Raw genomic sequence first — 56496 nt, 5'->3', positions numbered from 1 at the left:
GATTGAACAGCAGATCCAGGAATCACGGCGCCACGGAGCGATGCAAAGCGAACTGTTTCTGGTCATCAACCGGCTCGAGGAATTTGCAGCCGCTGTCACTGAAAAGCTTGATGCGATTGATCTTGAAACGAAACGCAAGATCGTTCTGGGCCTGGTCAAGCGCGTCGAAATCCACAAGGACGAAATCGTCGTTGTGTTCCGTGTCGATCCGCAGCCCCCGGTTCGCGGCAGCGAAAATTCGAACGACTCAGACGAAGGAGCGAAAAGTATGCAACATTGTAGGCGGCGTAATCAGCCCGATCTTGATGAATCTGTTTATGCACTATGCGTTCGATACGCGGAAGCAACTCTGGTATGGAGTGGTAGGTTTGCTCGCGTTTCTCGCGATTTTAAAGATATTCTTCTGACTGCCTGCCCAAGGCCAGCGCAATTCGCATCTTCATCCATCCCGCCAAGGGTTCACGTCGTCGGGCCGTGGTGGCCGCGTGGTCACTACCCGATTCGGACCTCGGATCGCACATGCTCGGCTCGACCTTCAGCATCCTATGCGCGTCGCCGGACTACGTGAAGCGACACAGCGTGCCTGTCTATCCACGTGATCTCGGTGCGCATGCGTGCCTGTCGTTACAGACGCCCGCATTCCCGACGCACGAATGAGTGCTTGAAGGGCCCGGTGGTATCGATCGGATGCACGTATCGGGACCAGTACAGACCAATACGGCCGAATCGCTTGCGCTCGCGATTCGAGACGGTATCGGGGTCGGCATACTACCGGTGTACTCGGCGCTCGATGCGCTGCGCGACGGTACGCTCGTGCGAGTATTGCCCGACCACGTCCTGCAGAAGATGAACGTGTATGCGTTGCATCCATCGCGCAAATTCACCGATGCGAAGGTGCGGACTTGGGTGGAGTTGCTTCGCGCACAGGTGCCGGAGATGATCGCGCGCGACGTCGAGGCTTTGAACGCGATTGCCCGCGAACCGAACGCGGCCTGACCGTGAATACGTCGAACGCCGGTTACAGCAATCCGATTTGCCTTGCGACGATTTTTCGTCATGGGTGGTGGCAACTCGGTCATTTTTCGACGGTTACACGAGAGTGCTGGACGTCGCGCGAAGGCCTCGCTGCCGCCGCCGCGCGATGGAAGGCGTTAAGCACTCTTCTGAGCATGACTTTCCTCAATTCGGGCGTGGGCTGGATGTCGGTGTAGGTCCCGATGGGGTGTGCGCAAGCGTTCTCCACTCATGGAAGGGATTAAGGGAGAGCACGACCCCAGGAGTGCCAACGAGGTAGTCCACGACCCACCTTGGTCGGGCCACCGCGAGCGCGCAGCGCGGAGCGGCCTTTGATAGACTCCTTCGTAATTGACTAAAATTTTGAAAGGAGCTTTCATCGTGGACCCTCTTGACAGAGTTGACGCTGAGATTGTTCAAAGATTGCAGATGGACGGGCGTCTGTCGAATACAAAATTAGCGGAGGAATTGCATCTAAGCGACGCTTCATGTTGGCGGCGTCTGAGACGGTTAGAAGAGCAGGGGGTAATTCAAGGGTATGAAGCGATCGTCAACCGTCGGAAGGTCGGATGTGGGGTCGTAGCATTCGTGCAGATTGTATGCACGCAACATGGCGATGAGGTAACTGCGGCCTTTGAAAGAGCAATTCTTGCCTGCCCACAGGTGCTTGCCTGCCACAACACGACTGGCGAGGCTGATTTCCTTCTACAGGTTGTTGCTAGGGACCTTGATGATTACAGCCGCTTCGTTGAGCGAGTGTTGCGAAAGTTGCCGGGCGTTTCAAGCATCCGGTCGAATTTGTCTTTGCGGGAATTGAAGGAAACGCACCAGCTGCCTATCGCGAATCTGATCGGATTGTGAGTAGGCCGGCGACGCGGCTGCGCGGCGGCCTCGACGTTGAGCTGAACCGTCACAATTCCAGGCTGGCGCCCAACGAGGCTGCAAGAAACTTTCAGCCGACGGGATGCCGTGAATGATTCTTTCATAATCTGACCCGCCTCCGACAAAATCTGAAAAGCTTTTTCCACGGAAGTCTTCAAAATATCTGCAGCATTCCTTTGGAGACAGCGAGTATGAAAGCGGTAGTTTACGAGTCCTTTTCCACTGCCCCCCGGCTGCAAAACGTCCCCGATCCTGTTCCGGAAGACCACGGTGTCGTGGTGAAAATCATGGCGACCGGCGTTTGCCGGAGTGACTGGCACGCTTGGGTTGGGCACGATCCTGATATTGTGCTGCCCCACGTTCCGGGACACGAACTGGCCGGCGTCGTCGCGGCCGTCGGCAAAAACGTGAAGCGCTGGAAAGCAGGTGACCGCGTGACCGTTCCGTTCGTGGCAGGGTGTGGGCACTGTCCAGAGTGCCACTCCGGCAATCAGCAGGTCTGCGACCACCAGTTTCAGCCGGGCTTTACGCACTGGGGATCGTTTGCCGAATACGTTTCTATCCACCGTGCAGACCTCAACCTGGTGGCACTGCCGGACTCCCTTGGCTTTGACACAGCGGCCAGCCTAGGATGCCGCTTTGTTACGTCCTTCCGTGCCGTCGTCGATCAAGGAAAAACGTCCGCCGGGCAATGGGTGGCAGTTCATGGCTGCGGGGGCGTCGGTCTCTCGGCAATCATGATCGCGAACGCTATTGGTGCCAATGTAATCGCAGTAGACATCGCAGAGGACAAGCTGAAACTCGCTCGCGAGCTGGGGGCCGTGGCCACGGTCAACGCTGCAAATGGCGGGAATGTTGTTGAGCAGGTTCGGGAACTGACGCGCGGTGGGGCCCACGTATCACTTGACGCACTCGGCCATTCTGCGACCTGCGCAAACTCGATCAACAGCCTGAGGAAGCGCGGAAAACACGTTCAGGTGGGTTTGATGCTTGCCGAGCACAGCACGCCAGCAGTCCCGATGGGCAAGGTGCTGGCCAACGAGCTCGAGATCATCGGAAGCCACGGCATGCAGGCGTACCGCTACGACGTGATGCTCGACATGATTCACTCGGGCAAGCTTGCACCCGAGAAGTTGATTGGAAAGCGGATCAGTCTCAAGGAGTCCATCGAAGCTTTGATGCGTATGGATGAATTCCAAGCCGCTGGCGTGACAGTCATTACAGAGTTCCAGTAGGCTGGCCGATTGAACCGCCTTCGGGCGGCGTTAGTTCACTGAAGGTAGCGTCCACGACCACTCGTTCAGGAAAGCCGGCTGCATGGCTTAGCGCAAAACGCGAGCCCGCGTTCGCGGCGTGCTGCGGCGGCTGTCTCGACTACGCGCTCGCGGACGCCCCGGCCGTCCTGCCGGGGCTGACGGGCGAACGCAACACCTACGCGCTCTCGGTGCGCGGAACGGTGCCGTGCGTGCCACCGACGGCGCACGCTCACCAACGGCGACGAGGACTGCACGCTTGAGCGCCTGCTCAGAGAGCGTTCGGTGACCACGGCAGCAGGAGGCTATGAGGCCTTGATGACACTCGCATAGGCGCCAAAAACCAATCGTGTCGGAGCGGTCAGGGGTTTGTGCTCCTGTAAGTTGGAGAAGCTATTTGGACGGGTCCCTCGCGGACGAGGGAGGCATCAGTCAAACTATGGGAGAGAGAGCTGTATGGCAAGAAGCATTGCGTTTGTCGGTGGCGGAAATATGGCCCGCGCGCTCATTGCGGGTCTCGCATCGAGTGACCAGTGGCAAATTCACGTGGTTGACCAGGAAGAGCCATTGCTTGAATCCTTGCGCGCGGAATTCAAGTGCTCAGTATGCAACGTCATCGACGAGCAGATCGGCGAGAACGACATCATCGTTTTGGCTGTGAAGCCGAATGTGGTGCCGGATGTTTGCCTCAAGCTTGAACCGCTGCTCAAAAATCAATTGATAGTGAGCGTTGCGGCTGGTGTCAGCACGAGCAGTACCTCCGGTTGGTTGGGGGGCTACTCCAGAATCGTCCGGGCAATGCCCAATACCCCCGCTCTTGCGAGGGCTGGCATGACTGGACTGTTCGCGACGCCACAGGTTGAGATCGCATGGCGAGCTGTCATGGACGAATTGTTCTGCTCCGTTGGGGAGATACTCTGGTGCACAGCCGAATCCGATATCGACGCCGTGACAGCGATCTCGGGCAGCGGCCCCGCGTACGTTTTCTATTTCGTAGAGGCTATGATTGAAGCCGCTAGGCAGTTTGGTTTCTCCCAATCTGACGCTATGAGCCTTGCGACCCAGACCTTTTGTGGCGCCATGAAGTTGCTCGCGGTCTCGGAAGAGTCGCCCGAAATCCTGCGTCAGCGTGTAACTTCGAAGGGAGGCACTACAGCCGCGGCGATTAGCGCGCTGGAATCGCACGGAGTGAAAGATGCGATCGTCAAGGCCGCACAAGCGGCGCGCCATCGAGCAATTGAATTGAGCGAGGGAAAGTAAATCTTGGCACGTCGCGGCGAGACCATCCTGAATGGAGCCGCGAGTTGCGGCGATCCGGATTGCAGAGCAACGACTGCATGTGGAATAAGCGTTGAAATGCAAACAAGGAGCGTGCGGACAACTGCGTTGAATCTTGACAACTGCCGAACTTCTCCAAATTGAACAATAACACCGACTCCTCACCGTCAGAATGATGACCGGATATGGACCGGTCGATGTAGCGCTCTTGATACGCGGGTGATCCTTAATGCGCCAGACCCGCCCAATCTCATCTCATCACCAATGCTCACAGGAAGGTCGTCATGACACTCGACACTCAATTCAATCAGGTTTCCGTTATCAAACGCGCCAACGTTTACTTTGACGGCAAGTGTGTTTCGCATACTGTGCTGTTTGCCGACGGGACTCGGAAGACGCTCGGCGTCATCTTTCCCGGAACGCTAAATTTCGGCACCGAGGCACCCGAAGTTATGGACGTGCAGGCCGGCAAATGTCGCATCCGCATAGAAGGCGACGGCGAATGGCACACCTACAGCGCCGGTCAGTCGTTCGCAGTGCCCGGTAACAGTCGCTTCGACATCCACGTGATCGAAACGCTTGACTACGTCTGCAACTACTTGTGACGTCGAATGCTCGTGCGGAGCGCGTCGGTAGTTTGGGACTTTACATCACGGATGCTGGCCGTCGTAGTGCGTCACCTAGGTTCACTGCCAAGCCAGACGTCCCACTCACATCGCTGGAACGGTATTCGCGTATCGTCGACGACAGGTTGCCCGCAGTAGCGCGGTATGCGGCCCGTCGCGCGCCGGTTCGGCTTTTTCACAACCTATGCAGCGCGCGCTAACCGTACAATCCCTCGACAAAACGGACGCGAACCAGGAACGCGACGCACGCGTCGGAGAGTGAAGGAAATGACACCGGTATTGTTTCACGTGGTAAGGCATGCGTGCACTTTGCGACGTATCTCGACGCGGGCGGCACTCACAAGTAGGCGGAAGCAATCAGGTCGGAGTTGATAGACAACGCTTTGTTCGGTCGGCAGGCGCGCAGGTCGTGGTCGACAGCCAACCTGATCGAGCAACTGAAGGCATTTTTGGAGAATCGAAAACGGTGGAAGCGGTTGCAACCGTCGCCGTATTCAACATGGTGTCGCGATTCATCGTCGCGCTCGCCGTCTGAAACCCTTCTCACACAAGGCCGACCGGCATTCATGAGCTATGCTCACTGCTCCATGAGAACATACCATTGTTGCCCAGAATTTCGCGCTGCTACTCTAGCCGCAATTCGAGGTCACGCCGCCGGCGTGCCGTCTATTGCGGATGGAAGTCATCGTGAAGCTTCATTGTGAAATGCCCGTAAGCGGCGCCGCAGGTGCCGGAAAAGTCGGTTCGATTTTCGACGAAGTTATCGACCGCAAAAGCTCCAATTCGCTGAAGTGGGCGTTTAGCGAAAGCTTGCTCACAGCAGAGGAGTTCGCGGCCGACCCGTTGCCGATGTGGGTCGCGGATATGGACTTCCGGGCGCCGCGAGTCGTCATCGATGCACTGCATGAGGCCGTCGAGTTCGGTGTATTCGGGTATTCGCGCGGAGCGACCGAAAGCTACGTCGCCGCGGTAACGGGCTGGCAGGCAAAGCGCTTTGGCTGGGAGGTCCCGAGCGAATGGGTGCTTCAATCCAGCGGCATCATCACCGCGTTGAAAACGGCCATTCAGGCATTTTCTTCACCGGGCAACTCGGTCCTGATTCAACCGCCCGTGTATGCGCATTTTCACGACGATGTCCTGCTGAACGGGCGCCAGCTGACCTATGCGCCGCTCGAGCGCACGGGAACCGTATATCGCTTCGACGAAAAGGCGTTCGAGGCAGCGATCAGGCACAACACGAAACTCTTCATTCTGAGCAATCCGCACAATCCGACGGGCAACGTCTGGTCAGAAGGCGAACTGCGTACGATGGGGGAAATTTGCCTGCGGCATGGCGTGCTCGTGGTCTCGGACGAGATTCACCAGGATCTCATTGTGAATCCATTCAAGAAACACATCCCATTTGCGTCGCTCGGGAAAGCGTTTGCGGAGAACAGCATCACCTGCACGGCGCCGAGCAAGACCTTCAACCTGCCGGGACTTCAGAGCGCCAATCTCTTCGTACCCAACCGCTGCGTTCGCGAGGAATTGCGTCGGCAGTTTGACAGGAACATGTACTCATCCGTCAACACGCTGGGGATGGTCGCGGCCGAAGCTGCTTATTCTCGCGGTGAGCCGTGGCTCGAAGAATTGCTGCGGTATCTGCGTGAAAATCACGCGTACTTCCGAAATGCGGTCCACGGCCTCACGTCGAAGATCGAGGTTCTACCTGCCGATTCGCTCTACCTCGCCTGGATGGACTGCCGGGGACTCGCGATGGACCCTGATGTCCTCAAACATTTCATGTTGATCGACGCGCGGCTCTGGCTGGATAACGGGCCGAAGTTCGGCATCGAGGGGCATGGGTATATGCGTGCAAACCTTGGCTGTCCGCGTTCCACGCTGGACGAAGCAATCCGCCGCCTGACGACCGCGCTCGCTGAACTCTGAACTGCTGGAGCGCGCCAGATCTCGTCCCATGAAGGCGCGCGACCAAAACACAGTGCTGAAAGTAGCCCGTGGCACACGACCATCGTGCACGGTGCGCTCCTTTAGACGACCTGACTCGAACAGCCGCGATTGACCCTGACCATCGGGGCTAGAGAACCGATGTATGCCATGACCTGAGAGAACACGGCATGCAGTCGGGACATCGGCTTCACAAATCACGAGGTCGATGCAACGGGAGATGAGGTTTGAGGTTTGAGGTTTGAAAAAAATAGTAGTGCGTAGCGGTATTCGCACGGACAAACACCACATCTGAGATCAGCGTTTCAACGATCTTTAAACCTAAAAAAACTACAAACGATTAATTTCTTTGGAGGTGACATGAGCAAGAGCATCGAGGTACAGACATACGAGCGGGAAGATCTGAAAAGAGATCTTAAGAACCGCCATATCCAGATGATTGCCATTGGCGGCGCAATCGGCACAGGACTGTTCTACGGATCTTCCTGGGCAATCAGAACAGCTGGCCCGGCCATTCTGCTGGTCTTTCTGCTTGCCGCTATCGCCATCTACTTCGTCATGCGCGCACTCGGTGAAATGGCCGTGGAAGAGCCGGTGTCCGGTTCGTACGTGTCGTATTCGAACCGCTACATTCACCGCTTCGCAGGCTTTCTGAACGGTTGGAACGCATTCATCTTTCTGCTGGCCACCAGTGCGGCCGACCTGAATGCTTTGGGCAATTACGTTCATTTCTGGTTCCCGCACATTCCGATCTGGGTGACGGCCGGCACCGCGGTATCGCTGATGTTTGTCGTCAATATCATCGGCGTCAAGATATACGGCGAGGCGGAGTTCTGGTTCTCGCTCGTCAAGGTGATCGCGATCGTCGCGATGATTATCTTTGGCGTCGGCATGATCGTGTTTGGCATCGGCAACAACGGTGTGCCCATCGGTTATCACAACCTCGTCGGCCACGGCGGATTCTTTGCCAAGGGGGCGAGCGGCACATTCCTCGCGGTGGTGATGGTCGCGTTCTCGTTCGGCGGCGTCGAAAATCTCGGTCTTGCGGCCGGCGAAGCGAAGGACGTCAAAACGACGATGCCGAAGGCCGTCAATGCGACGTTCTGGCGACTGCTGATTTTCTACGTCGGTGCGATCGCAGTTCTGCTGATGGTTTTCCCGTGGACGTCGTTGACGACGAAGGGTAGCCCGTTCGTCGAGGTCTTCACGAAGATCGGCATTCCGGCCGCAGCGAGCATCATGAATCTGGTCGTGATCATGGCGGTGCTGTCGGCAGTCAACGCGAGCGTGTTCACCAACAGCCGCACGTTCTACAACCTGTCGCTGCAGAAGAACGCGCCGGCCTTTCTCGGCGTCACCAATTCACGCAAGGTGCCGCACCGTGCAATCCTTATGGTGTTTGCCGCGATGTTCGCGGGCGTGCTGCTGAACTACATCATGCCTGAGCAGGCGTTCGAACTCTTTTCTTCGGTGACAGTGTTCGCGCTGGTCTGTGCATGGGGTTCCATCGTCATCAGCCATCTCAGGTTCCGGAAGCTGAAGATCCAGAACGGCGAAGAAGACCAGATCGCGTACCGGATGCCGTTCTACCCATACAGCAACTACATCGCGCTCGCGTTCGTGGTGGCGGTGCTGGTCGGTATCGCGATCCTGCCGGATATGCGCATGTCGCTGGTTGTTTCGGCCGTCTGGGTGCTGGTCGTGTATGCGGCCTACCGGTTCTACGTCCGCAAAGACACGTCTCAGGCGCGTGACGAAGTCGATGCCGTCAAGCCCGAGGATCAGCTGGCCTGACGGCCACCCGACCCCCGCGCGGAGCGTCGAATCGATTTCGCGACTTCATTAAGCCTATGAGGGCGGACTGCCACGGACCACCGTGGCAGCCGCCCTCAATGCATTGGCGCATGCCGTGCACTTGTTTGCCATCATTCGCTGCCGACCCGGGCGGTCGGCGACGCGGACCGGTTTCCCACTTCCTCGCCACGACCGCGCATATACGCCTGCGGGCTACTGCCCATCTCGAGACGAAACGCATATACGAACGCCGATGTCGAGCCGTAGCCAAGCTCCATCGCTGTGCGGGTGACGCCCATGCCGCCGCCAAGCAGTTCGATCGCCCTGAACAGCCTCATTCGGCGGCGCCATGACCGCAAGCTCATGCCCGTCTCGCTGACGAAACGTCGCGCCAGCGTACGGGCCGACATTCCCAGGACGCACCCCCAGTCTTCCGGTCCACGCGGGTCTGCCGGATCTGAATAAAGCGCTTCGCAAAGCGTCGCGAGCGCGCCGTCTCTCGGCCACGGCAACGCCGTCGGCAGAGGCCGCGTTCGCCGGAGCTGGTCGAGAATGAGATGGGTGATTCGACCGGCGTAGCCGTCATCGTCTTGCCGTCCCTCGATGGCCGCCGCTTCGATGATGAGTGCCTTCAGCAGCGGCGAAACAGCGAACACCATCGGAGCCGTGCCTGAGAGCGCGCGACCGGTCTCTTCGGCTATCCACAGACTGCGAAACTCAGCGCCGAGAAGTGAGCCCACTTTGTGACGGAGCCCGGTCGGCAGCCACACGGCCTGCTCCGGGGAGATCACGAGCGACCCGCCTTCCGATATCACCGTCAACGCTCCGGAAATCGCGTAGACCATCTGATGCCAGCGATGCGAGTGCTCCGGAAAGAAGTGACGCGCCGGGATGAACTGCGCGCGGACTGTCAGCGGTGCAGGGGATATGGCGTCCGCCGGGGCTTCGATTGTTTCCCAGTTCATGTCGTTCGTCCGATTGGCAGATGTTCTATACATTTTGACTACCAGTCGAAATACTGTCACGGGAAAACCTGGTTTAATGACAGTCCCGCGTATTGATGCGCGACAGGGCCGACCGCAGCCGACAGCCGCGCCCGATTGCTAACAAATTTCCGGAGTAACCGATTTATGGGCCGCCTCGACCGCTACGATCTGCCGCTTTCGACAACATCCGACCTCGCCGCAGAGCGATACCGTACGGGTGTCGACCTGCTGCTGTCGCTGTGGCCGGGCGCCGGCGAAGCACTGGAAGAGGCGATCGCGGCCGACCCCGATTTCGCGCTGGCGTACGCCGCCCGCGCGCGCCTGCATGCGATCAGCGTGCAGCCGGCTCAGGCTCGCGCAAAGATCGCGAAGGCGCTCGATCTCGTCGCCCGTAACGGGACGGAACGTGAGCGCAGCCACGTCGACGTGCTGTCGCTGGCCATCAACGGACAGGCGGCCAAGGCACTCACTGCCGCGCTCGCGCACACCGACCGCTGGCCGCGGGACATCGTCATCCTGTCGATGCCGCTTGGGGCGTTCGGCCTCTTCGCGTTTTCCGGCATGGCCGACCACGACCAGGCACGCGTCGACCTGTGCGAACGCCACGCGAAACACTTCGATGCCGACGACTGGTGGTTTCTGACCTATCGAGGATGGGCGCACGGCGAAAACGGCGACCTCCAGCTCGGACGCGCGCTCACGCAACGCGCGCTGCAATTGCGGCGACACAACGTGAACGCGGCGCACGCCGTCGCCCACGTGCTGTACGAGTCCGGTGCGAACGACGAGGCGCAAGACATGATCACCGGCTGGCTGCCGGAGTACGACAAGACAGGCGTGCTTCACGGCCACATTGCATGGCATAGCGCGCTCATCGCACTTGAGCGGGCAGACACCGGGCGGGCGCTCGCCATCTACAACGAGCATGTCGCGCCGGCTGCGTCGCTCGGCACGCCGATCAACATCGTCAGCGACACGTCGTCGTTTCTCTGGCGCATGCAGGCCTACGGCCACGCTGTTCCGGCGGGCATGTGGGACGCCGCCGCAAAGTACGCGTCAGATTACTTCAAGGAAGCGGGGTTTCCATTCGCTGACTTCCACATGGCGCTGGTAGCCGCGGCGACGGGCGACAGCAAAGCCGTCGAACAACGCGTTGCCGTGCTCAACAGGCTCATCGACGGAGGCAAGCTTCCGGCCGGCCCCGTCGTCCCGGCGATCTGCCGCGCGTCGTTGGCCTTCGCCGAAGAAAAGTACGCACTCGCCGCGGAGATCCTCGAGCCGGTCGCGCGAGACGTCGTGCGAATCGGCGGAAGCGGCGCGCAGCGCGAGGTCGTCGAGGACACGCTTCTGGTTGCGCTCATGCGAAGCGGCGAGGCCGGGAAAGCGCATGCGATCCTCAACGAGCGGCTGCATCGTCGTCCGTCCCCTCGCGACGAGCGGTGGCTCGACCAGTTGCGCAGCGCTCAGGCGCCCCTCGCGAATCGATGATCGGGGCGACTTGCGTGCGGAAACTGCTCGTTCAAGGGATAGGCCCGGTCGCCGCAATCTCGATCGCGCAACTCTTCGGTACTGCACTGTGGTTCAGTGCAAACAGTACTGCCGGCGACCTGGTGAAAATCTGGCACATCAGCGCGGCTGACATCGGCTGGCTGACGAGCGCAGTGCAGCTCGGTTTCATCCTCGGCACACTCGTCGTCTCGCTGAGCGGCGCCGCCGATCGTTTTCGCGCGAGCAGGATCTTCGTCTGCAGCGCCGTCGTCGGTGCGCTGTTCAACCTTGGCTTTGCATGGCTGTCGACCGGTCTCGTGAGTGGCGCGCTGTTCCGGTTCGGCGTCGGTATCTGCCTCGCCGGTATCTATCCGATGGGAATGAAGCTGATCATCGGCTGGGCACCCAATCGCACGGGTCAGGCGCTCGCGCAGCTTGTCGGGATGCTCATACTCGGCACCGCACTACCCCACGCGATGCGCGTACTGGGAGCGGGTCTCTCATGGCAGCTGGTCATTTCCGCGTCGTCGTTGCTTGCTGTCGGTGGGGCCGGCATTATCGGCGCGCTCGGCGATGGGCCGCACTCTGTCGTGTCGCCCCGTTCCGCGCGCAACAAGGAGACACCAGCGACGTCGCCGCCATCCCTACTCAGCGCGTTTCGCGTTCGCCGGTTCCGGGCCGCGACGCTCGGATATTTCGGCCACATGTGGGAGCTTTACGCGTTTTGGACCGCTGTGCCGCTGCTGATTTCCCATACGTCTCTGACGAGTGCATTTGCGGGTCTCAGTGTGTCGGCGATGTCATTCATTGTGATCGGGATTGGCGCATTGGGCTCCGTGCTCGGCGGCGTTCTGTCGCGATACCTCGGCAGTGCGAAGGTGGCGACAGGCGCACTCGCGATATCCGGTCTATGTGGGCTCGTCTTCGCTTTGGGCTGGCGTCACCTGGCTCCCGAAACGATGGCAGTGCTTCTGCTGATCTGGGGCGCGTCGGCCCCCGCTGACTCGCCGCAGTTTTCCGCGCTCGCTGCCGACGCATGTCCGCGCGCGCTCGTGGGAAGCGCGCTCGCGATCCAGAACTCGATTGGCTTTGCGATCACGGTGTTATCGATTGGAGCGAGCACCTCGCTTTTCGAACATGTCGGACTCGATGCGATGTGGCTGCTGGTGCCGGGACCGGTGCTGGGTCTGGCCGGGTTTGCGCTCACTTTGCGAAAAGCGAGATCGTCGCGGGAGCCGATGCAGTGCACCGATAGCGTCGATCGCCCGCGAAGCACCGAAGCGTTGCGCTGATGGAGAACAGGGATGCTAGACCTCCAGTACCTCTCGATCGTGATGGAAGTGGATCGCCTCGGCAGCGTGACCGCGGCGGCCGACCGGTTGAATGTGACGCAGTCGGCGCTCTCTCACATGGTTCGAAAATTCGAAGAGCGGCATGGCGTCAAGCTCTGGACCAAGAACGGCCGCGGACTGCGGTTCACACACGCCGGCGAATATCTGCTTGGCCTCGCCGGGCGCGTGATACCGCAGATGGAGCACGCGGAACGGACGCTGACGAATTTCGCGGAGGGTCGCCGTGGAGCGCTGCGCGTGGGCATGGAATGTCATCCGTGCCAGAAATGGCTTACCCGGCTCACGCCGCACTATCTCGCGGCCTGGCCCGATGTCGATTTCGATGTGCGCACCGCATTCCGTTTTGACGGCGTTGCCGCGCTGCTTGGGTACGAAATCGATCTGCTCATCACGCCCGACCCGATCGACGTGCCGGACATCACGTTCGCTCCCGTCATCGACTATGAGTTGATGCTGGTGGTGCCGGAGCGCCATCCGCTCGCCACACGGGAGTTCGCTGTGCCTCAGGACCTGATGAGCGAGGAACTGATCACGGTTCCCGTGAGCAAGGAGCGCCTCGACATCTTCACGCGCTTTCTGGTGCCCGCGCACTGCAAGCCGAAATTTCATCGGACGGCCGAGCAGACTGAACTGATGCTGCAACTGGTTGCAGCCGGTCGCGGCATCGCCGTCTTACCGAACTGGCTCGTGGCGGAGGAGGGGAGCGGGTTGCCTGTGCGGACCATCCGGCTCGGCGAGCATGGCTTGAGCAAGAGCATCAATGTCGGGGTCCGCAAGGGCGAAGAAGATGTCGCCTATATCGCCGGGTTCCTGAAGATGGCGCACGATCTCTGGGCGCCAGCGCAACGGATGGTGGCCGACCAAACGGACCGGGAGTGACCCAATGAATACAGAAGCCTCGCAACGGGGTGACTCGCCTCACGAGATAGCCGATGCCGGTAGCAACATCGCGGGACTGACGCGATCGCGCTAGCGCTGGCTGGCGCCCATTCGATAATCGTATATCGACAAAGCGGTCACTCGAAATGAGCGGATGACCAACCTAGTTCGTATGCCAGTCGACGCAAGCCTCGCTAAGGAGCCAATCACGAAACGCGAAAAGTCTCGGCAACGCAGCACATTCCTTCCGGTAGACGACGTAAGACGCGAGCCCTGCGCACGCTGACGATTGTCGACAACTACAGACGTGAGTGTCTGGATATCGGTGTCGGGGCGTCGCTAAAAGGCGAAGACGTAGTTGTCGCTTTCTATCGCATCACATCAGATCGGCCAATACCGCGCCTGATCAAGGCAGATAGCGGGTCCGAATTCATCTCGAAGGCGCTGGGATCGATGGGCATACGAGAACGTCGTAGAGATCGACTTCTCACGTCCCGGCAACGCTGCACACATCAATCGACTTCCATGCCGCCTGTCGACTGGGATGCGGCGGGTCGAGCGTTATGCGCCTGCGGGACGAACCCACCGCCCGGGCGGATGCGGGGAAAGACGCTCGGCTTGGGGGCGCCCCGAGGGAGTTGAGACAGTAGCGGGCGCTGTCGGTGAGCCGGCAGTAGCTGAGCAATGCCGCCGGTTGTCGGAAGGACAACCGGGAAACGAGCGTCTTGTCTCGGTGGATATCAGTTACGGCCAGCCATCACACCGCCGTCGACGTCCCAGATGGCGCCGGTTACCCAGCTTGCCTTGTCCGAGAGCAGGAAGGTGACCGCTTCGGCGACATCCTGCGGCGTGCCCACGCGGCCGATGGGATGAAAGCTATTGAAACCCTGCAGCGCGCTGTGCACTTCTGCCTTCGGAATGAAGCCTTCGTAGATTGGCGTCTGGACTACTGCTGGCGACACTGCATTGACCCGGATGTGCTTGGGTGCCAGTTCCATTGCGAGGTGCTGAGTCAGCGAATGCAGACCAGCCTTGGCCATGGAGTATGCGGACGACGGGGTTGCTGCGATGGCTTGCTTTGCCCACATTGAGCCGATATTTACAATCGCGCCGGGGCGAGCCCTGGCGACCAGGTTGGCGGCGACTTTCTGCGTGATGAAGAAAAACGCCTTGTTCAGCTTCATGTACTGATCATAGTCTGCGTCCTGATGCTCCAGGAACGGCTTGGGAAAGAAGATTCCGGCCGCATTGACGAGCAGATCGATATCCGGGTACTGCTCGTCGATCGCCTTGAGCAGAGCGGCCAGCCCGTCGTTGCTCGATAGGTCGGCCATCAATAGCGTTACCTGGCCCAATGTGGCCAATTCCTTGCGCGCCTCTTCGGCCTTGTCCGCGCGGTGGCCCACAATTACCGCGCTGCCGCCTTCGGCGAGAACCATACGGGCCGTCTCCAGCCCCATTCCGCTGGTGCCGCCGACGACCAGCAGTTTCTTGCCCTTGAATTGATTGCTCATTTGAAATGCCTCCGCCCGCTACTTGGCAGGCTTAAGTTTGAATGAATTGGACTCGCGCTCACGGCCGGGAAGAAACGGATCTCAGTTGCGCCGATGCGACGGAGCCGCAACGTTCGAACGACCGCTACCTCTTTTCTCACTTGGCAAGGACACTATCAAAGCCAACAACAACTAGAAGCAAAACTAGTCGCAGTCGTGCATCGGACGTCGGTCCAGGAACAGGCCTCACCATCGTCGACCCAGTGCGGATTCTTCGCTGAATTGTTCTTGTGGGCAAATGAGATAAAGTGTGTCGAATTGACAGAAAAACTTTCTATTGCGGGCGCCACAGAAAGCGATATCCTGTGCTCAAACTGCAACGTCGGATCTGAAGTGCCTCCATAGGGCGAATACTATGACGCACTGGTCCCGCACGGAAACGTCAGTAGAGACGTGCCCTGGGATAGTCCTCGGGCCCTTTTTACCCTTGAACTCCCAATGAAGTTTATCTTTGCATGAAGGGTCCCGTACATCTCAATGCGCTTCGAGCGTTTGAAGCGAGCGCTCGGCACCAAAGCTTCTCGTCTGCGGCAGCGGAACTGAACGTGACGCCTGCGGCAGTGGGTCAATTGGTTCGCTCGCTCGAAGAGTGGCTCGGTACACCATTATTTCATAGAGGAACAAGCGGCCGTTCCCGCCTCATTCCGACCGAGACGGCGGAGCGTGCGTTGCCTGATATTCGCGCAGGGTTTGATCGGCTTTCACTCGGATTGGATCGCTTGCGCGAAGGCTCCAGGAACGGTGTGTTGACGGTCGCGGTTAGTCCATCGTTTGCGGGGAAGTGGCTGATGCCGCGGATAGAGCGGTTTCACGAAATGTGGCCGGAGACCGACGTTCGGCTCGACACGAACCTCAAGCTGGTCGACTTCACCGCTCAGGGCATCGATATCGGTGTGCGGTATGGGCGCGGCTCCTGGCCAGGCCTCGTGGCGGAAAAGCTGATGGACGAGCAAGTCTACGTCGTTTGCTCTCCCGCATGGCTCGCCAAAAACGGCAAGCTCAGGACACCCACTGACCTCGCCGGCAAAGCACTGATACACGATCTGTCGGTCGATACCCACCTCGGATTCGCATCGTGGAGCGATTGGCTTAAGCGGGCGGGAGTAGAGAACGTCGATGCGAGGCGGGGGATGCGGATCAATAACTCGGCCGCAGTGTTGCAAGCAGTGGTGGACGGTCATGGCGTAGCGCTGGCGCGGAGCGTCTTGGCCCGCGACGATCTGGCCGCCGGCCGGCTGGTCCAATTGTTCCCAAAGGTAAAGTGGACCTCCGAACTGGCTTACTACATCGTTTACCGCGGAGAGTGCTCGTCTCTGCCCAAGCTTGTGGCATTCCGCGAATGGTTAATCCAGGAGGCGGCATCGGCACAGTAATCGGTCATTGCCTCGCGTCGTAGAGCCGATCAACTGACGACGCTGCGCCGGTATGCTGTCGCCGAGACGATCAGAGCAAACATCGCCAACGCAAGAGGAATGAATGACAACGAGAGCACCATGTTCCAGCCATATGAGGTCAGGAGACCGCCCGACAGCAAGGAGCCGAAGGTCATCGTCCCGAAGACAATGAAGTCGTTGAGCGACTGCACGCGGGCCTTTTCTTCCGGTCTATGGCATTCGAGTACGAGAGCCGACGCCCCCACGAAGCCGAAGTTCCACCCTACGCCGAGCAGAATTAACGTGAGCCAGAAATGCGCGACATCGACGCCCGCCAACCCGACGACGGCGGAAAGAGCGATGAGTATCAGGCCCGTCATAACAACCTTTTGTGCCCCGAAGCGCGTGATCAAACGCCCGGTAAAGAAGCTGGGACCATACATCGCGATGATGTGCCATTGAATCCCAAGGTTGGACGACGTCTGCGGCAGGCCACACATTTGCATCGCAAGTGGTGCCGCCGTCATGAGGAAGTTCATCAGCAGGTATGAGACGGTTGCGCAGACAACTGCGGTCACAAACCTGGACTGGCGAGCGATGATGCTGATTGGACGGCCACCGGGCGCCGCCGTCGTCGAAGTCTTTGGAAGACGCACACCAAAAAGGATAAGTGCCGATATTGCGGCGACGGCTGCTTGCGCCAAGAATGTCGCAGCGAACGCATGAGGCGCCCACAAGTTCACGGTGTAGGTGACGAGTTGCGGGCCAATCACGCCCGCGAAGACACCGCCGGCCATGACGAACGATAGTGCACGCGGACGCCGCTCTGACTGGACGCAATCCGCGGCCGCGAAGCGGAAGGACAAGACCACCGCGGCGTAGGCCCCGCCGAAGAAGGTTGCTGCGCAAAAGAGCCAGAAAGCGCTCACTACTACCGCCAAAGCTGCAAGCAAGCCGGCAAGCATGCCGCATCCTGTGCCGGTCAGAAAGGCTGTCCGGCGGCCATAGCGCTGCGCGATGGCGCCGCTGGGTAGCGAGCAAGCCGCCATCCCCACTACGAAGATGGAGATAGGGAGTGTCGCCAGCGCGTGACTCGGGGCAAGCGCATTCCCGACGATTGCGCCCGTCGAGTAGATAATCGCCGAGTTCGCGCCGGCAAATGCCTGCGCGACGGTGAGCCTTGTGATATTGCCTTTCGCGTGAACGTAAGAGGACGACAATGGCGACGTGGTCGGGGGGGAGGATTGGCCGTGTGGCATAGGTTCGGTCTAGATTGCCCGGACTGGCGAGCGTTGCGAAGCGAAGAAGCATCGGCTATGTTCGGCGACCGCTGGGCTAGAACCCCGGCTCAGCGGTCGGCATCGCGATTATGGGTGGTGCCCACTAACATGCGTTTTTCTATCGCATGACTAAGACCATCCTGAACTTGACATCGCCGCTCTTCACTTTCTCATAGGCGGCAAGCGCGTTTTCCAGTGGCATGGTTTCGATCATTGGCCGAACGTCGGTCAGCGCGCTGAAATTCAGCGCTTTTTCGTTCTCGTAGGGAGTGCCTGTCATTGACCCGATGACACTCTTTTCTCCGGAGACCAGTTGGCCGCTTGCGACAGGTAACGGATCTTTGCCCACGCCCAGCACGATCAATCTGCCCTGTGGGGCGAGGCCCGCAATGCACGCGGATACAGTGGCGGCGTGGCCTATCGTCGTGACGATAGCTTGCGCGCCTCCCATCTCCTGGAGTTTGGCAGCGGCGTCGTCTTCATTCGTGTCGATATAGACATGCGCGCCCAGTGCCAATGCATCGTCGACAATCTCCCTCCCGCGGCCGATGGCTACGACCTTGAAGCCCATTTTTCGCGCGTATTGCAACGCCATGTGCCCAAGCCCACCGATGCCCAGCACGGCCACGAGATCACCCGCTTCGGCCCCTGACTTCTTGAGTGCATTGAAGGTGGCAAGGCCCGCACACAAGATGGGCGCCGCCTCTTCGGAGTCGAGTTCGTCGGGAATCGAAACCAAGCCAGTGCTGCGAGCGATCATCACTTCGGCGTAGCCGCCATCGGTCGTTACGCCAACGACCGGCTGATTCCGACAAAGTTGGAATTCCCCGCGTCGACACTGGTCGCATTCGTTGCAATGGCCGCCGAGGCGGCCGACGCCTACGCGCTGCCCCATCTTCCATATCGTTGGTACTGCCGCCCCGATGGCAGCAATTCGTCCGATCACTTCATGTCCTGGCACGCGCGGCTTCGATTTGGGATCGGCTCGGTCGATCTGGCCGATGTCGGCGCCGCAAATTCCGCATACCTCCACCTCGATCAAAACTTCGCCCGCTCCTGGAGTGGGTCTCGGTCGTTCGACCAGTTCAAGAAATCCAGGCCGGCTCAACTGCATTGCTCGATATGTGCTGTTCATGCTCGTGTCTCAAAGAGTAGGGGGATTAGACGATTCCTGGTTGCGACGCCCGGCTATTACACTCCGACGCCCCAACCGTTTACTGCCGCGGTACGGATTGCCTCGCGTACGCCGATGGTTGCGGCATCGATGGCGCCTGCCACATAACCAGGAAACCGAACTGACCATTCGCTGGCTATTCCCACCAGACGTCCATGCCACGGTGACGACGTGACGGTCGCCTGCGGCGCCGCGCCATGTCCTGCTGCGCCTTCGAGGTCGACCGCCGTCGCGGTCAGAGGATCGGCGGCCCAGTCTTTGATCAGCTCCGCTTTAGGCTGCTCAGCCTCTGCGCCAAACATGCGCTTGAACTGCGCTCGACAGTGGAGCAGTAATTCTTGCTCCGGCACACGCTTGCGCGTGTGGGCGGGAACGCCGAAGAAGCCGAACAGTGCGGCGCTGCCGCCCGGCATCGAGGCATCGTGGACTTCTGCGAGCGGTCCCACAGCGCTACGGGCTTCGCCGGAAAGTCCTCGATCGCGCCAGAATGGCCTGTCGTAGACAGCGACATATTTGGCGTGCGATGCCATCCAGGTAGCCGTATTGCTCCAGGCGCGCGAGATCGAATCCGGCAATGGCGGCGTGAAGTCGATCGCGGATGTCGCCAAGCGTGGGGGGACGGCAAGCAACACGAATTGCACGCGGTAAGTGATAAGCCGTTCGCGCGAATCCTCAGCATCGACTTCGATTTGTTGACCGCTATGGCGGACGCGCTTGACGCTGTGACCGACAGAGAGGCGGTCCTGCGGGAGCTTTTTGCACAGGGCCGCTACCAGTGCGTTCATCCCACCCACCAGACGCATCGACCGGGGCGATGCAGCGTGGCCGGAGTGGACCCGCAAAGGCCCCTCGTTTGACGATCGCTCGATAATCATGCTGCCGACGTCATGCTGTTCGAACCGTTCAAGTTCTAGACTGCTGACGAGACGATCGAACTGAGGCTGAAACTCGGGCCAGAACCACGTTGGCCCTAAGTCAAAGCGGTCGAAGGTATCGGATGTATCTTGGCCTGATTCATCCATTCCGGCGGGCGACACGGAAAGAATGCGACCGCCAAACGTGGAGCGTGCTTCCAGCAACACGTAGTCTTCGATGCCCTGTTGCTCGAGAAGAAGAGCCGCATACAGACCGCTTAGTCCACCCCCGATAATGGCGATGCGCGCTGCTCTCATGCCTATGCCTCCGCGGCCCGATTAGCCAGGTGACCGGTCTTGAGGTAGCAGGTCGCTCCTTGTGGGCCGGCGACGATCTCGGGATACTTACCCACGGGTAATCGTACCCAACTGCCCCGATCACAGGGCCGTTTCCCAACTACTAGATTTCCGGCCAATACCAGCAATTCGGCGCCGTCTATCTGGCCGTCGAATAATGCTTCGCCTGCCGATAGGCGTTGCAGACAAACTTGCTCGGTATCCGATGAGAACAGAGGACATACCTCGCGCCGACCTTGGCGCTGCCAGAATCCGGGATCGCGTGTGTCGATGCGAACTCGGTGGTGTTCTCCCGGGTGCATTTGCCGAAGCTTGACGAAAATGATCGCGCCCTCGGCGCTGGACGGCTGATGGATGGATCCTGGCGGGTTGCGCAGATACCAGCCGGCCGGATAGTGGTCGTCGCGCTCGGAGAACGTGCCGGACAGGACGAAGATCTCCTCTCCTCGCGGGTGCGCATGGCCGGGGAAGTGTGAACCGGCCGCATACCGCACGATGCTGGTTGCCCGGGCTTGTTCCTCGCCAATTCTGTCGAGTATCACGCGCTCGACGCCGCTCTGAGGGGAGGCGACCCAGTCGTAACGGTCTGGTGTGACGACGACTGGGCGCGAAAAATCTGCATTTACAAGCATGGATGTCTTACCGCAAACGCCGAAAATGAACGGCCGGCTTACCCACTATCGGCGGCCGACCGCGTACAGAGGTGATTCAGGTATTCGTATTGACCAGTTGCGCGTGGGCTTCGAACACGTGCGCCGTGTAGACCAGGGCGGGTCCTGCGTTCATTGCGATGGCCACGCTCAGCGCTTCAGCAATTTCCTCGCGTGTCGCGCCCAGTTCGACGGCTTTCTTCGTATGCACCGAGATGCAACCGTCGCAGCGTGTGGTGACGGCCACGGCCAGCGAGATCAGTTCGTGAATCTTTGGGCCGAGCGTGCCGTTTTTTTCGGGCGAACTTTCGATCATGTGGAGGCCCTTCATCACTTCCGGGCTAAGCTCCGCGTAGTCTGCGACGCGCGCGAGCAAAGAAGCACGGTAGTCGTTCCAGTCATTCATCATTTTGGTATCTTCCCAGAAGGTAATAAGAGGTTAGGTGCCAGCGCAGCACATTGCTGTATGGGGATCAGGCGACTTGATAGATACGCACGTCCGGCGCTGCATCCAGCAGGGGTTTGAGCCCGCCGACGACGTCCGCGGTGAACAACTCGCTCTGCAAGTAGGCATTCGCGTTCGCTTCGCTATCGAAACCGTGCATCACCTGCACGTCCTCATCGCGCACCAGCAGTTGCTTCGACTTCGCGCCGGCGATGGTGTTGAGGAAGGGGGCCTTGTATTTCTCGTAGACCCCCGCGGCAGCTGCCCGATTTGCATTTGCGACCTTGAGAATAATCTGCAGATAGACCATTTCGTTGCTCCTGTCCTGTTTATGCAATGGGTGACCTTCGTGTTCTGCGATTGCAGTGCAATGAATCGGCAGCACGACGCCGATAAAGTCTGCCTACGGAAAACGATACATACCGATTCATATCGCGCCGAAGCGATGCTGGCTGCGTGTCCCTTCCGTAACGCTGCGTTTCGCTGAGGTGAATTCTTCGCTGATTTATGGGGCGCCGCAAACGAGATTTAGTGTCGCTGATGGAAAGAAAAAATTTGCGGTGGTAGATTCGCCACCTCTCAGATCGCTCTCAGTTCCTGCCTGACAAAGTGTTTGTTGTAGTGGCGAATAGAAATGGTGCCGTGTGCGGCGATGGTTCGATGGCGACGCATGCGGCTATTGAGGGCGATCGAGTTGCTTGGCAGGAGGAGTGACCCAGTCCACAATGGAACTTAGATATGGCTCAACGTCAGCTTTTGTGTGCGGTTTTTCGGGCACCGATCCGCAAGCACATATGCGGCGGCGCGAAGAGCACGCGAGTGTTCGGTTGCCACCGAAGGCTCGCGCAAAACCTTCGGGGCCAGCGAGCGAGGATGAACCCAGCCGGCGCCGAATCAGTCCTCAGAGGAGGGTACCCCGCTAATGGGATGACCACGTTTTGATGAGCAGGCGGACCGTCCGTATCGCAAGGTAGCCAATGAACAGGTTGGCGCCGACGAATACGGGTATAGCCAGCAATTGCGCCGATCGCACGCCCGACTGCGCTAGCTTGAGGCTGCAGACCGTTGCGGCGGCGATACCGAACGTATAGGCCCAGTAGGCGGGGATAAAGGACTGCACGCCGAGCCACAATCCGAGGCGTAGGCCAAGCAGCAGTTGGAAAAGTCCGTAACCCCAGAGCATGAGAAGCCAGTGGTCCGTGCTACCAGGGGACAATGCCAGCCAAGCCATGGCGCAAACGACCGGCGGGGCGAACTGAATGCCAATGAGAGGGCGCTGACACGCGGGTATCGCTGTTGAATGCCATAGCCGATGGATTACCAGGGATTCGAGGGCCAACCATGAGAACAGTCCGGCACCTAAAAATAGCCAACCCCAGTCCGGGGACCCTAACGAACCAAGCGCCGCTGCGCTAGTGAAGTTGCCGGCAACGGTCGGCAGATACAGGGTCGGCACCATGTCCTCCGAGTTCCTGCCGCCCTGCCATAGCGTGCCTGTGTGCCAGAGGGAGAAGCCCAGGTGCCATGCGATGCCGCTTATGGCTAGAAACCACGCCACGGTAATCGAGTATGGAAGGACTGCCATGGCAACGAGCAAAGTGGATACCGCCAACAACGCAGGCGTGCCTCCCTGCACAGGATGCAGGAACTCGGCTTTGACGGCTTCGAAGTTCCGGATGGCTTGCCACAAGTAGCCGATGGCGAGTATGGTCCAGACCAATCCCGCAATGGCCAGAAGCGCTTCGGCAACGGCGGGCGGGAGGTCCCATAGGCGTGCCGCCATGCGCCACGCCTGCCCGAGACCGGAGACACCCAGGACTGTGCCGAAGTGGGACGCCGGAATGTGAGTCCGGCATATCTGCATAAGGCGTGTCGTCGTCGGCGTCGCCGTATCGCAATGATGGTGTTCATCGCGAGAGGGCGACGCTGTGAGCGAGCAAACCTTATTGCTGTTGTCCACAGCAGCTCTTCGCCTGAGTGCAGGCGTTGGCGTTCGCATCATCGATCCGCACGGGCGTGTAACCGGCATCCGCAATGGCATCCTGCAGCTCGTTTGGATCGGCGTCGGTCGATTCGATCGTCACCAGGTGCTTGGCCGGGTCGACGGTGAACTTGGCATCGTTGTCCACGGCCTTCAGCGCTTTCGTGATCAAGCTGACGCAGTGACCGCAAGTCATGTCATTTACTTCAAAGGCAATCATGAGATTTCTCCTACAGGGGTTTGTCGATGAGACGTTGGAACTATCCGGCTTCCAATCATCGGAATGTCAAGGGGCTTTGTTGCAGCTAATACCAAATGCGAATGCCGGCGACCCAGTGTTGATCGAAGACGGCTTGATGATCTTCACGGGCGAAATCGGCTGTGCCGCCGAAGCGGCGCTTCCACTCGACCCCGATGTAGGGCGCGACGCGCCGATTAATCTCATAACGCAAACGCAACCCGAGCTGGGCGTCGGAGATTCCAGCGCCGATGCGCCTGGCAGGATCCGACCGCCCATACGCGTTGATCTCGAGGTCCGGTTGCAGGATCAGTCGCTGAGTGAAGCGCATGTCGTACTCCGCGCGCACGCGGGCAGCGGTTCGGCCTGTTGGATCCACGTAGCCGGTGGCTTCGATATCGAAGTTGTAAGGCACTATGCCCTGTACACCGAATGCGGCCCAATGGCGAGACGGTCCATCACCGAAGTCCTGGCGTATGCCGAGTTCCGTGTCCCAATATGCCGCGACTGCATGACTCCAGAGCGCCTCGACATCAGCATCTTCGAAGCGGCCGCCACTACGTTCTCCTTCGCTGCGGACCCACAGCTTATTGCTGTCGCTGCCGTACCATCCGTGCATTTCCCAAGCCAGTCCATTAGTGTCCTTGTCGTGGAATGCTTCCAACTGGTCGAATTGCAGCATGCCCAGTGGCGCGGCGTCGTCCATGTCCATGCCCGGCTCGGAACTGGCGCTGGCACCTTCGGAGTAGTCGGGGCTGCGCGCGTTGGGCGGTGCGCTGCCGCCCTGCATGGACCCCATTCGCATGGGCATCGGATTCTTGCCGTTGCCATGCGGCTCAGCGTTGCTGTTTTGCATGGAGCCCATCATGGGCTGCATCTGCATGCCGGGCATCGAATGCTCGTCGCGCGTCGCCGCGTCGCCGTTTTGCATCGAGTTCATCTTGGGAGGTATCTGCGTGCCGGGCATCGAATGCTCGTCGTGCGTCGCCGCGTCGCCGTTTTGCACGGAATTCATCTTGGGAGGCATCTGCATGCCGGGCATCAAATGCTCGTCGTGCGGCGCTGCGTCGCCGTTTTGCATGGAGTTCATCTTGGGAGGCATCTGCATGCCGCCCATCGAATTTTCATCATGCGACGAAGCGTTCGTCGAGGGCATCGAACTGCCGGCGGGGGGCTGAGCCACCTGGGCGATGGATAGGGCCGGCGCGGCCAGCAGTCCCGCCGCGAGCCACAGAAAGCGCCGCGGGACCATGGCGGTAGTTTGTCGGGTTTTAATCATGACACGACCACCTCGCGGAACATGCCCGCAAACATGTGATAGAGCATATGGCAGTGGTAGGCCCAGTGTCCCGGCGTATCGGCCGTCACACCATAGGCGATACGTTGCGCAGGCTGCACGTTGATAGTGTGCTTGCGCACCTGGAAACCACCGGACGGATTTTCCAGCTCGCTCCACATGCCATGCAGGTGGATCGGATGATTCATCATGGTGTCGTTGACGAGCACGACGCGCACGCGCTCCCCAGTTCTTAAGTGAACCGGCTTTGCATCGGAGTACTTCACTCCGTCAAACGACCACATGAACCGCTCCATGTTGCCGGTAAGGTGCAGTTCGATTTCGCGGTTCGGCTCGCGCGGGTCCAGCGACCCGCCGATCGTATGCAGATCGGCATAGGTGAGGACGCGGCGACCGTTGCCGCGCAGACCTGCGCCCGGGTCGTCGAGATTGGTGCGTGGCATATCGACACGCATGTCGACACCGGGGCCATATTCGGTACGAGCGTGATGCGCGGGCGGCGTCGCGGCCATCATGCCCATCATCCCCATCCCGGGTTTCCCCGACATTCCCCCTTGCCCATGCATCCCGCCCATCATCATTGCGCCCATCATGTCTGCCTTGTCCAACCAGCCGACCGGATCCATTTTCGGAATGTCCGCCTGCATGCCTGGGCGCGGAGCGAGCGTGCCTCGCGCGTAGCCGCTGCGGTCGATCGATTGGGCGAACACGGTGTACGCGCGGTCGTCTTCGGGCTGGACGATCACGTCGTAGGTTTCAGCAATGGAAATGCGGAACTCATCCACGCTCACCGGCTCCACGTCCTGTCCGTCGGCGCTGACCACGGTCATCTTCAGGCCAGGAATGCGCACGTCGAAGACCGACATCGAAGAGCCGTTGATAAAGCGCAGTCGCACCTTTTCGCCGGGCTTGAAAAGTCCCGTCCAATTGTCGGCCGGCGAGTGTCCGTTCGTCAGATAGGTATAGATCTGTCCCGACACGTCGCTGTAGTCGGTCGGATTCATACGCATCTGCTCCCACATCTTGCGCCTCGCTAGAGCATTACTCAGCCCATGCTCTCCCACGTCGCGGAAGAAATCCGGGGCTGTGGGCATGGCGTAGTTGTAGTAATCGCCCGACTTCTTCAGCGTTGCGTAAATGTGCTCGGGGTCATCGTCGGACCAGTCGTTGAGCATGACGACATAGTCGCGGTCGACCGCAATGCGATCGGGTCCAGCGGGTTCGATAACCAGCGGGCCGAACACCCCCGTTTGTTCCTGAAAGCGTGAATGCGAGTGGTACCAATAGGTGCCGGCCTGCCGCACGGGGAAGCGATAGACGAAGCTCTCGCCCGGTGCGATGCCAGGAAAGCTGAGGCCAGGCACCCCATCCATTTCAGTTGGAACAAGAATGCCGTGCCAATGAATGGAAGTTGGCACCCGTAGCCGATTGGTCACGCGCAGCGTCACTGTGGTCCCCTCCTTCCAGCGGAGCGTGGGCCCGGGAAGGCTGCCGTTGATGGTCGTGGCCGGACGTGAATGGCCAGTGTAGTTGACGGGGGTCTCGGCGATATCCAGTGCGAAATCGGTACCGCTCAACACGGTCGGCTGGTCGGGGCTGTTCAGCGCCCAGGTGCGCGAGGACTGGAGTAGGCCAAGTGTAGCAGCGGCACCGCCCAAGGCCACGCCTTGAACGAAGCGCCGCCGCGACGTACTGGTTGGTGGATTACGACTTTGCATTTAATTCTCCGTGATCTACGGCAGTCGGTAAGCCATGAGATTTCTCGACTGGTTTTTTCGATGAGACGGCGGGACTGTAGGGCTTCCTATCGTTGGAATGTCAATAGAGCTGTTGCAAACGCTGTCACGTGGTCGATTTTTTTTCATGCACCGCTTGACCTTCCGATGATGGGAACGATGAAGCTGCTCTCCATCGAAACACCAACGAAACGGAGATCACCCTCATGAGTACGACCGCTTCAACACCCAAATTCCAGGAATTCAAGCTGCCCATCGAAGGTATGACGTGCGCGAGCTGCGTCTCGCGCATTGAGAAGGCGCTGGAGGCGCTGCCGGGCGTCGAAAGCACGGCGGTCAACCTCGCGACCGAGGAAGCCACGGTTCGGGCGTCTGCCGATGTGAACGTCGGGGCGCTGGCCGACGCCGTCCGCAAGGCCGGATACGATGTCCGCTCCACCGCGATCGAGCTCGGGATCGAAGGCATGACCTGCGCATCGTGCGTGGGCCGGGTGGAAAAGGCGTTGCTGAAGGTCCCCGGCGTCTCGGCCGCATCGGTAAACCTGGCGACCGAAAAGGCGACTATTACCGCGAATGGCGGCGTGTCGTTCGCGACGTTGGCCGCGGCTGTCGAAAAAGCCGGTTACGCCGCTAAACCGGTCGAGGCCACATCAGCGGCATCGGCTGCACCGGCTGCGGCAAGTCTTCTGCAATGGTGGCCGGTGCTCGCCGGTACGTTGCTGACGCTTCCGCTGCTGCTGCCGATGCTGCTGCAGTTGGTCGGCATCGAGTGGGAACTGGGGGGCTGGGTGCAATTGGCGCTGGCGACCCCCGTGCAGTTCTGGCTCGGCGCTCGTTTCTACCGCGCCGGCTGGAAAGCTGTGAAGGCGGGCAGCGGCAACATGGACCTGCTGGTCGCGCTGGGCACAAGTGCGGCGTACGGGCTTTCGGTTTTCCTGTTGTGGCAGCACCGCAACGGCGATACACCGGATCTTTATTTCGAGGCATCGGCCGCGGTCATTACTCTGGTGTTACTCGGTAAATGGCTCGAATCGCGTGCCAAGCGGCAGACGGCCGATGCAATCCGCTCACTGAATGCGCTGCGGCCGACTGTTGCTCGCGTCCTGGTGGATGGCGTCGAAGTCACGACGCCGGTTGAGCAGGTTGCCGTAGGTGACGTCGTGGTTATCCGTCCCGGCGAACGCGTACCGGTGGATGGTGAAGTCATCGACGGCCGCAGCCACATCAATGAGTCGCTCATCACCGGCGAGAGCCTGCCGGTCGCGAAGGCTGTCGGCGACAAGGTGACCGGCGGTTCCGTCAACGAGGAAGGTGTATTGCAGGTCCGCACGCTGGCCATTGGCGCCGAGACGACGCTTGCCAGAATCATCCGCATGGTGGAGTCGGCGCAGGCGGCAAAAGCTCCGATTCAGCGCATCGTCGACCGCGTGAGTGCGGTCTTCGTCCCCGTCGTCCTCGGGCTGGCGCTGTTGACCTTCGTCGGCTGGTTTATTTACAACGGCGATGTGCAGCATGCGGTGATCAGTGCGGTCGCCGTGCTCGTGATCGCTTGCCCCTGTGCTCTCGGCCTCGCCACGCCGACGGCCATCATGGCCGGCACCGGCGTTGCCGCCCGTCAGGGAATTCTGATTAAGGATGCGGAAGCACTCGAAGTGGCCCACTCGGTGACGGTCGTAGCGTTCGACAAGACGGGCACGCTGACCGAAGGCAAGCCGTCGTTGGTCGCGATCGAGGCAGCCGACGCCGGTGATTCGAAAGAGGTGCTGCAGCTTGCGGCCGCACTGCAGAAGACCAGTGACCATCCGCTCGCACATGCGGTGATGGAGAAGGTCCGCGATGAGCGTATCGCGGTGCCGGTGGCACAGGACGCTCAGGCTCTGCCCGGTCGCGGTGTGCAGGCCGTCGTGCGCGGGCGGCAGCTCCTGTTGGGCAGCACGCGGTTGATGAAGGAGTCTGACGCGGCTCCGGGAGCGCTGCTGTCTGAGGCCGAGCGCCTCGAGGGGGAGGGGCGGACTATCTCATGGTTGCTGGCGCAAGAGGAAAGTCGGACTCGCATGTTGGGACTGCTGGCGTTTGGCGACACCGTCAAGCCCGCGTCGTATGCGGCCGTCAAGCGGCTGCGCGAGCTGGGCATCAAGACGGTGATGCTGACCGGTGATAACCAGGGCAGTGCCAATGCCGTGGCGCGGGACCTGGGCATCGATGAAGTCCATGCCGAATTGTTGCCTGGTGACAAGGCGTCGATTGTTGAGGGCCTGCGCAAGCAAGGCCACGTCGTGGCGATGGTCGGAGACGGATTGAACGATGCGCCGTCGTTGGTGGCAGCGGACGTTGGCTTGTCGATGTCGACAGGCGCCGACGTGGCGATGGAAGCGGCAGGGATCACCTTGATGCGCGGCGATCCCCGCTTGGTGGCGGATTCGTTTGATGTGTCGCGTCGTACTTACTCGAAAATCAAACAAGGCTTGTTCTGGGCGTTTGCGTATAACGTGCTGGGTATCCCGCTGGCGGCTTTGGGCTTGCTGAACCCGGTCATTGCCGGGGCAGCCATGGCCTTCAGCAGCGTCAGCGTCGTCAGTAATGCACTGATGCTGCGTCGCTGGCGGGGCGCGGCAGCCGCCGCCGGCGCGCTTGGCCCGACGCAAGGAGCTTGACCATGAACATCGGCGAAGTATCGTCCGCGACCGGCATATCGACGAAGATGATTCGGCATTACGAAGGCCTCGGGCTTTTACCGCGGGCGATCCGCACGAGCAGTGGTTACCGGCAGTACAGCGACAAGGACGTGAGCAGGCTGCGGTTCATCCGCCGCAGCCGGGACCTCGGCTTTTCGTTGGAACGAGTCGGAGAGTTGCTTGAGCTATGGCAGAACCGCGAGCGTTCAAGCCGGCAGGTTAAGACACTGGCGCAGACACACATGGCCGAACTCGATGGAAAATTGAAAGAGCTCCAAGAGATGAAGGCTGCGGTCGATCACCTGATACAGAGCTGCAATGGAGACGACAGGCCCGATTGTCCAATCATCGATTCGCTAGCGTCCGAAGCGGCGGTGCGAGACGGGCGCTGACAACCCCCTTCCTGAAAGACGCTACCCAACAAGCGGCGGCGGGAATTTCGGCGTGGATTTTGGCATCTGATTTCTCGTGAGGAGTGTTGCCCCGCTGTTGTGAAACCGGCAGTGCGCATGTTCGATCAATCATCGCTTTCGATCAGCGGTCCTCACGTGATGAGCGCATCGTTGAGAAAAATCATTCTCCAGCGTCAACTGGCCGATCTTCCCGCGCATCCCGGCGGGTTGCTCGCCGGCGTGCTGAAAATGCATGGCCACCTTGGTCGGGATGTCGTGCCTTACGACGACATGGCTTGGACGCGCCGCTTTGACGGCACTGCTGCTCATGCCCGCGACGATCATCAAGCGGCCCCTCCTCAATCAGCAGTGGGTTGCCGGCAACCGCATTTGGTATTAGCTGCAACAAGCCCCTTGACATTCCGATGATTGGAAGCCGGATAGTTTCGACGTCTCATCGACAAAACCCATTAGGAGAAGTCTCATGCTTGCCTTCGAAGTACACGACATGACCTGCGACCACTGCGCCGGCGCGATTACCGCAGCGCTGAAGGCCGTGGACGACGATGCCAAGTTCACCGTAGACCCGGCCGGGCATCTGGTGACGATCGAATCGACCAATGTCGATCCGAACAAGTTGCGCGATGCCATTGCGGATGCCGGTTATACGCCCGTGCGAATCGATGATGCGAACGCCAACGCCCGCACTCAGGCGAAGAGCTGCTGTGGGCAACGGCAATAGGGTTTTTGCGCGCCCGACGTCGCCCGCTCGCGATGAACATGTTGATGACGCGCAGTTCATCCGTTGATTCACTCATTTTTTCAGACTTGAAGCGTTCTTTCCAACCTAAAATTAAAGGATCAGATCATGAAACTTCGGCAACTCGTTTGGAGCAGCGGTCTTGCTTTCGCTGTTGCGGCCATGGCGTACACCCCGGCGTTCGCCGCGGACGCGGCGGCGGCTGCGTCGGGCACAACCATCACGTAAGCAGGCCATCACGACCAAGAAGTCGATTCGCGCAGCTAACCGCGCGTTCTCCAGGACCGTTCAGAAAGCAATTTTCAGAACCAAAGGCCTCGAGGCAGCGTCGATCGCCGTATTCGGCGACGCAAAAACGGGGCATGTGACGCTGGCTGGCCAGATTGACAGTGAGGAGCAGGATGGTCTGGCCGTGGATGCGGCGCAGAAAGTGCAAGGCGTCACTTCAGTTAGCAGCAAGCTGACGGTGCGCGAGCAAGGCGGAGGCTAAAGCGGTCGGCGCGGTGGCCGGATCTGGCCGCCGCGCACATGAACGTGCTTATCCCAGTTATCGCACTATGGTCACACAAGCTACCGGAGATGGATCGATGACCGCGCTATCCAAAGACAATATCGTGATTCTCACATTGTTGAACGTCCTTGATCCATCTGCCGATCAGCTCAATGCGTGTGCGAAGAAGCAATGGGTAGCGCTCAAGAAGCGCCGCACCGGTCCATGTCAAGCTGTGACTGGAGATCATCGGCGCCTGTCGAAGCGGCCTTCCAATATTGTGGTCGTGGACCGATTGTCAACATGCACGATCAGCGTTTCGTGGAGCGATCCGTGTGTCGGTCGATACACAGAGCAGATCTGGCGCAGCGGCCGTGCTAACGTCGCCGCGATCTGCGTACTGACGGGGCGCGCCATCAATCGCGGCGACCGGGTGTTTCGCCCCCGCTCACACGAATGGCGCGTGCCGACGAATTGCCATCAGATGATTCTGGCGGCAACGATCGGAGATTGCAGCGACCTGACGACCGCTGGCGCATGACATGCTGTTTCATTACAACTCGGGCGGCCGCTCGCATTTGATTCTTCGCGCCCAAGCCAAACCTCCCTTGTGAGGACTGTTAGCTTTCCCGGTGAGCTCAATCTTGGATACCGGATCAACGTTTGCCCAAGGATGGAAGCCCTGAATAGCCGGCTGACGATGTCCGAGACATGCCCGGCATGACCCGTCATTTGCGCTATCTCACGAATAAAAACGGTTTGCATATTCCGTCTTATGTCAGGGGCGTCACTTTTGCTGCCGATAAAGTATCTATTCTTGTCACGGCACGAACTGGCTGAGGGCGAGATGGAAAGTCATTGGGTCAGATCTCCTGCTGGATTTGACTGTGGGGCTGCAGGCCCTCGTGATCTTCCAAGATGTCGGAATGTCAATGGACCGGCGCAACTCTGTCGTGCGATGAGGATTGTTGAGTAAATTTACCTTGACCTTCCGACGAGGGAAAGGTTGAAGATGCAGGTGTGCGGACAGGCAAATTGGCTGGAGATCCTTGAGTACAGTCCCAGCATCCCTATTACTGAAAGGCAATGGCCCTATGAAGGTCCGGGCTGCGCGAGCCGGGGCTCGCATATGGAGAAGGCATCTCAGCGCTGCCACGCATCGAACGTATCGCAGATCGGCGTCGGCGCTTGGTATGTCGTTGATGTCGATACGAGGTTCAACGCTGTTGGCAGAAAGCGGGAACAAAGTCCGGTCCCATCGGTTAGAGGAAAATTGCTGTAATGGATACCCTTCAAAACATGCGGGTGTTTGTGCGTATCGTCGAGGTTGGCAGCTTCACCGCAGCCGCTCAATCGATGAATGCGACTACAGGTGTGATGTCGCGCGCGGTGTCGGAGCTCGAGGAGCGATTGCGCACCCGGTTGATGAATCGTTCGACGCGTCGCCTTGCGCTAACGTCGGCCGGTGAGAGCTATCTGCGACGCTGTCGCCAGATCCTCGCCGATATCGACCACGCCGAAGAGGAGGCGAGCAGCGCTCACAAATGGCCTGCCGGCGTGCTACGCATGCGCAGCTTTCCGAGTGTAGGCCATCGCTATGTGTTGCCGGCGCTGACGCGCTATCACGCGCAATATCCAAACGTGTCAATCGAGCTTTCGCTATCGCAGCAGATGCCCGACCTGTTTGACGGTACGAGTGACATGGCGGTGGTGGCCGCGTTGTCGCTACCTGATTCGGACCTGGTATCGCACACGCTCGGCTCAACCTTCAGCATTCTATGTGCGTCGCCTGACTATGTAATGCGACATAGCGTGCCTGTCTATCCGCGTGATCTCGGCGCGCATGCGTGTCTGACGCTCAGTACACCCGCGTTCCCGACGCATGAGTGGGTGCTTGAGGGGCCCGGTGGCGTCGAGAGGATTCACGTATCGGGGCCTGTACAGACCAATACGGCCGAATCGCTCACGCTCGCGATCCGAGACGGCATCGGGATCGGCATACTGCCGGTCTACTCGGCGCTCGATGCGCTACGCGACGGTACTCTCGTGCGCGTGCTGCCCGACCACATCCTGCAGAAGATGAATGTGTATGCATTGCAACCATCGCGCAAATTCACCGATGCGAAGGTGCGGACTTGGGTCGAGTTACTGCGCGCACAGGTTCCGGCGATGATAGCGCGCGACGTCGAGGCTCTGAGCACAATTGCTGGGGAACAGCAGGCCGCCTGAAGATGGTCACGCTCGATTCCGACAAAATACCGGGAGCTCATCGCGCTGAGCGTCGCATTTACCACGCAATGCCCGCTTTGCGTTGACCTGCATACAGCGGGGGCTAAAGCACACGGCGCCACTCGCGAGGAGATCGCGGAGGTGTGCATGATCGCGGCCGCCATGGCCGGTGCAGCATATGGACAGAGACTGCTCTCGTTGAAGCTGTATGATCAGCGGTAACGACCACTGAGGCGGTATAGATCTGCTAAGCGGCGCGGTCCGCAAATTTCCGATATTGCTTTGCGGACCGTTTATGTCAGGTCCGGTCTAGGCTAATACATGTCCACCTGTGACTGAAGATCATCAGCGCCTGTCGAAGCGGCCTTCCAATATTATGGTCGTGTACCGATTGTCAACATGCACGCTCAGCGTTTCGTGGAGCGATCCGTGTGCCGGTCGATACACAGAGCGGATCTGGTGCAGCGGCCTCGCCTCTGTCGCCGCAATCTGCGTACTGACGGGGCGCACCATCATTCGCGGCGACCGGGTGTTTCGCCCCCGTACACGCGAGATGCGCGTACGGCCTGATTGTCATAATATGATTCTGGCGGAAACGATCGGAGATTGCTCCGACTTGGAGTTCACTGGCGCATGATATTCCGCTTCGTACCGCTCACGTCTCGCATATCTCTTTGCTTGAGTGTGAACTCTCAGGAAGGGATTGGTATTTTGTTCGAAGGCAACCGCCAATTTTTGTCGTGCGCTGCTTGACATTCCAATGATGGTAAGGATCAAGCTGTTATTCATCGGAAGACTGAAAAACAGGAGCTTGACCCATGAACATCGGCGAAGCAGCGGCCGTCTCGGGCGTCTCGACGAAGATGATTCGACATTATGAAGGCCTCGCGCTGCTGCCACAGGCGAGCCGCACGAGCAGCGGTTACCGCCAATACAGCGACAAGGATGTGAGCAGGCTGCGGTTTATCCGCCATTGCCGCGACCTCGGTTTTTCGCTGGACGAGATCGGCGAACTGCTCGATCTGTGGCAGAATCGCGAGCGCTCCAGCAGGCAGGTCAAGGCATTGGCGCAGGCGCACATCGCGGAACTCGACGAAAAACTCAACGAGCTTCAGGAGATGAAGGCCGCGCTTGAGCATTTGATGCACTGCTGCAATGGAGACGACCGTCCCGACTGTCCAATCATCGAGTCCCTCGCGTCCGAAGCAGCCGTGCGAAACGTTGCTAAGAACGCTCCGGCCCGAAAAGCGCTGCCCGACAAACGACGAAAGCCGACAGGCTGACCCGAACGTCGCATTGACTGCCGGGCGAGAATCAGGGCTTAAAAGGCGGTAGCCTATGAATTACGGTCAAGGCTTGGATCACAATCCAGATGGTTTTCTTACTGGAGTACAGGTGAGTAGTTAAGGCGGCCACGTTATCAAAAAGGGGTGCTCACCCTACGCAGATCGGTACAGGCGGACGCTTCCGTCGGCGCAAGCTCAAGCCTTTTTTGCCGATCTCGCGGGGTAGCCTGTCTTTGATCTTTGCCTCGTCGCCGCACACACGCTTCGTATCTATCCCCTCCCGGTGAATCGCTCACACCGATGCCGACGACGGCTCTTCCTTTGCATCGACTCGAAACTGAAAGGTCTGAGCCCCGTGCAACACAGAACTCAGCCTTTCTACGCCTGACCTTCCGCTGTCAAATTTGGTGAAAGCAGTCTCACGGCGCTCTTCTTCTCGCAATTTCAGACTTGCCTGCTTTAGCCCATCGATGTCGCCGGGCGCGGTGTCATACCGCCGTCGCGCCCACTGCTCGCGTTTCGCGTCTTTCCAAATCTGAGGAGACGCAAGGCGTTGAGCGTGACGAGTGCCGTTGCGCCGGTGTCGGCCATTACCGCAACCCAGAGCCCGGTCACACCTAGCACGGTGGTGATGAGGAACAACACTTTCAGGCCGAGCGCGAAGGTCACGTTCTGCTGAATATTCGCCATTGTGGCGCGTGAGATGGCGACAAGGTGAGCAACATCGGTGACGCGACTCTTGAGCAGGGCGGCGTCAGCCGTCTCAATGGCGACGTCGGTGCCGCCCGCCATGGCGATGCCGACGTCGGCGGTTGCAAGTGCCGGGGCATCGTTGATGCCGTCGCCGACCATGGCAACCTTAACGTCCCGCTTCATTTTGTCGATGTGGCGTAACTTGTCTTGGGGCAGCAATTCGGCTTGCCATTCGATACCAAGCTGCGAAGCGATGGCGTGCGCTGTCCGGCTGTTGTCGCCGGTCAGCATGACAGAACGGATTCCGAGTTGCTTCAGGCGTGCCACACCTTCCCTTGCGTCACTTCGGGGTTCGTCGCGCAGCGCTAACAGGCCGATGATTTCGCGGTCCTGCTCGTCGAACAATACCGAAACCGTCTTGCCACCATCCTCCAGCGCTTCAATGCGCTGGCGCAAGTCGGGTGCGAGCTTTGCTGCCTTGGCCGCGTGCGAAGGAGATCCGACGGTCAGATTACGACCATTCACCGTTGCATGCACCGCCTTGCCGGGCGTCGCCGAGGCGTTCTGGGCGGAGGGGATGACGATGTCGGCATCTTCGGCATGCGCAACGATCGCCTTGGCGAGCGGATGGTTCGATCCTGATTCGACTGCTGCCGCGAGAGCGAGGACATCGTTTTCACCGCCGGGGCAGAGCGAGACGACGTCGGTGACGCGCGGCTTGCCTTCAGTCAGGGTGCCGGTCTTGTCGAATGCAACGGCGCCTACGCGTCCGATCGTTTCCAGAGCATTGCCGCCCTTGATCAAAAGCCCGCGACGCGTTGCGACCGCGAGTCCGGAGGCGATGGCGGCGGGCGTTGATAGGACGAGCGCGCACGGGCAGGCGATAAGCAGCAGCGACAGGCCCCGATAGAGCCAGGTTTCCCAAATGCCGCCAAAGGCGAGCGGCGGAAGGACGATAATCAGCGCGGCGATGCCCATCACGGCCGGGGTGTAGTACCTGCTGAGTTTCTCAATGAATCGGGCGGTGGGGGCTTTTGCAGATTGCGCCTGTTCCACCAGTTGGATGATTCTCGATATGGTATTGTCTGCGGCCGCTTTCTCGACACGCACCTGGAGCGCACCTTCAACGTTGATCGATCCGGCAAAGATGCTCTCTCCGGAGGTTTTCGGGCGCGGAACCGATTCGCCCGTCACGGGAGACTCGTCGAGGCTCGATGCGCCGTGGAGAATCACGCCGTCCGCGGGAACACGGTCGCCGGGACGTACCAGGACACTGTCGCCGACGCTCAAAGAGGCTGCAGGCACGGTGCGCTGCCTACCGTGCTGATCGAGCAGGACTGCAGTCTTGGGCACGAGATTCGCGAGCGCCTTAATGCCCGCCCGGGCGCGGCCAGCTGCCACGCTTTCAAGCAACTCGCCGATTGCGAAAAGGAATACAACCGCAGCGGATTCCTCTGACTGACCAATCATGAGCGCGCCGAGCGATGCGACGACCATCAGCATCTCGATCGAGAAAGGCGACCCCGAGGTTGCCAGTGCCAACGCTTTGCGCGCGAAAGGGAGAACGCCAACAATCACCGCGGCTGTGAAGATCCGGCCTGCATACTCCGGGATCAAATGGGCTACGGCGTAGGCGATGCTCATCAAGATGCCAAGGCTAATGACAAGTTTCCCTTTCTTGGTCTGCCACCAGCGCTGCGTGCGGGAGGGTGCCTCGACGTTTCGCGGTGCGTCTGTGCGAGTGCTGTCGTACTGGGCGCCGGATACGCCAAAGCCTAGATTCTTGATCGTCTTCTCGATGTCTGATACCTGCGTGAACGCACCTGATGCTAGCGAAAGCCCCAACGTTTCCGCATTGAAATTGATCTGGACATCCGAGACGCCCGGCATGCGCGACAGGGCTGTCTCAATCTTGCCTACGCAGCTTGCGCAATCCATGCCTTCTACGCGCATAGTGAGGTTTGGCCCGACAGATGCGTGCTCGGATGGCTTCTTGCTGGTCGATGCATGCGACTTACACGACTCGTGACTGTGGTCACGGTCATGCACCTGGCTCTGATGTTGATGGTCATTGCAGGCATGTCCCTGCTGATCTTTATGGTCGCCTCCATCGTCATTCCCAAACGACTCGTGATCGTGTGCCTCGCTGCACTGAAGACCGCCGTGTTTGTGGGCATTTCGACGGTGTGCTTGCTTACCGTTTGATTGAGCGGCATTGGCAAAGGCCGACTCGGTCGAATCTGCGCTCGCCGGTAACGCTGTCGCATCGAAACCGAGATTGCGGATCTTTTTTACGATGTCCCGAGCCGTCGTTTTGCCCGACAAGCTGCGGCTAACAGACAACGTCTCGCTGGTGAATTGGACACTGATGTCAGATACGCCATTCAGACGACTCAGTGCCGTTTCAATCTTGCCTACACAGCTCGCGCAATCCATTCCTTCGACGCGAAATGCGAGCTGTTCGTTATCCGCCAGTGCGGTGCCAACTGACTTTAAAGACATATTAATCTCCAGTGTTGCCGGTACAGCCAACGCGAATCGATACGTTCGAATTGGGAGCGCTCATGGCTAGCTGCCGACAGTTTGTTCAACCTGTTCTGTAAGCTAGCCTTTCCAATCGTGGCAAAGTCAAGCCCAAATCGGTCCAAATTGAGGATCATGCTCAGTTGCACGCAGGGCATCGATCACATCGTCGCAAAGGACTGCACGCGGCAAAGATTTTCTTTCGACTCAAGACACTTTCTCTCGTTTGCCGGCGGAAAGAAAACGGTGAAGAATCCCATAGAGCAGGGTAGTGTCCAGCAAAACGTGATCCACAGTCGATAGTCGGGGTCACCGCCGCGCTCGCGAGCATGAATAGCTTTCCTTCCAGTGCCTCGCGGGGCTTCGACGGGTCGTTCCCGCATTAAGTGACGCCGGGGGGGCGCCGCACGGTGGTAGCTCTATCCTGCTTTTCTTCAATCGCATCCTGCCAAGCAGCAGGTAGAGAGATTTCAAATGAGCAATCAATTCAAGGGCAAGAAACTGTTGGTCGTCGGTGGAACCAGCGGAATGGGGCTGGAGACGGCCCGTATGGTCCTCGCCGAGGGCGGCACTGCGGTCATCGTCGGGCATCGTGCCGATAAAGCAGAGGATGCGCGCAAGCAATTGGCGGCGCTGGGCGAGGTGTCCGCGTTGACGGCGGACCTATCGAGCAACGATGGGCTGACCGCTCTGCTCAAGGCGATCGACGAGCAGCATCCGGATATCGACTTGCTCGTCAATGCGGCCGGCATCTTCTTTCCGAAGCCGTTCCTGGAACATCAAGATTCGGACTACGACCAGTATCTGAAGCTGAACAAAGCCTTCTTTTTTATAACGCAGAAGGTTGCCGCGAACCTCGTTGCGAACGACTGTCCGGGCGCCATCGTCAACATCGGTTCGGTCGGGGCGCAGCAGGCCATCGCTGCGATGCCGGCGTCAGCGTATGCCATGGCCAAGGCGGGTCTGCATTCGCTGACCCAGCACTTGGCCATGGAGTTGGCGCCGAAACGCATCCGTGTCAACGCGGTGTCGCCGGCAGTAGTCCAAACCCCGATCTACGAGAAATTCATCCCGAAGGCCGAGGTGAATAGTGCGCTGCAGGGCTTCGACAGCTTCCATCCGATAGGGCGTATCGGGACTCCGCAGGACGTTGCCGAAGTCGTGATCTTTTTGCTGTCGGACAAGGCAAGCTGGGTGACCGGCGCAATTTGGGACGTGGATGGAGGCGTGATGGCCGGACGCAACTGATGCTTGCCGGGTAGGGGCCACGCGCTTGCCCTTACCCGGCGTTTGTTTTACCCGGGAACCTACCTCGACTCTCCTGGTTGCCGACTTACTCTCCGGTCATCCAACCCCAGCGGGCGTAAATTGCCGCACCCGCTTTGGACCGAAGAAAATCAACGAACTGCTGGGCGGCCGGATTCTCTGTTCCACGTTTGGTCACTGCTACGCCTGTATCGCGATAGATCGCGTAGCGTGGCTCGATCGACACTGTCTCGGCAAGAGAAGGGTTCGATACTTGCCAGATGTTCCAGATAAGCCACGCGTCGATGTCGGGCTGTGCGATCCAGGTCTGTCGCGCGGTAGCGCTATTACCCGCGTAGCTCACGATATTGCCGCGCATCGCCGCAACGGTGCGAATATCGCCGAGGCGACCTGCAACGTCTTCCCATACGCCGTTTTGTCCCGCGCCATTGACCACCAGAATCTTCACGCCCGGCTTGAGCAAGTCCGCTAGGCCACGGATATGGCGAGGATTGCCGGGACGAACGAGGATCGCCATTGGACGAAGGTACAGCGGAACCGGTGCTTGAGGTGTGAGTTGGTCGCCCATTGCGACGACAAAGTCCGACATCATCGTTTCGGAGCCGCTGAAGATCAGGTCAGCGTCGGCGCGCGCGTGGTCGATCCATGATGGCGTTGGTCCGGCCGTGACGTCGACATGCGTACCCGTCTGCTTCTCGAACGCTTCGGCCGCCTCCTTCATTGCCGGAGCCGGACCTCCGGGACCATAGACATGCAACACAAATTGTGGTGACGCGTGGACTGACGAGATAGACAACGCCAGCACGGTGGCAAGGCGCGTGGAAGCTCGCAGGGCGAACCCCTGATAGAAACTGTTCATAAATTCTCCTGAAATACCAAGTCCTGGGTGCGGTCGCTGATCGATTTGGTTTTCTTTCCCTCTACACCGACATTGTTCGATGACTTCGCAGGCTGTCGCAAACAAGATGTTCTGCTGATGATCGAAAGAAAACCTTGACCGCGTATTAGCGTTACCTCTGAGTCGCCGCATTACCGGTGAGGGAGTTTGCAGGCCGCGGCCTCCAAGAGGCGCCATGCGTACATGAAACTCACGCGTCATGGAGGTCAGGCGGGGTTGAATCCACCTTGAAGATGGAGATGGCGGTGCGCAGTCCGATCGCCTGCTCCTCCAGCGACCGTGCCGCTGCCGCCGACTCCTCCACGAGGGTGGCGTTCTGCTGGCTCATGCGATCTAGCTGATTGACCGCGGTATGGACCTGCTCGATACCATCCGTCTGCTGCTCAGATGCAGTCGAAATTTCAGCGACGATTTCCAGCACCTTGCGCACCGCCTGTTTGATCTGCTCAACACTGGCGCCGACCTCTCCGGCCTGACGGGCGCTATCTTGGATCATGCCGACCGATGTCTCGATGATTTCCTTGATCTCCTTGGCCGCCGCCGATGAGCGCTGCGCCAGCGAGCGCACCTCGCTCGCCACCACGGCGAAGCCGCGTCCCTGCTCGCCGGCGCGCGCGGCTTCAACCGCGGCGTTGAGCGCCAGGATGTTGGTTTGGAACGCGATGCCTTCGATGAGGCTGGTAATCTCCGAGATCTCGGCCGCGCTTTCGTTGACGCGCCCGATCGTCCCGAGCATCTTCTGCACCGCCGAGTGGCCCGTATCCGCAATGTCGCTTGCGTTCGCTGCGAACGCCTTCGCCTCGTGTGCATTTTCCGCGTTCTGTTTTACTGTTTCGGTCAATTGCGTCATGCTCGCTGCGGTTTGCTCTAGTGAGGCGGCTTGCTGCTCGGTGCGGGTAGCCAGCGAGGCGTTCTCCGAGGCAATTTGACTCGCTGCCGAATTGATGGTCTCAACGCTGGTCCGCACGCCACCGATGATCTGTGCGAGGCTTCCATTCATTTTCTGCAAGGCTCGCATTAGCTGTCCCATCTCGTCGTCTGTCCTCGTGTCGATGCGCACCGTCAAATCTCCGTCCGCGACGCGATTGGCTGATTCGACGGCCGCGCGCGCCGGCTCGGCCACCGAGCGGGTGATCGCCCAACTGCACGTAATGCCAAGCACAATTGCGATGAGGGCGGACACTGCAATCGTCAGTGTGGCGTCACGGGCGGCCGTCGCGGCGTCATTGCCGCTTTGCGCCATCAGGTCGGTTTGAAATTTCACGAGATTGTCGATCGCGTCGAAGTATGCTTGTTGCTCCTTGCGTAGATCGCCAAACATGAGATCGATGGCTTGGTCCTTTTGCCCCTGCCTTGTGAGACCGACGACCTTGTCGCGCGTATCCCGGTAACGCAACTGTACTGCCCGCATCTCGTCGAAAAGCTTGCGTCCCTCCGTGAAGCGAATGAGCGCATCGAGCCGCTTGACCACTGGCTCGTACTTGCTGCGCGTTTGCTCGACTTGCTCCAGGTCCCTCGTGACCTCGTCCGTGCCGCGGGCAAGCAGCGCACTGCGCATTTGGCGCGCCGTGAAGTTTGCATAGTCTTTGAGTTGATGGGCAAGTTCGACCTTGAGATAGGTTTCATTGACCAACTCTTGGGTGCGCTGGCTTGCCGCACGAAGCTGAAGCACCGCGAGAGCCGAGATTCCGATCAGCAGCACGATCAAGAGACCAAAAGCTGCCGACAGACGAACACCGATCTTGAGGTTATTCATTTTTTTAATGAGAAATTGAACACAAAGAAATTCTCGCTCCTGAAATGGTGCTGGCGAGCGCTCTGCGGGCGATGGTACGGAAACGGATTACGGCTATTTCCGTCCACCTGGCATCCACTTCCAAAAAAAAAGGTGCCGTGCTAGCACGGCACCCAAACGATCCCGGAGACAGGGGTGGAGGAGGATCCGGGATCCCTACGAGGTGGTGCGACAGGCCGGAAGAAGCTACCCCGGCAAAGCGTCTTGTGGCTCGCTGGGTAATCAAGAGAACGTTGGTCTGACTCAGCAGCGCCTCGTGGTACTCGGCAGGCAGCACCGCGAGCAGCCCGCCAAAGCGGGATATCGCCTCGGCGTTCCACGTCAACGCTTTCTGTTACGCCTCAGCTCTTCTCCGCAAGTGTTTGAGATTATTGCCAGCATCGCAACGTCTCTCACCCTTGCGTCCAAAGCCCTTAGCCGGAGCGAGCGTACCGGCAGGGCGTCTCGAACCGATCTAATGCGGTAGCTTGTCTTTGATCTTTGCTACCGCCGCCAGCGCGCAGGCTTCATCTTTGTCCCCACCCGGCGAACCACCCACGCCAATGCCGGCGATGATTTCGTCCCCGACCTTGATGGCGACACCGCCCGGCAACGTCGTCACATTCGGCGTGGATGCCAGGGACTGTGCAGCAAGTGGTGGAAATTTCGACGTAAGTAAATCCAGGAACTGGCTGGTGCGATCGAAATGGAAAACCGACCCCATCGAAACTGCGGTATATGCCTTCCGATATGAGGAGTCCCTCGTATGAACCGCGGCGTGATCGCTCCGCAAGACAGCTTGGGGCGTTCCCGCTACGTCGACTACAGTTGCCGTCACGGCATAGCCCTTTGCGTTGCACGTTTGCACGGCTTCGAGCGCCGCTTCGAACGCGAGATTCATCGGTAGGACGTATCCGCTCGTCGAAACTTGCGCGTACGCCGCCGATAGCGAGCTGAGGCCTGCGACCGCGATCGCGCCGAGCGTGATCGCATTTTTTGTTTTCGACATCTGATCTCTCGTGAGGAGTGTTGTCCGTCCAGGCTTGCACTGTGAGCCGGGTGAAACATAATTTCTTCGCGGTTGAAAATTCTGACGTCGCTAGACGCGCGTCGGTCAGAACAGGCTTCAAATAACTCAGCTATTGTTCAACTTACAACGCTCACTCGCAAATGAGATATTCTGTTTTCGATTGAAAGAGAATCTTTAGATTGGTCGCGCATGACGCGGTACATCGCGCCAGACCAAACGGTTCCTCGCCTGTACGAGCCTGCTTCGGTTGGCGACAACTCGGTGCGACGCAACGAGATTTGAGCGCCCTCACAGGGTTGAAGGCTTGAAACTGACCTGCCTGTGCAGCTCGTCAGCGATGGGATGCAGGAGATGAGGCGCTTCAGCGCCGACCACGCTGTAGCCACATCCCGCGCAGCCCAAGCAGTCTGCTGCATCGATCTGTCTGGATCCTAGAGGGAATTATTTGGGAATGCGCTTGCCAACACGCGCAGTCACTGGCGTGCCAGTGGACGGGCAGCGCTCTTCCTTTGCAGTTGAGCGTCTCATGCCGCTCGTCGGGGTAGCGGAGCTCGTGCATGTGAATCGCGGGCTTTAGTCCAACCAATTTATCGAAAATCTCAGACTAGGGATGTTCGAGACTGCGCAAGATAAAGATTATCTATATATCCGACAAAGCACGTCTGCCTTGCGGAGCCGGCATGGTCACTTTACTGTTGTTAACGCGCTCTTGTATGCGCTCACGTTAACGCTGGTATCCAAATAGGAATTGTGAAAAATGAGCTACCAAGAAAGATCGGACCTTAACCTGTCAGAAGAACTGTTCCGGCTCGCCGGGCCAGATGGGAAGACGTTCAAAGCGTTTCACCACGACGCCATTGCGCGCGCAGATGGGCACATTCCCAACAAGTATCGGGAGCTCGTCGCATTAGGTGTTGCCTTTACAACACAATGCCCGCTCTGCGTTGATTTGCATACAGCAGGGGCGAAACGGCACGGTGCCACTCGTGAGGAAATTGCTGAGGTGTGCATGATCGCAGCTGCCATGCGTGCCGGCGCTGCATATGGGCAAGGACTGCTTGCGTTGAAGCTGTATGACGAGCGGTAGCCTCCACTGAGGTCGCAAATCTGCTAAACGAGGCGGTCTACGAAGCCCAAGGATTGCTCCGGAACCGCCTCGCCCCGGATGGATTGGTGGCCAAGGACTTGGACCATAGGTGCCCAATGCGCCTAGCTTCGAGACGTGTCGGCGGCGACTGCCGCGGCCGTTGAAGCGGCGGGTAGCGCGTTGATGCGTGCGAGCCCACGTCTGAAGCCAGATTCGTTCGACGTCTCGTGTCGCACGCTAGCAGCTTGGGCTCAGGCGACGTCTGAGTTCTTCGGAAATAGGAACAGCCATGGACGATCAGGTTGAAGTGTTGGTCATAGGGAGCGGGTTTGGGGGAGCCATTGCTGCGAAAAAACTAGCGGAAGCGAACAGAAACGTTCTGATGCTAGAGCGCGGTCCGTGGCGAGACACGGTTCCGATGCAGTCGACTGACATCGAAGACTTGGCTCCTCTCCCGCAAGGGCGGCATGCATTTACCTATGGCTTGAGATCCGTTAGGGCTAGTCTTTTTGCAGGCGAGATGGTTATTAATAAAAGAGGGTTTGTCGAGGCATATCTCGGTGACGGCATCAATGTGATTTGCTCTTCAAATGTTGGGGGAGGTAGTCATATCTATGCGGCAGTGTTGGGTAGACCTTTCGACCCCACGTACTGGGATAATCGACATCCGCGGATTTCTCAAGAGCACATGGAAAGCTACTATGACGAGATTCTTACCCTGCTCAACGCAAGGCCCATATTTCCCGATGATATGGTCCCAAACAAACTTGATCAAACCAATTACAAGGGCGAGCTGTCGAATGCAGGGCTAAGAAATGCACCCATTGGCATCCTTTTGCCCAAGAAACCTGGACAGGCGACGAAGGTCACGGCGGAGCACGGGGTTGAGCGGTGGGAGTGCGACATGCGGAATAATAGCTTTCTCGGATCTCCGTCCGGGGCGAAAACAACTTTGGATTTCTCGGTCATCTGGCCAGCAATACAGTATGGCTTGGTTGTACGCGATCTGTGTGAGGTCAAGTCGATTCACAAACTAAGAGGGGAAGGTGAGCGCAAGATGCGATATGAAGTCCGTTATAGAGACCATCGAAGCGGACAGGACGAACGAGTGCTCGCGGAAAGCGTCATCCTGGCGGCCGGTGGCGTAAATACTGTACGTTTGCTAATGAAGAGCCGCGATGTTGATCATGGCCTGGATGGCATGCCACGGTTGGGCTATGGATTTGGCACGAATGGCGGGTTTTTTGGCTTTTGGAAGGAGAACAGCGACAGGGATCTTAGTATTGGTACGCCGCTCTGCGGACCTTTCAGAACAAAAGACTCACTAAGCAAATCTGCACAAATGCTCCGTGCGAGCATTCAGGGTATCGAAGAGGTGCCACTTCCGGAATTTTTAAGAAAGTGGCTGCGCAAGAACTCCTTTATTGTTGCTATTGGGGGAGATGAGGGCAATGGTTTAATGACGATGAGGCGGGGTAAGTTCAAGATCCGGTATAACAAAAATGATAATAATGTTTATCAGGAGATTTCCGATGAAATACGGAGTATAGAGGCTTCAACGAAAACAAAGGTGTACGCTACTGGTGCTCCCATAACAGTTCAGCCCATCGGGGGCGCTTGTTTGGGTAGGTCGAATCTGGATGGTGTCGTCGATGAAAACGGCGAGGTTTTTGACAATCCTGGGCTATATGTGACAGATGCCGCCGCGCTACCCGAGCCACCTGGAGCTCCACCGAGTCTGTCGATCGCAGCATGGTCTGCCCACGTCGCTGATAGGTTGTTGGAATCGCTGCAATGATCTGCGAAGACGTATTTCAGGCTGCAGTGCGCCCATAGCGCTCGCCTATCCGCGGTGTGCTAGCGCGGTTGAATGGAGGCGATCTCTTGGCTACTATTCCTCCCGGAAACCTGCTGTTGCATATGCCCCACCCACTTTAAGTACCCCGGCACGGACTAGCATTGCAGCAGCAGCCGGATAGTGCACTGCTTCTATCCAGAAGCATGCAGCGAGCGAGGGGCTCTTTTCATGTCAGGATGAGCGACGGGTTGTCAAAATACGCCGTATTTGGTCGCAGGCTCCAAGCCGCATTAATCGGGCTTACGTATTAGGATCTTCGTTGAAAGCATCGCACTGTCAGCAACGAACGGCGTTCCGTCGCAACGTGTCCCCAGTGTCGCTGGACAGAGGTCTCGTTTCGTTAAGCTAATGACCGGGCCGAACATTTCACGCAGGCGCGATAGCGAAGGCACGCGCTGGGAACCCAGTGGCATCCGCGACCTTTGGAAACGCGACGACGACAAGAGCTCCGGCTTCCGGCAGCTCGCATAGATTAGCGAGCAATTCAATCTGGTATCGATTTTTCGAAAGAACAAGTCCTTCGAGCGAGAAATCGGAGCGAGATGTCGCGGAGCCGGGGTCTGTGTCAAGTGTTTCATGGCCACAGGCGGTTGCGCCGCAGACATCAAAGAGATAATCGATTACCTCTTTGCTCCAACCGGGAGTATGGGAGACACCTTCGGCATCGAGGTTTTGCATGCTCGCGTGATCGGGCCATCGCTTAGACCAGTCGGTACGCAGTGCCACGAACGCTCCCCGAGGGATTGCGTTGTTGCGAAGCTCCCACTCTCTGATGTCGTCCATCGACACCGTGTAGTCCGCATCATGCTCAACTTTGGCATGGATGTCGATTACAACGAGGGGCAGTAGTTGTTCGCGCACTTCCAATTGGTCCAACGTCCGTAGGTCACCATGAAAATGAGATGGCGGATCCACATGCGTTCCCCACTGCCCCACGTGAGTGAACACGTGCGCCTGGAAACCGTGTTGATCAAGGTTGAAGAGGCAGCTCCTGCTCATCTTGGTAAAGCCGGACCACAGTGGGCTTGACTCGTCGGCTGTGTGGCTAAGGTCAATCCAGCGCCCGGCCTTAAGGATTTCGTGAAGGGTCCAAAACGGATTCGGATCAAGTGCCGCAGCCGCTTCATTTCGGGATGTAAAACTCATTTTGGGCTATCCTGGAAATAGGTGTATATCGTAAATGACCGGATGACCATGCTGCTATTATCACGGGCCAGCGTCTGTCAGGTGAAACGGTTCTGGAGGAGGAACTATGAGAGGGACAACTGAGGGCTTGGAAGATAAGATGCGTCTGTCTTATTGACTCAGCCGGTGAGCTTTCCGATAATCGACAGAACACCACTTGCCAGGCAAAACAAACCAACAGCCAACACTAGGAGATTTGTGGGTTTGCGTCTGTACGGAGCCAATGCCTCAATTTTAAAAAGAGCGTAGAGCGGGAGGAAATAGACAATAAAGACGTTTGCGGGTACGAACAGCGATGTTATCAAGTTGATTACGTTCAGGTTATAAATAGCCGCCCCGACGGTAATCACAAAGACACTAATGATCACAAGCCACGAGAAGCTTTTGCCGCTTACTGTCGAATCGGATAAGCGCAGAAAGTTTTTCCCGAAGCTTCGCGCGCTTTCCTCCGTTGCGAGGTAGTGCGCAAGAAACGCTTTGATGATTGCGGTAAAAACTATCAGCTGCGAAGCGATCGCCAACGCCGGTGTGTCGAACTTTCTGGCCAAGAAAGAAAGAATCGTGAGATTGCTGGCTTTGAGCGTTACGAGCTCTTGCGGCGACAGTGCGAAAATGCAGCTCCAGGAAAAGAAAGCCATCGTGGAAACGGCCAGGGCAGTTGCAGCGAAGAGAATACGGGGGACTTTAGTCCGCGCAGCTTGACCGTAGTGTTCCTTCTGCGCAACGACGAAGCTTGAGACGATGGAGGTGAAAGCGAACGCAAAAACTGTCACTGGCAAACCATCCCAGATACTGCTCGAAAGAAGCTTGATAGTCGGCACCTGGCTGGCTGTTGAAACGATTGAGAAATTCCAATGTGCGGCAGCTAGGAATCCGAAAAACACAATCGATATGATGAACGGGGCGACAATCATGCTCATAGTCCGAACGATAACATTCGTGCCGAAGCGCACAATCAACATCAATGCGGCAATGCTGACCGGCGCAACGACCCACCTCGACACGTCGTCTATGTGCAGTTGAGTTTTTGAGAAATCGATCAGTGTGTTGGTGATGGTGATTGCATAGATCATCATCACCGGGAAGACCGTAAAGAAGTAGGTCGCAGTGAGAAATCTTCCCCACTTAGGCCCCAAAAATTCGTTTGTGGTATCCAAAACATTTCCAGAGTGCTTCCCATGCGTCGCACCCGCAAGAACAAATCTAGCCAGTGCGAGATAGGGGAAGTAAGTTACCGGAAATGCCAGCAAAGTTAGCAATACCATTGGCCAGAAACCATGTGCACCCAACGTAACCGGCCAAAAAAGGGAGCCACCACCAACTGCACACCCATAAATACCAAGCGTCCAAACCGTGTCGTGACGGGTCCAACCGCGGCTGGACGTCTCCACGGTTTTGCTCATAGCGACTGTTTTCATGAAATGGTTTCTCACTGAGTGAAAATCGCGGACTTTGCCGCCATTGTTCAGATTCGATAATTCTGGATAAAAATGCTTGCAGCAACTCGGCAGAGCCCCTTGAAGCGGTTGCGATTTCGACTCATCTGAGATGGATAGCCATCTCGATGACTGCGGGACGATTGAAACATTCCGCGTAGCCCTTCGGACGCTCGGTTCCGACTATCGAAACTAGTACGTAGAAATCCTGACTCGCGGGCCGGAAGTTTCTAGTCCGCCACAGCACCTTGATAAGACCGCGAAGGCGGATCGCTTGATCGCTGGCAGGCCAGCACTCGAGTGAGACGCCGATATGAGCTGCGACTTCAAGGCGGACGTGCAGTGCACCAATGTTGGAAGTGACCGAAGATCGACGGTGCGGCACTCCGGTGTTTGATCGGAGCGGGCACGCTTCGGCGCTTTTCAATTGAGTATCCAGTGCTGATAGAGGGACTCTCCTCTCGTCGCCAGAACGGGTGCGCCTTGTCGAACCCGTACTTACCCTCGACGGTTCCACGTATCGAAACGTGTGATTTCGGAATCCATTATCGATGTTTCAATAGGACTTGCGAATTCGCCCGCTACTTAACAGAAGACGTTTGACGTCGATCGATTGGAGGTCGTTGTGGAAACCAAAATCAGTGATAATGTGGATAGGCAGAGCGGCAACGCTGAACAGCTCCTGAACGAAGGCTGCGCATGTTTGAAGAAGTTTTTGGACACATTCAACTCTGGAGATGCAAAGGCTTGGGCCGAAACACTGCACTATCCGCATGTGCGGATTGCGGGCGGCCAGATTCAAACGTGGGATACCCCTGAAGAATACGCTGCTTCTAACGACGCCAAGCAGCTCGCTGATAGTTCCGGCTGGAGCAGTTCCTCGCACACGAAGTTGGAGATGGTGCAAGCTTCAAATGATAAGTTGCACTTCATTGTCCATTTCGATCGCCATGACGCCAACGGGGCTTTGATACTTCACGCGGAATCGCTTTATATTTTGACTAAAGTTAACGGCAAATGGGGGGCCGCGGCCAGATCCAGTTTTGTCGGTATTGCGGGTACGAACACAGCGTTTTGACGATTCCGGGTCTGCTTTTAAGATATAGACGTTCGGTCGCGGCGCGAAGAATATTGAATTGCGAGATTTTGCGCTATTCTGTTTCTTTCGCTCTAAAAGCAGACCTATCATTTTCAGTCGCACAGATCGCTTTGATGGCGATTACGCTAAACGGCCAATGATAAGTCATATCCTTCTCTCGCGCCGAGCTTCTGTCAGAAGCATCTTTTCTTCCAATGCGTTGACCTTTTCTCGAAGGTGCGGCAACACTTTGTTTCGAAGGCGGATACCTGCTTCCTTACCTCCAAAAAGCGTACAGCTCATCGCTATCGGCGTTTCAGACGCGGGACAGCGCACGGGCATAGCGATAGCGTAATCGCCCTTGAGCCAATCGCCTTCTGACTCGCAGTAACCAAACCGCCCGTGACGTCTAATATCGGCTTCCCAGATCGAGCTATAGATCTCGAACAATTTCGGTTCTTGCACTTTTGACTGATTTACCAGCGATTCCCTGGATCCTCTTGAGTAGCCAAGGATCAGTGCTCGTCCGATAGCAGCCGCAATCCAGGGAACATGCATGCCAATATCAGGAGTGAACCGATTTCCCTTATCTCCGCGAACGCTCTCGATATAAACGACGTCATTTCGGTCACGGATCCCTAGGTTTACAGTGCACCCTGTTGTCGTGGCCAGTTCTTCCATTAATGGGCGTGCTGCCTGGCGGATTTGAATTTTTCCGAGAAGCGGATGACACATCGCAAGCACGCCCCATCCCAAGACAAACTTTTGAGATATCGGATCGCGCGTCAAGCATCCGAGTTGAGTGAGCGTATAGCATAGCCTCGATACGGTCGCTTTAGGGAGTCCCGTTCGCTCACATATTTCTTTATTTCCCAACGCACGATCTGCAATCGTAAATACCCTAAGAATGCTGATTCCTCGTGCTAGATTCATGGAGAAATCTGCATCGTCCGCAAAGGACTGCAATAGTTCGCGAATTTTTCCAAATTCGAGTGCTGCCGGCGGATAGTCGAGATCTTTGTGCGAGGGTTGCTTGGGTGGTCGAAGGCTAGTCGCCGTAGACAGCGCGCTTGCAGTCAGTGCGTTGCTCCTGTTCATGATTTTCTCCAACTTTCAACGTCACTATGCAACGCATCGCTGCGCAATCCCGTTCAACGTTCGACGAAACGCCTGTGCAGATGAAATCCTGGAACGCACTCGCGACATGATCGTCCACGCTATGGTATAGGGCTCGTACATCGCAGCAAAGTGAAAATCATTATTGAATAGATGAAAACCGTTCATCTTTCTTCCCCGGGCGCGTGCGAAACAGCGTCCTTCGCTGCGTTTTCATGAAGTGGCCGCAATTTAAAGAGATGGCGCGTACGGCTCGATACAGTAGTACTGATCGATCATGCTAGCGTTCCGTCCCCTATCCACCGGTCGCCTTGGCGAGCAGCACAACTGTCGCGGTCGCGTTTCGACAATCGACACGGGTTATGCCGCGCTTTTCGGCGAAACTGCCGAGCGGCTCGTTTATGGAGGTCTGGCCCGGACTCACGCGTCCGGTGAAGTGCGCCTGTCGGTGCCTTTGCTTGCTGGGCCGTTAGCGCCCATTTCGGTGATCTTCCGCCTGCTGAGGCTCGCGCATGGACTGGTCGACATAGGCACTTCCACTGAGCGATTTGCGCTCGTACGTGCGAAGCACACTGCAAATCAACTGTGGACAGGTGAGCAAGCGGTGCGATCCGGCACGTGTCCCGCAGTCCTGCGACGCACCGACGCGCGCGCCGACTCTTTGCGTCGCCTGCACCTTACCCGCGACCAAACACCAGGCTGATCTTCGTATGCGTCATTTCAGCGAGGCGCAGAACGCGTCGCACGCGGAGCCGCGTGTCTCGCGACCAGCCCGGCTGAACATGGCCCCTCCGTCGAGATTCTAAAGGGATTGAATCTGACATTGATCCCACTTTCGGACGAATGGGCGGTGCGGCAGATGTATCTGTGCGTTCGAGACCAACCGCTTTCCCGCTCCGTGCAGCGACTATTGGAACACCTTCTCGCGGATGGACCGGCCTCGATTTGCGCATCCGATAGCAACAAGAAAAGCCGCGACACGAATCTTGAGATTGAGACAAGACTTCGTTTGCTTTCAGACGACGGGCCTGTTTGTGTTCTGCTCACGAGACAAGGTAGGCGGCGGTTTCCTTCGCCACCGACGACGTTTGGTTGGTCGCGTCGTTTCGCAGGGTCCCGTCTGATCCTTGGTTCAGCGGAGTCGAAGTGACGAGCCTGTGCGTGCAGATTGGTATGCTTGCGCTCTCGCTCAACGGCGCGCCCGTATGCAGGTGAACTATCAGATCGAATGAAGTCGAACGTCTGGAGAGCATAAAGGCAGTCGTCGGACCGGAGAGTGTTCTCGTAGCATGCCAACACCACGGGCGAATGCACGTGCCCATTCCCACGGGGATCTCAAACGCCCTTAGCGAACTCATTTCTGGAATGCGAGTCGCCTGTGAAAACGCAACGATTTGGATGAGCGATCCAGTCAGAGGTACCATCGCCTCCTGCGTTAATCGCCGCACCTCTAACTGTTGGACAAGGTCGCTTTTGTCTCCGAAGCTGGCCCACAATATTTCCGTTTCGTTAGCTGTTCCTGCATCGAAGAGATGTTCGCACCACATCGAGAGCGATTCGCTCTGGAAGAGAGGGTCTTCCGCAGACGCCGATAACCGCTTACCAAGGACCCAACCATAAGGAGAGAAGGCTTCAGGGGTGAGTTGTTCGACGCGGAGAAGAGGAACTGTCATCGGGAGGCTCGCAGTGCTGGGTTCAACCGGCGACAACTCCTAGCGGTTGCGCCTCGAAGAGGCGACTCCGGAACCGAGCTTGGAGTCGCCACGTGGTCATTACATCTTCACTTCATCAATGAACGACTTCTTGCCGCCTTTATAACTGTAGATCGAGATCACCCCGTGCTTCAGGTCACCTTTCGGGTCGAATGTCGTCTCTCCGGTTACGCCTTGAAAGTCCGTGGTGGGCATCGCCGAGAGGATCTTCGACGCGTCGGTCGAGTTCGCACGACGCATAGCATCGACGACGATATACACTGCGTCGTAAGTAAAAGGTGCGTAGATTTCCATGCCCTGACCGAAGCGCTTTTGATATTTCGCCTTGAAAGCGCTCCCGCCTGGCATCTTTTCTGGTGCGGTTCCCGGCTGTGAGCAGACAACACGCTCTGCGCCGGTACCGGCAAGATCAGGCAGTTTGTCCGAGCAAACGCCATCGCCAGCGAGGATTTTCGATCGCAAGCCAAGTTGCGCAGCCTGCTTGCTGAACGGTCCACCGGTCGCATCCTCCCCGCTATACATAATCGCGTCCGGATTTTCACCCTTGATTTTCGTCAGAATTGCGCGGAAATCGACGGCTTTGTCGTTGGTGGCATTCCGCGACGTTACGTTTATGCCAAGGCTCTTGACCGTTTTCTCGAACTCGTTTGCCAGACCTTGGCCATATGCCGTTGAATCATCGACGATCGCTACGGATTTGATCTTCAGTTGCTTAACCGCATAAGTGGCCAATGCGGGTCCTTGCTGTGCGTCAGTCGCGACCACCCGGAACGTCGTCTTGAACCCTTGCTGGGTGAAGACGGGATTGGTAGACGAAGGGGAAATTTGGGTGATCCCCGCTTCGCTGTAGATTCGGGAAGCCGGGATGGAGGTTCCGGAATTAAGGTGCCCCACCACAGCGACGACCTTGTCGTCGACGAGCTTCTGCGCGACTTGGGTTGCCGTTTTGGGATCCGCTGCGTCGTCTTGTGCGTCGAGTCGCAGGCTGACCTTCTGGCCAGCGATGACAAGACCTTTGGCATTGATCTCTTCCACCGCGAGACGGGCGCCGTTTTCGTTGTCTTTGCCCAAATGGGCGATCGCACCTGTAAGCGGGGCGACATGGCCAATTGTCACCGTCTCATCGGCGTACGCGCTTTGCATAAAAGGTGCAATTGCCGCAACCGCAATCGACGTGGTGGTCAGAATTCTTGCCTTCATCCTACATCTCCTCCAGTGTTTAACTTTGACTCGGTTGCGTAAGAGCTTGTCCGGGCCCCTGCATTTGTACAGCGATGTCTCGGCAGTGGGCATGAGTTTCACGCCACTACAACATCACCGGGTTGCATGATTGCCGATCCATAACTCGACGAACATCGATTGCTACGGGAACGATAGGGATGGCGACCGTTTTAGAAAAAAGGCGTCCGATCTGAGATAAAACTGTGCGGCCGCTTCGACGCATCCGCGCAGCCTTTCATTTGCTCACTTCCATTCGTCTTCGAAGTTTGCGAAGCTACGTTGTCGACGTTCCAATTCCGGGAAGGTCGGCGCTCGCATAGAATTGGAGAACGGGACGCCTAGTGGATCGCCCAATGGGCACGTTGTCCGTAGTTTGGAAAGCGCACGTTGCAATCTTCCTGCACCGATTGAGACAGATTGAGCAGGCCACCATCGCCTTGCGCTCCCCACTGTCTGCACTGTGAGTCGCTGTACAGGTCCGTCCGCAGACGAACAGAAGGACGCGCCGTTGGGGGGTGTCCGCAAAAATCATGGAGAATCGTGAAGACAGCTAACGGACGGGAGATTCCCGCTTCAATTCCCGGCTACGGAATTGTGAGCCCTTATGTGGGCCCAGCAACTACCCGCACTTTCGTCACGCGAGCGACTAGGCAGGTTCATCCTGTAGGGCATGGCCGGTCAAAGCGCCTTGAGGATATCTCGGCCGCAATTGACGCGTGCGAACTGAAGAGCGGTGACACCATCTCCTTTCATCATCATCTGCGAAACGGTGACCAGGTGCTCAACATGGTTCTCGCCGTTGCCGCGCGTAGAGGAATCAAAGATCTGACGATCGCCACGAGTTCGATATTTGGTGTGCATGCGCCGTTGGTCGAGCATATTCGCAACGGCGTTGTAGCTCGGATTCTTACCGCGTATATGTCGGGTCCTGTGGCGGACGCCGTGTCGTCCGGGCTTCTTTCGAATCCCGTCGTGTTTCAGACGCACGGTGGCAGAGCCCGGGCAATAGAGTCGGGTGAATTGCATATTGACGTAGCGTTCATCGCCGCGCCGGCAGCGGATCCCTACGGCAATCTGAACGGCGTCGACGGTCCGGCTGCGTGCGGTCCGCTGGGATATGCAATGGTTGATGCGCAATACGCGGATCGCGTCGTAGCGGTAACTGATTACCTTCAACCCTATCCGTTATGTCCGGTCGATATTTTCCAGGATCAGGTAGATTTTGTCGTGGTTGTTGATTCCATCGGCGATCCGGCCGGTATTCTTTCTGGGACGACAAAACCCACGACCGAGCCGGTCGGTCTCCAGATCGCACAATCGGCCGCTCGCCTTATCGAAGCCTCAGGATTGCTTGAACATGGATTCTCATTCCAGACCGGCGCGGGTGGAGTATCAATTGCGGTAGCCGAGTACGTGAAGGGGCTAATGCAGCGCAACCAGGTGCAGGGAAGTTTTGCGGCAGGCGGTGTGACCGGCGCGCTTGTGGAAATGCTAGAGTTGGGGCTGTTCCGCACAATTTTTGACGTTCAGTGTTTCGACTTGCGCGCGGTGGAATCCTACAGGCGTGATTTCAGGCACCAGGCGATGTCAGCGTCCATGTATGCGAATCCTCATAGCCGTGGAGCAGTTGTCAACCAGCTTGACGTGATGATTTTGGGGGCGTCAGAGGTAGATGTTGATTTCAATGTAAATGTTACCACCGGCTCCTCCGGCATGATCCTCGGCGGCTCAGGGGGACATGCTGATACGGCCGCCGGGGCGAAGCTCGCGATTGTGACGACTAGACTGTCTTCTCGGGCGGGTGCCAAGGTTGTTGGGAAGGTCGACTGCTTGACGACGCCCGGCGAGACCATCGACGCGGTGGTAACAGAGGTCGGTATATCCGTTAACCCGGGGCGAACGGATCTAATCGACCGGTTTCACGCCGCGGGAATCGAACTGATGCAGATAGATGAGATGCTTTGCGCCGCCCGTGCGCTGGCAGGCGAGCCCACATCGCGCGTGCAAGGAGCGGAAGTCGTCGGAGTAGTCGAGTATCGCGACGGAAGCGTCATCGACTTGATCCGGGCATCGCGATGAGATTGGCGACCGCTCAATTCTCTGGACGCGGCGGCCAGGGAGCCGAAGTGAACGGCAATTTCCTCTATCAATAGGAGTGTTCTTCGCCGGGGAACATGCCTTCTTTTACTTCTCGAACAAAAGCTTGAATGGCGCTCTGGACGGTTTGTTGGCCATTCATAAAATTCTTGACGAAACGCGACGCCTGCCCGGGGTATATGCCCAGCATGTCATGGAGCACAAGCACTTGGCCTGAACATCTTGGACCAGCGCCGATGCCTATGGTAGGAATTCGGATTTGGTCAGTGATGGTCGCGGCGACACCAGATGGCACGGCTTCCAACACAAGGAGCTGTGCACCGGCCGCTTCCACAGCCTGTGCGTCTTTGCTGAGACCCGCGGCGGCCACGTCCGTCTTGCCTTGCACGGTAAACCGCCTAGCGCATGAACCGATTGTGGCGTGAGACCGATATGGGCACACACAGGAATCGAGCGTTCCACGAGGAAACGGATGGTACTCGACAGGAAAGCTCCGCCTTCCAGCTTGACCATATGTGCACCGGACCTTATCAACTGAACCGCGTGTCCGTAGGTCTTTTCTGGAGAGCCCAGGCAGCCGAAAGGAATATCGGCGACGATCATGCAGCGGCGAGTACCCCGCGCGACACAGGCAGTGTGATAGGCGATGTCATTGATATCTACGGGAAGCGTGTTGGAATGTCCCTGCAGCACGTTGCCGAGTGAGTCACCTATAAAAGCGATATCGACACCGGCACGATCCAGGAGCGCCGCGAAGGTTGCGTCATAGCACGTTAGCATCGTGATTCTCTCACCACGCCTGCGCATGGCTATCAGATGAGGTACCGTAATGACGGAGCGCGCTTCGTCCCGCAGGTAAGCCATGAAGTTTCAACCAACTAGATGAACATCCAGAAATTGTATGTTCAGCGAGTCGTGTAGTGTCTCCAAAATGGAGAAGCCAACGTCGCTAAAATAGATGGTTGCCTCAACTGCGGTAAAAAATGCACACGTACGGTCGTTGTCGACCGCAACGTGTGCGAAACGCCACTCGCAGGCAATCTCAAGCTAAGGCGCGGAGATCCAACGATACTGAGACGGGAAAATCAGAAGCTGTGGCGCAATCCCACGACGGTGATGACTTGCGACGATTTCCCGGCGTCGATGTCATAGGAACCTACAACCGCTTGGGCCTCGCCTGCACCGTTCTGTCCCGAGGCATGCGTATAGCCCGCGATTGCGTAGACGTCGGTACGCTTGCTCAGGTTGTAGTC

The 56496-nt window shown here is 58.1% G+C and carries 46 protein-coding genes and 5 pseudogenes (1 of these 51 cut by a window edge); 28 read left to right on the top strand and 23 right to left on the bottom strand.

Going from position 1 to position 56496, the window contains the following annotated elements:
- The 8 genes and pseudogenes from GCT13_RS49535 to GCT13_RS27200 all read left to right on the top strand — a co-directional run.
- Window positions 1-568: pseudogene (locus GCT13_RS49535) on the top strand (hypothetical protein); the annotation flags it as partial.
- Window positions 457-996 (top strand): annotated as a pseudogene (locus GCT13_RS27230) (substrate binding domain-containing protein); the annotation flags it as partial. The pseudogenes GCT13_RS49535 and GCT13_RS27230, both read left to right, overlap by 112 nt.
- Window positions 997-1395: 399 nt before the next feature.
- Window positions 1396-1875, top strand: a complete 480-nt coding sequence (locus GCT13_RS27225; RefSeq protein ID WP_087739561.1) for an Lrp/AsnC family transcriptional regulator — start codon at window positions 1396-1398, stop codon at window positions 1873-1875.
- A gap of 212 nt (window positions 1876-2087) precedes the next feature.
- Entirely contained in the window at window positions 2088-3131 is a 1044-nt protein-coding gene (locus tag GCT13_RS27220) for a zinc-dependent alcohol dehydrogenase family protein (RefSeq protein WP_087739474.1), read from the top strand.
- A 474-nt stretch (window positions 3132-3605) separates the two neighbouring features.
- Window positions 3606-4409, top strand: coding sequence for a pyrroline-5-carboxylate reductase (proC, locus tag GCT13_RS27215; RefSeq protein ID WP_087739475.1), 804 nt, complete (start codon window positions 3606-3608; stop codon window positions 4407-4409).
- 302 nt (window positions 4410-4711) lie between these two features.
- The gene (gene ppnP, locus GCT13_RS27210) at window positions 4712-5032 is read left to right on the top strand and encodes a pyrimidine/purine nucleoside phosphorylase (RefSeq protein ID WP_087739476.1); all 321 of its coding nucleotides are present in this window, start codon (window positions 4712-4714) and stop codon (window positions 5030-5032) included.
- 696 nt (window positions 5033-5728) lie between these two features.
- The gene (locus GCT13_RS27205; protein WP_087739477.1) at window positions 5729-6982 is read left to right on the top strand and encodes a MalY/PatB family protein; all 1254 of its coding nucleotides are present in this window, start codon (window positions 5729-5731) and stop codon (window positions 6980-6982) included.
- A 378-nt stretch (window positions 6983-7360) separates the two neighbouring features.
- Complete coding sequence (locus GCT13_RS27200) at window positions 7361-8794, top strand: amino acid permease (RefSeq protein WP_087739478.1); 1434 nt, start codon at window positions 7361-7363, stop codon at window positions 8792-8794.
- A 131-nt stretch (window positions 8795-8925) separates the two neighbouring features.
- Here the strand turns inward: GCT13_RS27200 and GCT13_RS27195 are convergent, their stop codons facing one another.
- The gene (locus tag GCT13_RS27195; protein ID WP_087739479.1) at window positions 8926-9759 is read right to left on the bottom strand and encodes an AraC family transcriptional regulator; all 834 of its coding nucleotides are present in this window, start codon (window positions 9757-9759) and stop codon (window positions 8926-8928) included.
- A gap of 165 nt (window positions 9760-9924) precedes the next feature.
- On the opposite strand from GCT13_RS27195, the gene GCT13_RS27190 reads away from it, so the two are divergent.
- The 4 genes and pseudogenes from GCT13_RS27190 to GCT13_RS27175 form a co-directional block, all read left to right on the top strand.
- Window positions 9925-11268 carry a tetratricopeptide repeat protein gene (locus tag GCT13_RS27190; protein WP_087739480.1) on the top strand — a complete coding sequence of 448 codons (1344 nt, stop codon included), beginning with the start codon at window positions 9925-9927 and terminating at the stop codon, window positions 11266-11268.
- Entirely contained in the window at window positions 11265-12560 is a 1296-nt protein-coding gene (locus tag GCT13_RS27185) for an MFS transporter (protein WP_087739481.1), read from the top strand. Before GCT13_RS27190 ends, GCT13_RS27185 begins: the two co-directional genes overlap by 4 nt.
- Window positions 12561-12572: 12 nt before the next feature.
- Window positions 12573-13499, top strand: coding sequence for a LysR family transcriptional regulator (locus tag GCT13_RS27180; protein WP_087739482.1), 927 nt, complete (start codon window positions 12573-12575; stop codon window positions 13497-13499).
- 267 nt (window positions 13500-13766) lie between these two features.
- Window positions 13767-13998 (top strand): annotated as a pseudogene (locus tag GCT13_RS27175) (DDE-type integrase/transposase/recombinase); the annotation flags it as partial.
- 241 nt (window positions 13999-14239) lie between these two features.
- Here the strand turns inward: GCT13_RS27175 and GCT13_RS27170 are convergent.
- Window positions 14240-15013, bottom strand: a complete 774-nt coding sequence (locus GCT13_RS27170; RefSeq protein WP_087739483.1) for an SDR family NAD(P)-dependent oxidoreductase — start codon at window positions 15011-15013, stop codon at window positions 14240-14242.
- A gap of 494 nt (window positions 15014-15507) precedes the next feature.
- Between GCT13_RS27170 and gcvA the strand changes: the two genes are divergently transcribed.
- The gene (gene gcvA / locus GCT13_RS27165; RefSeq protein ID WP_087739484.1) at window positions 15508-16425 is read left to right on the top strand and encodes a transcriptional regulator GcvA; all 918 of its coding nucleotides are present in this window, start codon (window positions 15508-15510) and stop codon (window positions 16423-16425) included.
- Between the two features lie 29 nt (window positions 16426-16454).
- Here the strand turns inward: gcvA and GCT13_RS27160 are convergent, their stop codons facing one another.
- The 10 genes from GCT13_RS27160 to GCT13_RS27110 form a co-directional block, all read right to left on the bottom strand.
- Window positions 16455-17684, bottom strand: coding sequence for an MFS transporter (locus GCT13_RS27160; RefSeq protein WP_087739485.1), 1230 nt, complete (start codon window positions 17682-17684; stop codon window positions 16455-16457).
- Between the two features lie 139 nt (window positions 17685-17823).
- Window positions 17824-18840, bottom strand: a complete 1017-nt coding sequence (locus tag GCT13_RS27155) for an alcohol dehydrogenase (protein ID WP_087739486.1) — start codon at window positions 18838-18840, stop codon at window positions 17824-17826.
- Between the two features lie 56 nt (window positions 18841-18896).
- On the bottom strand, window positions 18897-20051 hold the full coding sequence (locus tag GCT13_RS27150; RefSeq protein ID WP_087739487.1) for a flavin monoamine oxidase family protein: 1155 nt from the start codon (window positions 20049-20051) through the stop codon (window positions 18897-18899).
- 2 nt (window positions 20052-20053) lie between these two features.
- On the bottom strand, window positions 20054-20722 hold the full coding sequence (locus GCT13_RS27145; RefSeq protein WP_087739488.1) for a cupin domain-containing protein: 669 nt from the start codon (window positions 20720-20722) through the stop codon (window positions 20054-20056).
- 76 nt (window positions 20723-20798) lie between these two features.
- Complete coding sequence (locus GCT13_RS27140) at window positions 20799-21149, bottom strand: carboxymuconolactone decarboxylase family protein (RefSeq protein ID WP_087739489.1); 351 nt, start codon at window positions 21147-21149, stop codon at window positions 20799-20801.
- Window positions 21150-21213: 64 nt separating this feature from the next.
- Window positions 21214-21495 carry a hypothetical protein gene (locus GCT13_RS27135; RefSeq protein ID WP_087739490.1) on the bottom strand — a complete coding sequence of 94 codons (282 nt, stop codon included), beginning with the start codon at window positions 21493-21495 and terminating at the stop codon, window positions 21214-21216.
- A 609-nt stretch (window positions 21496-22104) separates the two neighbouring features.
- A complete protein-coding gene (gene tehA / locus GCT13_RS27125; protein WP_087739491.1) occupies window positions 22105-23049 on the bottom strand; it encodes a dicarboxylate transporter/tellurite-resistance protein TehA in 945 nt (314 codons plus the stop codon).
- A 79-nt stretch (window positions 23050-23128) separates the two neighbouring features.
- On the bottom strand, window positions 23129-23386 hold the full coding sequence (locus tag GCT13_RS27120) for a heavy-metal-associated domain-containing protein (RefSeq protein WP_087739492.1): 258 nt from the start codon (window positions 23384-23386) through the stop codon (window positions 23129-23131).
- Between the two features lie 85 nt (window positions 23387-23471).
- Window positions 23472-24683, bottom strand: coding sequence for a copper resistance protein B (locus tag GCT13_RS27115; RefSeq protein ID WP_087739493.1), 1212 nt, complete (start codon window positions 24681-24683; stop codon window positions 23472-23474).
- Window positions 24680-26419, bottom strand: a complete 1740-nt coding sequence (locus GCT13_RS27110; protein WP_087739494.1) for a copper resistance system multicopper oxidase — start codon at window positions 26417-26419, stop codon at window positions 24680-24682. Before GCT13_RS27110 ends, GCT13_RS27115 begins: the two co-directional genes overlap by 4 nt.
- A gap of 224 nt (window positions 26420-26643) precedes the next feature.
- On the opposite strand from GCT13_RS27110, the gene GCT13_RS27105 reads away from it, so the two are divergent.
- The 10 genes and pseudogenes from GCT13_RS27105 to cueR (GCT13_RS27060) all read left to right on the top strand — a co-directional run bounded on the left by GCT13_RS27105 (window position 26644) and on the right by cueR (GCT13_RS27060) (window position 34266).
- The gene (locus GCT13_RS27105) at window positions 26644-29091 is read left to right on the top strand and encodes a heavy metal translocating P-type ATPase (RefSeq protein ID WP_087739495.1); all 2448 of its coding nucleotides are present in this window, start codon (window positions 26644-26646) and stop codon (window positions 29089-29091) included.
- Window positions 29092-29093: 2 nt separating this feature from the next.
- Window positions 29094-29504, top strand: a complete 411-nt coding sequence (gene cueR, locus GCT13_RS27100; RefSeq protein WP_087739496.1) for a Cu(I)-responsive transcriptional regulator — start codon at window positions 29094-29096, stop codon at window positions 29502-29504.
- A gap of 117 nt (window positions 29505-29621) precedes the next feature.
- Window positions 29622-29933, top strand: a complete 312-nt coding sequence (locus GCT13_RS27095) for a hypothetical protein (RefSeq protein ID WP_143811147.1) — start codon at window positions 29622-29624, stop codon at window positions 29931-29933.
- Between the two features lie 55 nt (window positions 29934-29988).
- Window positions 29989-30246: a heavy-metal-associated domain-containing protein gene (locus GCT13_RS27090; protein ID WP_087739498.1), complete on the top strand. Its 258-nt coding sequence runs from the start codon at window positions 29989-29991 to the stop codon at window positions 30244-30246.
- 126 nt (window positions 30247-30372) lie between these two features.
- Window positions 30373-30754: pseudogene (locus GCT13_RS27085) on the top strand (BON domain-containing protein).
- A gap of 97 nt (window positions 30755-30851) precedes the next feature.
- On the top strand, window positions 30852-31295 hold the full coding sequence (locus GCT13_RS27080) for a DUF3331 domain-containing protein (protein WP_087739500.1): 444 nt from the start codon (window positions 30852-30854) through the stop codon (window positions 31293-31295).
- 740 nt (window positions 31296-32035) lie between these two features.
- The gene (locus tag GCT13_RS27075) at window positions 32036-32983 is read left to right on the top strand and encodes a LysR family transcriptional regulator (protein ID WP_087739501.1); all 948 of its coding nucleotides are present in this window, start codon (window positions 32036-32038) and stop codon (window positions 32981-32983) included.
- 15 nt (window positions 32984-32998) lie between these two features.
- Complete coding sequence (locus tag GCT13_RS51295) at window positions 32999-33205, top strand: carboxymuconolactone decarboxylase family protein (protein WP_087739502.1); 207 nt, start codon at window positions 32999-33001, stop codon at window positions 33203-33205.
- A gap of 154 nt (window positions 33206-33359) precedes the next feature.
- Window positions 33360-33620 (top strand): DUF3331 domain-containing protein, encoded by a 261-nt coding sequence (locus GCT13_RS27065; protein WP_087739503.1) that lies wholly within the window; start codon window positions 33360-33362, stop codon window positions 33618-33620.
- Between the two features lie 181 nt (window positions 33621-33801).
- The gene (gene cueR / locus GCT13_RS27060; RefSeq protein ID WP_087739504.1) at window positions 33802-34266 is read left to right on the top strand and encodes a Cu(I)-responsive transcriptional regulator; all 465 of its coding nucleotides are present in this window, start codon (window positions 33802-33804) and stop codon (window positions 34264-34266) included.
- A gap of 462 nt (window positions 34267-34728) precedes the next feature.
- On the opposite strand, the gene GCT13_RS27055 is transcribed toward cueR (GCT13_RS27060), so the two are convergent.
- A complete protein-coding gene (locus tag GCT13_RS27055) occupies window positions 34729-37464 on the bottom strand; it encodes a heavy metal translocating P-type ATPase (protein WP_087739505.1) in 2736 nt (911 codons plus the stop codon).
- A gap of 495 nt (window positions 37465-37959) precedes the next feature.
- On the opposite strand from GCT13_RS27055, the gene GCT13_RS27050 reads away from it, so the two are divergent.
- Complete coding sequence (locus GCT13_RS27050) at window positions 37960-38733, top strand: SDR family NAD(P)-dependent oxidoreductase (protein ID WP_087739507.1); 774 nt, start codon at window positions 37960-37962, stop codon at window positions 38731-38733.
- A gap of 85 nt (window positions 38734-38818) precedes the next feature.
- Here the strand turns inward: GCT13_RS27050 and GCT13_RS27045 are convergent, their stop codons facing one another.
- From GCT13_RS27045 to GCT13_RS27035, 3 genes are all read right to left on the bottom strand, one after another.
- A complete protein-coding gene (locus tag GCT13_RS27045; RefSeq protein WP_087739508.1) occupies window positions 38819-39610 on the bottom strand; it encodes an extracellular solute-binding protein in 792 nt (263 codons plus the stop codon).
- A gap of 229 nt (window positions 39611-39839) precedes the next feature.
- Window positions 39840-41405, bottom strand: coding sequence for a methyl-accepting chemotaxis protein (locus tag GCT13_RS27040; RefSeq protein ID WP_087739509.1), 1566 nt, complete (start codon window positions 41403-41405; stop codon window positions 39840-39842).
- A gap of 493 nt (window positions 41406-41898) precedes the next feature.
- Window positions 41899-42432 carry a GlcG/HbpS family heme-binding protein gene (locus tag GCT13_RS27035; RefSeq protein ID WP_087739510.1) on the bottom strand — a complete coding sequence of 178 codons (534 nt, stop codon included), beginning with the start codon at window positions 42430-42432 and terminating at the stop codon, window positions 41899-41901.
- A gap of 778 nt (window positions 42433-43210) precedes the next feature.
- On the opposite strand from GCT13_RS27035, the gene GCT13_RS27030 reads away from it, so the two are divergent.
- Complete coding sequence (locus GCT13_RS27030; protein WP_087739511.1) at window positions 43211-43540, top strand: carboxymuconolactone decarboxylase family protein; 330 nt, start codon at window positions 43211-43213, stop codon at window positions 43538-43540.
- 289 nt (window positions 43541-43829) lie between these two features.
- A complete protein-coding gene (locus tag GCT13_RS27025) occupies window positions 43830-45338 on the top strand; it encodes a GMC oxidoreductase (protein ID WP_087739512.1) in 1509 nt (502 codons plus the stop codon).
- Window positions 45339-45764: 426 nt separating this feature from the next.
- Here GCT13_RS27025 and GCT13_RS27020 read toward each other — a convergent pair whose 3' ends face one another.
- Both GCT13_RS27020 and GCT13_RS27015 read right to left on the bottom strand, forming a co-directional pair.
- Complete coding sequence (locus GCT13_RS27020; RefSeq protein ID WP_087739513.1) at window positions 45765-46544, bottom strand: cyclase family protein; 780 nt, start codon at window positions 46542-46544, stop codon at window positions 45765-45767.
- A 158-nt stretch (window positions 46545-46702) separates the two neighbouring features.
- The gene (locus tag GCT13_RS27015; protein WP_227747030.1) at window positions 46703-48001 is read right to left on the bottom strand and encodes an amino acid permease; all 1299 of its coding nucleotides are present in this window, start codon (window positions 47999-48001) and stop codon (window positions 46703-46705) included.
- 643 nt (window positions 48002-48644) lie between these two features.
- On the opposite strand from GCT13_RS27015, the gene GCT13_RS27010 reads away from it, so the two are divergent.
- Window positions 48645-49097 carry a hypothetical protein gene (locus GCT13_RS27010; RefSeq protein WP_143811148.1) on the top strand — a complete coding sequence of 151 codons (453 nt, stop codon included), beginning with the start codon at window positions 48645-48647 and terminating at the stop codon, window positions 49095-49097.
- 165 nt (window positions 49098-49262) lie between these two features.
- On the opposite strand, the gene GCT13_RS27005 is transcribed toward GCT13_RS27010, so the two are convergent.
- The 3 genes from GCT13_RS27005 to GCT13_RS26990 all read right to left on the bottom strand — a co-directional run bounded on the left by GCT13_RS27005 (window position 49263) and on the right by GCT13_RS26990 (window position 53068).
- The gene (locus GCT13_RS27005) at window positions 49263-50195 is read right to left on the bottom strand and encodes an IclR family transcriptional regulator (protein ID WP_227747029.1); all 933 of its coding nucleotides are present in this window, start codon (window positions 50193-50195) and stop codon (window positions 49263-49265) included.
- A gap of 1061 nt (window positions 50196-51256) precedes the next feature.
- Window positions 51257-51886, bottom strand: a complete 630-nt coding sequence (locus GCT13_RS51290; protein WP_328590443.1) for an ureidoglycolate lyase — start codon at window positions 51884-51886, stop codon at window positions 51257-51259.
- A 99-nt stretch (window positions 51887-51985) separates the two neighbouring features.
- Window positions 51986-53068, bottom strand: coding sequence for a branched-chain amino acid ABC transporter substrate-binding protein (locus tag GCT13_RS26990; protein ID WP_227747033.1), 1083 nt, complete (start codon window positions 53066-53068; stop codon window positions 51986-51988).
- Window positions 53069-53686: 618 nt separating this feature from the next.
- Between GCT13_RS26990 and citF the strand changes: the two genes are divergently transcribed.
- Window positions 53687-55225 (top strand): citrate lyase subunit alpha, encoded by a 1539-nt coding sequence (gene citF, locus GCT13_RS26985; RefSeq protein WP_087739517.1) that lies wholly within the window; start codon window positions 53687-53689, stop codon window positions 55223-55225.
- 67 nt (window positions 55226-55292) lie between these two features.
- On the opposite strand, the pseudogene panB reads toward citF, so the two are convergent.
- Together panB and GCT13_RS26975 are read right to left on the bottom strand one after the other, a co-directional pair.
- Window positions 55293-56107 (bottom strand): annotated as a pseudogene (gene panB / locus GCT13_RS26980) (3-methyl-2-oxobutanoate hydroxymethyltransferase).
- A 221-nt stretch (window positions 56108-56328) separates the two neighbouring features.
- Window positions 56329-56496: the 3' portion of a porin gene (locus GCT13_RS26975; RefSeq protein ID WP_087739518.1), read on the bottom strand. It continues 966 nt past the right edge of the window; 168 of the gene's 1134 nt are visible here — the last part of the coding sequence; its start codon lies beyond the right edge, outside the window; the stop codon is at window positions 56329-56331.

The organism is Paraburkholderia franconis (assembly GCF_009362735.1).
Classification (GTDB): domain Bacteria; phylum Pseudomonadota; class Gammaproteobacteria; order Burkholderiales; family Burkholderiaceae; genus Paraburkholderia; species Paraburkholderia franconis.
The sequence above is the reverse complement of the archived record's forward strand: the minus strand, read 5'-3'. Positions and strand labels throughout refer to the sequence as shown.

Coding starts and splice junctions, on each gene's coding strand:
- GCT13_RS27120 (WP_087739492.1), bottom strand. CDS start 23,386: ATGATTGCCTTTGAAGTAAATGACATGACTTGCGGTCACTGCGTCAGC.
- GCT13_RS27040 (WP_087739509.1), bottom strand. CDS start 41,405: ATGAATAACCTCAAGATCGGTGTTCGTCTGTCGGCAGCTTTTGGTCTC.
- GCT13_RS27020 (WP_087739513.1), bottom strand. CDS start 46,544: ATGAGTTTTACATCCCGAAATGAAGCGGCTGCGGCACTTGATCCGAAT.
- GCT13_RS27105 (WP_087739495.1), top strand. CDS start 26,644: ATGAGTACGACCGCTTCAACACCCAAATTCCAGGAATTCAAGCTGCCC.
- GCT13_RS27135 (WP_087739490.1), bottom strand. CDS start 21,495: ATGGTCTATCTGCAGATTATTCTCAAGGTCGCAAATGCAAATCGGGCA.
- GCT13_RS27200 (WP_087739478.1), top strand. CDS start 7,361: ATGAGCAAGAGCATCGAGGTACAGACATACGAGCGGGAAGATCTGAAA.
- GCT13_RS27185 (WP_087739481.1), top strand. CDS start 11,265: ATGATCGGGGCGACTTGCGTGCGGAAACTGCTCGTTCAAGGGATAGGC.
- GCT13_RS27045 (WP_087739508.1), bottom strand. CDS start 39,610: ATGAACAGTTTCTATCAGGGGTTCGCCCTGCGAGCTTCCACGCGCCTT.
- GCT13_RS27050 (WP_087739507.1), top strand. CDS start 37,960: ATGAGCAATCAATTCAAGGGCAAGAAACTGTTGGTCGTCGGTGGAACC.
- GCT13_RS27180 (WP_087739482.1), top strand. CDS start 12,573: ATGCTAGACCTCCAGTACCTCTCGATCGTGATGGAAGTGGATCGCCTC.
- GCT13_RS27195 (WP_087739479.1), bottom strand. CDS start 9,759: ATGAACTGGGAAACAATCGAAGCCCCGGCGGACGCCATATCCCCTGCA.
- GCT13_RS27080 (WP_087739500.1), top strand. CDS start 30,852: ATGACCGCGCTATCCAAAGACAATATCGTGATTCTCACATTGTTGAAC.
- GCT13_RS27005 (WP_227747029.1), bottom strand. CDS start 50,195: ATGAACAGGAGCAACGCACTGACTGCAAGCGCGCTGTCTACGGCGACT.
- GCT13_RS27055 (WP_087739505.1), bottom strand. CDS start 37,464: ATGTCTTTAAAGTCAGTTGGCACCGCACTGGCGGATAACGAACAGCTC.
- GCT13_RS27030 (WP_087739511.1), top strand. CDS start 43,211: ATGAGCTACCAAGAAAGATCGGACCTTAACCTGTCAGAAGAACTGTTC.
- proC (WP_087739475.1), top strand. CDS start 3,606: ATGGCAAGAAGCATTGCGTTTGTCGGTGGCGGAAATATGGCCCGCGCG.
- GCT13_RS27170 (WP_087739483.1), bottom strand. CDS start 15,013: ATGAGCAATCAATTCAAGGGCAAGAAACTGCTGGTCGTCGGCGGCACC.
- GCT13_RS27065 (WP_087739503.1), top strand. CDS start 33,360: ATGGTCGTGTACCGATTGTCAACATGCACGCTCAGCGTTTCGTGGAGC.
- GCT13_RS27150 (WP_087739487.1), bottom strand. CDS start 20,051: ATGAGAGCAGCGCGCATCGCCATTATCGGGGGTGGACTAAGCGGTCTG.
- GCT13_RS26990 (WP_227747033.1), bottom strand. CDS start 53,068: ATGCAAAGCGCGTACGCCGATGAGACGGTGACAATTGGCCATGTCGCC.
- cueR (WP_087739496.1), top strand. CDS start 29,094: ATGAACATCGGCGAAGTATCGTCCGCGACCGGCATATCGACGAAGATG.
- GCT13_RS27095 (WP_143811147.1), top strand. CDS start 29,622: ATGTTCGATCAATCATCGCTTTCGATCAGCGGTCCTCACGTGATGAGC.
- GCT13_RS27220 (WP_087739474.1), top strand. CDS start 2,088: ATGAAAGCGGTAGTTTACGAGTCCTTTTCCACTGCCCCCCGGCTGCAA.
- ppnP (WP_087739476.1), top strand. CDS start 4,712: ATGACACTCGACACTCAATTCAATCAGGTTTCCGTTATCAAACGCGCC.
- GCT13_RS27115 (WP_087739493.1), bottom strand. CDS start 24,683: ATGATTAAAACCCGACAAACTACCGCCATGGTCCCGCGGCGCTTTCTG.
- GCT13_RS27205 (WP_087739477.1), top strand. CDS start 5,729: ATGGAAGTCATCGTGAAGCTTCATTGTGAAATGCCCGTAAGCGGCGCC.
- GCT13_RS27140 (WP_087739489.1), bottom strand. CDS start 21,149: ATGATGAATGACTGGAACGACTACCGTGCTTCTTTGCTCGCGCGCGTC.
- tehA (WP_087739491.1), bottom strand. CDS start 23,049: ATGCAGATATGCCGGACTCACATTCCGGCGTCCCACTTCGGCACAGTC.
- GCT13_RS27090 (WP_087739498.1), top strand. CDS start 29,989: ATGCTTGCCTTCGAAGTACACGACATGACCTGCGACCACTGCGCCGGC.
- GCT13_RS27155 (WP_087739486.1), bottom strand. CDS start 18,840: ATGAACAGCACATATCGAGCAATGCAGTTGAGCCGGCCTGGATTTCTT.
- gcvA (WP_087739484.1), top strand. CDS start 15,508: ATGAAGGGTCCCGTACATCTCAATGCGCTTCGAGCGTTTGAAGCGAGC.
- GCT13_RS27075 (WP_087739501.1), top strand. CDS start 32,036: ATGGATACCCTTCAAAACATGCGGGTGTTTGTGCGTATCGTCGAGGTT.
- GCT13_RS27025 (WP_087739512.1), top strand. CDS start 43,830: ATGGACGATCAGGTTGAAGTGTTGGTCATAGGGAGCGGGTTTGGGGGA.
- GCT13_RS27160 (WP_087739485.1), bottom strand. CDS start 17,684: ATGCCACACGGCCAATCCTCCCCCCCGACCACGTCGCCATTGTCGTCC.
- GCT13_RS27110 (WP_087739494.1), bottom strand. CDS start 26,419: ATGCAAAGTCGTAATCCACCAACCAGTACGTCGCGGCGGCGCTTCGTT.
- GCT13_RS27145 (WP_087739488.1), bottom strand. CDS start 20,722: ATGCTTGTAAATGCAGATTTTTCGCGCCCAGTCGTCGTCACACCAGAC.
- cueR (WP_087739504.1), top strand. CDS start 33,802: ATGAACATCGGCGAAGCAGCGGCCGTCTCGGGCGTCTCGACGAAGATG.
- GCT13_RS51290 (WP_328590443.1), bottom strand. CDS start 51,886: ATGACAGTTCCTCTTCTCCGCGTCGAACAACTCACCCCTGAAGCCTTC.
- GCT13_RS27015 (WP_227747030.1), bottom strand. CDS start 48,001: ATGAAAACAGTCGCTATGAGCAAAACCGTGGAGACGTCCAGCCGCGGT.
- GCT13_RS27190 (WP_087739480.1), top strand. CDS start 9,925: ATGGGCCGCCTCGACCGCTACGATCTGCCGCTTTCGACAACATCCGAC.
- GCT13_RS27035 (WP_087739510.1), bottom strand. CDS start 42,432: ATGTCGAAAACAAAAAATGCGATCACGCTCGGCGCGATCGCGGTCGCA.